General features: G+C 60.7%; 54 protein-coding genes, 2 tRNA genes, 1 pseudogene and 1 riboswitch (1 of these 58 only partly in view). Of the genes and pseudogenes, 31 read left to right on the forward strand and 26 right to left on the reverse strand.

The features are described from left to right. The 8 genes and pseudogenes from RDL77_RS14435 to RDL77_RS14470 all read left to right on the forward strand — a co-directional run. A pseudogene (locus RDL77_RS14435) lies at window positions 1-232 on the forward strand (gfo/Idh/MocA family oxidoreductase); the annotation flags it as partial. Further along, entirely contained in the window at window positions 233-682 is a 450-nt protein-coding gene (locus tag RDL77_RS14440; RefSeq protein WP_288193472.1) for a MaoC/PaaZ C-terminal domain-containing protein, read from the forward strand. 38 nt (window positions 683-720) lie between these two features. Then, window positions 721-1,455 (forward strand): SDR family oxidoreductase, encoded by a 735-nt coding sequence (locus tag RDL77_RS14445; protein ID WP_288193473.1) that lies wholly within the window; start codon window positions 721-723, stop codon window positions 1,453-1,455. 166 nt (window positions 1,456-1,621) lie between these two features. Beyond that, on the forward strand, window positions 1,622-2,467 hold the full coding sequence (locus RDL77_RS14450; protein WP_223612479.1) for a fumarylacetoacetate hydrolase family protein: 846 nt from the start codon (window positions 1,622-1,624) through the stop codon (window positions 2,465-2,467). A gap of 37 nt (window positions 2,468-2,504) precedes the next feature. Beyond that, the gene (locus tag RDL77_RS14455; RefSeq protein WP_288193475.1) at window positions 2,505-3,782 is read left to right on the forward strand and encodes an L-fuconate dehydratase; all 1,278 of its coding nucleotides are present in this window, start codon (window positions 2,505-2,507) and stop codon (window positions 3,780-3,782) included. A 79-nt stretch (window positions 3,783-3,861) separates the two neighbouring features. Beyond that, entirely contained in the window at window positions 3,862-4,572 is a 711-nt protein-coding gene (locus RDL77_RS14460; protein ID WP_288193476.1) for a DUF1868 domain-containing protein, read from the forward strand. Between the two features lie 111 nt (window positions 4,573-4,683). Beyond that, window positions 4,684-4,884: riboswitch (cobalamin riboswitch) on the forward strand. Between the two features lie 124 nt (window positions 4,885-5,008). Further along, window positions 5,009-6,253, forward strand: coding sequence for an aromatic ring-hydroxylating dioxygenase subunit alpha (locus RDL77_RS14465; protein WP_288193477.1), 1,245 nt, complete (start codon window positions 5,009-5,011; stop codon window positions 6,251-6,253). 7 nt (window positions 6,254-6,260) lie between these two features. After that, on the forward strand, window positions 6,261-7,352 hold the full coding sequence (locus tag RDL77_RS14470) for a hybrid-cluster NAD(P)-dependent oxidoreductase (protein ID WP_288193479.1): 1,092 nt from the start codon (window positions 6,261-6,263) through the stop codon (window positions 7,350-7,352). A gap of 223 nt (window positions 7,353-7,575) precedes the next feature. Here RDL77_RS14470 and purU read toward each other — a convergent pair whose 3' ends face one another. From purU to cobG, 5 genes are all read right to left on the reverse strand, one after another. Further along, complete coding sequence (gene purU / locus RDL77_RS14475) at window positions 7,576-8,427, reverse strand: formyltetrahydrofolate deformylase (protein ID WP_288193480.1); 852 nt, start codon at window positions 8,425-8,427, stop codon at window positions 7,576-7,578. A gap of 150 nt (window positions 8,428-8,577) precedes the next feature. Further along, window positions 8,578-10,275 (reverse strand): precorrin-3B C(17)-methyltransferase, encoded by a 1,698-nt coding sequence (cobJ, locus tag RDL77_RS14480; protein WP_288193482.1) that lies wholly within the window; start codon window positions 10,273-10,275, stop codon window positions 8,578-8,580. Next, window positions 10,272-11,012 (reverse strand): precorrin-2 C(20)-methyltransferase, encoded by a 741-nt coding sequence (locus RDL77_RS14485; RefSeq protein ID WP_223613632.1) that lies wholly within the window; start codon window positions 11,010-11,012, stop codon window positions 10,272-10,274. The genes cobJ and RDL77_RS14485 overlap by 4 nt, the downstream gene beginning before the upstream one ends. After that, a complete protein-coding gene (locus tag RDL77_RS14490) occupies window positions 11,012-11,638 on the reverse strand; it encodes a precorrin-8X methylmutase (protein WP_223613631.1) in 627 nt (208 codons plus the stop codon). The genes RDL77_RS14485 and RDL77_RS14490 overlap by 1 nt, the downstream gene beginning before the upstream one ends. Then, entirely contained in the window at window positions 11,631-13,049 is a 1,419-nt protein-coding gene (cobG, locus tag RDL77_RS14495; protein ID WP_308526406.1) for a precorrin-3B synthase, read from the reverse strand. The genes RDL77_RS14490 and cobG overlap by 8 nt, the downstream gene beginning before the upstream one ends. Window positions 13,050-13,187: 138 nt before the next feature. Here cobG and cbiE point away from each other — a divergent pair, with 138 nt between their 5' ends. After that, complete coding sequence (gene cbiE / locus RDL77_RS14500) at window positions 13,188-14,405, forward strand: precorrin-6y C5,15-methyltransferase (decarboxylating) subunit CbiE (protein WP_288193487.1); 1,218 nt, start codon at window positions 13,188-13,190, stop codon at window positions 14,403-14,405. 180 nt (window positions 14,406-14,585) lie between these two features. Continuing rightward, window positions 14,586-15,635: a DUF475 domain-containing protein gene (locus RDL77_RS14505; protein WP_223613628.1), complete on the forward strand. Its 1,050-nt coding sequence runs from the start codon at window positions 14,586-14,588 to the stop codon at window positions 15,633-15,635. Between the two features lie 70 nt (window positions 15,636-15,705). On the opposite strand, the gene RDL77_RS14510 is transcribed toward RDL77_RS14505, so the two are convergent. From RDL77_RS14510 to RDL77_RS14520, 3 genes are all read right to left on the reverse strand, one after another. Next, a complete protein-coding gene (locus RDL77_RS14510; RefSeq protein ID WP_288193488.1) occupies window positions 15,706-16,182 on the reverse strand; it encodes an SRPBCC family protein in 477 nt (158 codons plus the stop codon). 90 nt (window positions 16,183-16,272) lie between these two features. Further along, a complete protein-coding gene (locus RDL77_RS14515) occupies window positions 16,273-17,514 on the reverse strand; it encodes an RNA polymerase sigma factor (protein ID WP_288193489.1) in 1,242 nt (413 codons plus the stop codon). Then, the gene (locus RDL77_RS14520; RefSeq protein ID WP_223613625.1) at window positions 17,511-17,885 is read right to left on the reverse strand and encodes a YciI family protein; all 375 of its coding nucleotides are present in this window, start codon (window positions 17,883-17,885) and stop codon (window positions 17,511-17,513) included. Before RDL77_RS14520 ends, RDL77_RS14515 begins: the two co-directional genes overlap by 4 nt. A gap of 209 nt (window positions 17,886-18,094) precedes the next feature. Between RDL77_RS14520 and RDL77_RS14525 the strand changes: the two genes are divergently transcribed. Continuing rightward, window positions 18,095-18,979 carry a methyltransferase domain-containing protein gene (locus RDL77_RS14525; RefSeq protein ID WP_288193490.1) on the forward strand — a complete coding sequence of 295 codons (885 nt, stop codon included), beginning with the start codon at window positions 18,095-18,097 and terminating at the stop codon, window positions 18,977-18,979. Between the two features lie 23 nt (window positions 18,980-19,002). On the opposite strand, the gene RDL77_RS14530 is transcribed toward RDL77_RS14525, so the two are convergent. Then, complete coding sequence (locus RDL77_RS14530) at window positions 19,003-20,199, reverse strand: NAD(P)/FAD-dependent oxidoreductase (RefSeq protein WP_288193491.1); 1,197 nt, start codon at window positions 20,197-20,199, stop codon at window positions 19,003-19,005. A 140-nt stretch (window positions 20,200-20,339) separates the two neighbouring features. On the opposite strand from RDL77_RS14530, the gene RDL77_RS14535 reads away from it, so the two are divergent. From RDL77_RS14535 to RDL77_RS14545, 3 genes are all read left to right on the forward strand, one after another. Next, window positions 20,340-21,470 (forward strand): GNAT family N-acetyltransferase, encoded by a 1,131-nt coding sequence (locus RDL77_RS14535; protein ID WP_288193492.1) that lies wholly within the window; start codon window positions 20,340-20,342, stop codon window positions 21,468-21,470. 86 nt (window positions 21,471-21,556) lie between these two features. Next, window positions 21,557-22,555 carry a glycosyltransferase family 2 protein gene (locus RDL77_RS14540; RefSeq protein WP_288193493.1) on the forward strand — a complete coding sequence of 333 codons (999 nt, stop codon included), beginning with the start codon at window positions 21,557-21,559 and terminating at the stop codon, window positions 22,553-22,555. A gap of 33 nt (window positions 22,556-22,588) precedes the next feature. Further along, entirely contained in the window at window positions 22,589-24,760 is a 2,172-nt protein-coding gene (locus RDL77_RS14545) for a glycoside hydrolase (protein ID WP_288193494.1), read from the forward strand. Here the strand turns inward: RDL77_RS14545 and RDL77_RS14550 are convergent. Next, on the reverse strand, window positions 24,757-25,830 hold the full coding sequence (locus RDL77_RS14550) for a GNAT family N-acetyltransferase (RefSeq protein ID WP_288193495.1): 1,074 nt from the start codon (window positions 25,828-25,830) through the stop codon (window positions 24,757-24,759). The genes RDL77_RS14545 and RDL77_RS14550 overlap by 4 nt on opposite strands. A 140-nt stretch (window positions 25,831-25,970) precedes the next feature. Then, complete coding sequence (locus tag RDL77_RS14555) at window positions 25,971-27,278, reverse strand: lipopolysaccharide biosynthesis protein (RefSeq protein ID WP_288193497.1); 1,308 nt, start codon at window positions 27,276-27,278, stop codon at window positions 25,971-25,973. Window positions 27,279-27,436: 158 nt separating this feature from the next. Between RDL77_RS14555 and RDL77_RS14560 the strand changes: the two genes are divergently transcribed. The 5 genes from RDL77_RS14560 to RDL77_RS14580 are packed head-to-tail and all read left to right on the forward strand — an operon-like array spanning window position 27,437 to window position 33,416. After that, a complete protein-coding gene (locus RDL77_RS14560; protein ID WP_223613617.1) occupies window positions 27,437-28,915 on the forward strand; it encodes a GumC family protein in 1,479 nt (492 codons plus the stop codon). 17 nt (window positions 28,916-28,932) lie between these two features. Continuing rightward, a complete protein-coding gene (locus RDL77_RS14565; RefSeq protein WP_288193498.1) occupies window positions 28,933-30,261 on the forward strand; it encodes an O-antigen ligase in 1,329 nt (442 codons plus the stop codon). Beyond that, a complete protein-coding gene (locus RDL77_RS14570; RefSeq protein ID WP_288193499.1) occupies window positions 30,254-31,030 on the forward strand; it encodes a polysaccharide deacetylase family protein in 777 nt (258 codons plus the stop codon). Before RDL77_RS14565 ends, RDL77_RS14570 begins: the two co-directional genes overlap by 8 nt. Continuing rightward, complete coding sequence (locus tag RDL77_RS14575; protein WP_288193500.1) at window positions 31,027-32,268, forward strand: glycosyltransferase family 4 protein; 1,242 nt, start codon at window positions 31,027-31,029, stop codon at window positions 32,266-32,268. The genes RDL77_RS14570 and RDL77_RS14575 overlap by 4 nt, the downstream gene beginning before the upstream one ends. After that, entirely contained in the window at window positions 32,268-33,416 is a 1,149-nt protein-coding gene (locus RDL77_RS14580) for a glycosyltransferase family 4 protein (protein ID WP_288193501.1), read from the forward strand. Before RDL77_RS14575 ends, RDL77_RS14580 begins: the two co-directional genes overlap by 1 nt. A 15-nt stretch (window positions 33,417-33,431) precedes the next feature. Here RDL77_RS14580 and RDL77_RS14585 read toward each other — a convergent pair. Beyond that, window positions 33,432-33,508: transfer RNA gene (locus RDL77_RS14585), tRNA-Arg, on the reverse strand. An 89-nt stretch (window positions 33,509-33,597) separates the two neighbouring features. After that, window positions 33,598-34,767, reverse strand: a complete 1,170-nt coding sequence (locus tag RDL77_RS14590) for a M20 aminoacylase family protein (protein ID WP_288193502.1) — start codon at window positions 34,765-34,767, stop codon at window positions 33,598-33,600. A 179-nt stretch (window positions 34,768-34,946) separates the two neighbouring features. Between RDL77_RS14590 and RDL77_RS14595 the strand changes: the two genes are divergently transcribed. Both RDL77_RS14595 and RDL77_RS14600 read left to right on the forward strand, forming a co-directional pair. After that, entirely contained in the window at window positions 34,947-36,062 is a 1,116-nt protein-coding gene (locus tag RDL77_RS14595; protein WP_288193503.1) for a D-alanyl-D-alanine carboxypeptidase family protein, read from the forward strand. 22 nt (window positions 36,063-36,084) lie between these two features. Continuing rightward, entirely contained in the window at window positions 36,085-37,263 is a 1,179-nt protein-coding gene (locus RDL77_RS14600; protein WP_223613584.1) for a GTP-binding protein, read from the forward strand. A 180-nt stretch (window positions 37,264-37,443) separates the two neighbouring features. Here RDL77_RS14600 and RDL77_RS14605 read toward each other — a convergent pair whose 3' ends face one another. Both RDL77_RS14605 and RDL77_RS14610 read right to left on the reverse strand, forming a co-directional pair. Next, window positions 37,444-37,668 carry a sulfurtransferase TusA family protein gene (locus RDL77_RS14605; protein ID WP_223613583.1) on the reverse strand — a complete coding sequence of 75 codons (225 nt, stop codon included), beginning with the start codon at window positions 37,666-37,668 and terminating at the stop codon, window positions 37,444-37,446. A 33-nt stretch (window positions 37,669-37,701) separates the two neighbouring features. Beyond that, on the reverse strand, window positions 37,702-38,979 hold the full coding sequence (locus RDL77_RS14610) for a murein L,D-transpeptidase family protein (RefSeq protein ID WP_223613582.1): 1,278 nt from the start codon (window positions 38,977-38,979) through the stop codon (window positions 37,702-37,704). 319 nt (window positions 38,980-39,298) lie between these two features. Between RDL77_RS14610 and RDL77_RS14615 the strand changes: the two genes are divergently transcribed. Further along, window positions 39,299-39,751 (forward strand): SRPBCC domain-containing protein, encoded by a 453-nt coding sequence (locus RDL77_RS14615; RefSeq protein WP_288193504.1) that lies wholly within the window; start codon window positions 39,299-39,301, stop codon window positions 39,749-39,751. After that, window positions 39,744-40,286 (forward strand): GNAT family N-acetyltransferase, encoded by a 543-nt coding sequence (locus RDL77_RS14620; protein ID WP_288193505.1) that lies wholly within the window; start codon window positions 39,744-39,746, stop codon window positions 40,284-40,286. Before RDL77_RS14615 ends, RDL77_RS14620 begins: the two co-directional genes overlap by 8 nt. 34 nt (window positions 40,287-40,320) lie before the next feature. Here the strand turns inward: RDL77_RS14620 and RDL77_RS14625 are convergent, their stop codons facing one another. Together RDL77_RS14625 and RDL77_RS14630 are read right to left on the reverse strand one after the other, a co-directional pair. Further along, window positions 40,321-40,596 carry an HU family DNA-binding protein gene (locus tag RDL77_RS14625; protein WP_091880272.1) on the reverse strand — a complete coding sequence of 92 codons (276 nt, stop codon included), beginning with the start codon at window positions 40,594-40,596 and terminating at the stop codon, window positions 40,321-40,323. Window positions 40,597-40,767: 171 nt separating this feature from the next. Beyond that, a complete protein-coding gene (locus RDL77_RS14630; RefSeq protein WP_288193506.1) occupies window positions 40,768-41,742 on the reverse strand; it encodes a LysR family transcriptional regulator in 975 nt (324 codons plus the stop codon). Between the two features lie 168 nt (window positions 41,743-41,910). Between RDL77_RS14630 and RDL77_RS14635 the strand changes: the two genes are divergently transcribed. Next, entirely contained in the window at window positions 41,911-42,864 is a 954-nt protein-coding gene (locus RDL77_RS14635) for a ring-cleaving dioxygenase (RefSeq protein ID WP_288193507.1), read from the forward strand. 47 nt (window positions 42,865-42,911) lie between these two features. Here RDL77_RS14635 and RDL77_RS14640 read toward each other — a convergent pair whose 3' ends face one another. The 3 genes from RDL77_RS14640 to RDL77_RS14650 all read right to left on the reverse strand — a co-directional run bounded on the left by RDL77_RS14640 (window position 42,912) and on the right by RDL77_RS14650 (window position 46,006). Continuing rightward, a complete protein-coding gene (locus RDL77_RS14640; protein WP_288193508.1) occupies window positions 42,912-44,477 on the reverse strand; it encodes a VOC family protein in 1,566 nt (521 codons plus the stop codon). Window positions 44,478-44,693: 216 nt separating this feature from the next. Further along, window positions 44,694-44,843, reverse strand: coding sequence for a DUF1127 domain-containing protein (locus RDL77_RS14645; RefSeq protein ID WP_091879951.1), 150 nt, complete (start codon window positions 44,841-44,843; stop codon window positions 44,694-44,696). Between the two features lie 224 nt (window positions 44,844-45,067). After that, the gene (locus tag RDL77_RS14650; RefSeq protein WP_223613576.1) at window positions 45,068-46,006 is read right to left on the reverse strand and encodes a hypothetical protein; all 939 of its coding nucleotides are present in this window, start codon (window positions 46,004-46,006) and stop codon (window positions 45,068-45,070) included. 256 nt (window positions 46,007-46,262) lie between these two features. Between RDL77_RS14650 and RDL77_RS14655 the strand changes: the two genes are divergently transcribed. Then, complete coding sequence (locus tag RDL77_RS14655; RefSeq protein WP_288193509.1) at window positions 46,263-46,391, forward strand: hypothetical protein; 129 nt, start codon at window positions 46,263-46,265, stop codon at window positions 46,389-46,391. 71 nt (window positions 46,392-46,462) lie between these two features. Here the strand turns inward: RDL77_RS14655 and RDL77_RS14660 are convergent. The 5 genes from RDL77_RS14660 to RDL77_RS14680 all read right to left on the reverse strand — a co-directional run bounded on the left by RDL77_RS14660 (window position 46,463) and on the right by RDL77_RS14680 (window position 49,559). Then, window positions 46,463-46,539 (reverse strand) — tRNA-Arg (locus tag RDL77_RS14660). Window positions 46,540-46,752: 213 nt separating this feature from the next. Next, the gene (locus RDL77_RS14665) at window positions 46,753-47,706 is read right to left on the reverse strand and encodes an acetyl-CoA carboxylase carboxyltransferase subunit alpha (protein WP_288193539.1); all 954 of its coding nucleotides are present in this window, start codon (window positions 47,704-47,706) and stop codon (window positions 46,753-46,755) included. A gap of 215 nt (window positions 47,707-47,921) precedes the next feature. Further along, window positions 47,922-48,431 (reverse strand): hypothetical protein, encoded by a 510-nt coding sequence (locus RDL77_RS14670; protein WP_288193510.1) that lies wholly within the window; start codon window positions 48,429-48,431, stop codon window positions 47,922-47,924. A 35-nt stretch (window positions 48,432-48,466) separates the two neighbouring features. Next, entirely contained in the window at window positions 48,467-49,393 is a 927-nt protein-coding gene (xerD, locus tag RDL77_RS14675; RefSeq protein ID WP_288193511.1) for a site-specific tyrosine recombinase XerD, read from the reverse strand. A 4-nt stretch (window positions 49,394-49,397) separates the two neighbouring features. Then, a complete protein-coding gene (locus RDL77_RS14680; RefSeq protein WP_288193512.1) occupies window positions 49,398-49,559 on the reverse strand; it encodes a histidine kinase in 162 nt (53 codons plus the stop codon). A 155-nt stretch (window positions 49,560-49,714) separates the two neighbouring features. On the opposite strand from RDL77_RS14680, the gene RDL77_RS14685 reads away from it, so the two are divergent. From RDL77_RS14685 to RDL77_RS14700, 4 genes are all read left to right on the forward strand, one after another. Then, window positions 49,715-50,302 (forward strand): shikimate kinase, encoded by a 588-nt coding sequence (locus tag RDL77_RS14685; protein ID WP_374042721.1) that lies wholly within the window; start codon window positions 49,715-49,717, stop codon window positions 50,300-50,302. Further along, a complete protein-coding gene (gene aroB / locus RDL77_RS14690; protein ID WP_288193515.1) occupies window positions 50,299-51,414 on the forward strand; it encodes a 3-dehydroquinate synthase in 1,116 nt (371 codons plus the stop codon). Before RDL77_RS14685 ends, aroB begins: the two co-directional genes overlap by 4 nt. Then, window positions 51,411-52,700 carry an HlyC/CorC family transporter gene (locus RDL77_RS14695; RefSeq protein ID WP_223613570.1) on the forward strand — a complete coding sequence of 430 codons (1,290 nt, stop codon included), beginning with the start codon at window positions 51,411-51,413 and terminating at the stop codon, window positions 52,698-52,700. The genes aroB and RDL77_RS14695 overlap by 4 nt, the downstream gene beginning before the upstream one ends. 74 nt (window positions 52,701-52,774) lie before the next feature. After that, window positions 52,775-53,299 (forward strand): TerB family tellurite resistance protein, encoded by a 525-nt coding sequence (locus RDL77_RS14700; protein ID WP_288193516.1) that lies wholly within the window; start codon window positions 52,775-52,777, stop codon window positions 53,297-53,299. A gap of 12 nt (window positions 53,300-53,311) precedes the next feature. Here the strand turns inward: RDL77_RS14700 and RDL77_RS14705 are convergent, their stop codons facing one another. Next, on the reverse strand, window positions 53,312-53,614 hold the full coding sequence (locus tag RDL77_RS14705; RefSeq protein ID WP_223613568.1) for a BolA family transcriptional regulator: 303 nt from the start codon (window positions 53,612-53,614) through the stop codon (window positions 53,312-53,314). Window positions 53,615-53,757: 143 nt separating this feature from the next. Between RDL77_RS14705 and RDL77_RS14710 the strand changes: the two genes are divergently transcribed. Next, window positions 53,758-54,411: a J domain-containing protein gene (locus RDL77_RS14710; protein ID WP_288193517.1), complete on the forward strand. Its 654-nt coding sequence runs from the start codon at window positions 53,758-53,760 to the stop codon at window positions 54,409-54,411. 94 nt (window positions 54,412-54,505) lie between these two features. Next, a protein-coding gene (gene cobS, locus RDL77_RS14715) for a cobaltochelatase subunit CobS (RefSeq protein WP_223613566.1) crosses the window boundary here: on the forward strand, window positions 54,506-55,371 show its 5' portion. 121 nt of this gene lie beyond the right edge of the window; the window shows 866 of its 987 coding nt (coding positions 1-866); its start codon is at window positions 54,506-54,508; its stop codon lies beyond the right edge, outside the window.

Consider the following 55,371-nt stretch of genomic DNA (forward strand, 5'->3'; position numbering starts at 1 on the left):
GATGATCTACCCGAAGGGCGGCTCCGATTGGATCAATGTTCCTTTGCAAGGCGCATGGTTCCCCGATGCCTTTGTCGGGCGCATGGCCAATCTGCAGCGCTTCGCCAGCGGCGAGGACAAGGAGCTTGTCAGTTCGGTTGAAGATGCCTGGCATACCATGGCGCTGGTCGAGGCCGCCTATCAATCAAGTGCATCGCCAGCGACACCGCTGGCGCGAAAGCCGGAGGCTTGAATGTCTGAACAGGCCATCTATTTCGAGGATTATGCCATCGGCCATGTGCGCACCACGACGGGCCGCACGATCACCGAAACCGATTTCGTCGTGCATGCGGGCCATACCGGGGATTTCTTCCCGCATCATATGGATGCCGAATTCGCCAGGACCACGCCGTTCGGCCAGCGGGTTGCGCATGGCACGATGATCTTTTCCATCGGCGTCGGCCTCACCGCCAGCCTGATCAATCCGGTGGCGTTCTCCTATGGTTATGACCGTCTGCGGTTCGTACGTCCCGTTTTTATCGGCGATACGATCCGCACGCGTGTGACCATCAGCGCCAAGGACGATGATCCGAAACGGCCCGGCAGCGGACGTGTGGTGGAGCGCTGCGAAGTTCTCAATCAACGTGATGAAGTCGTGCTTGCGGCGGACCATATCTTGATCGCCGAGCGCAGAACAACTTGATATGACGGGCACCTCAATGTGCCAAATGGAGGTTTGAAATGACGGGTAAGCTTGCAGGCAAGCGGGTTTTGATCACAGCGGCAGGGCAGGGCATCGGCCGGGCCTCAGTGCTGGCTTTTGCGCGCGAAGGTGCAATCGTCCATGCAACTGACATCAACCAGCAATTGCTCGACGCGCTGCCGAAAGAGGCGGGGATCAAACCGCGCAAGCTGGATGTATTGAAAACCGAAGAGGTCAATCAGGTTGCAGGCGAGATCGGTCCGATTGATGTCCTTTTCAATTGTGCCGGGTTCGTCCATGGCGGTTCCATCCTCGAAATGCCCGATGCGGACCTGGATTTCGCCCTCGATCTCAATGTCCGGGCGATGATCCGCACGATCCGCGCCGTGCTGCCCGGCATGATCGAGCGCGGGGATGGCGCGATCATCAACATGTCGTCGGTGGCCAGCAGCGTGAAGGGCGTACCGAACCGTTTCGCCTATGGCGTTACCAAGGCGGCGGTGCTCGGCCTGACCAAGTCGGTGGCCGCCGAATACATCACGCAGGGCATCCGCTGCAACGCGATCTGCCCCGGCACGGTGGAAAGCCCGTCGCTGGAACAGCGCATGCGCGCAGGCGGTGACTACGAAGCCGCGCGCGCGGTTTTCATTGCGCGCCAGCCGATGGGCCGTCTCGGCCTGCCGGAGGAAATTGCCGACCTTGCCGTTTATCTCGCCGGTGCGACCTATACGACGGGGCAGGCCTACAACATCGATGGCGGCTGGACCGTCTAGGAGACTTTGCCAATCCACCCTGATGGGCATCTGATGCGATTTTCTGCGCTTCCGGTGCTCATGGACGAAAATGTCCACTGCGCTCCGGTTCTCGAAAACCGCACCAGTTCCCTCATCAGGATGAATTGTCAGAAGCCTCCTCCCATGGAATCGGAAGGAACAGACGATGAAATTTCTACGTTATGGCGAACCGGGGCAGGAAAAGCCCGGCGTGCTGGATGCCAAGGGGCAAATCCGCGATCTCTCCGGTAAGGTGAACGATCTTGCCGGGGCCGTGCTCGACCCGGAGGCGCTGGCAAAATTGTCGGCGCTGGATATAGAAAACCTGCCTGTCGTTGAGGGCAATCCGCGCCTTGGCCCCTGCGTTGCCGGAACCGGAAAATTCATCTGCATCGGCCTCAACTATGCCGACCACGCAGCGGAATCCGGCATGGCCGTGCCGCCGGAGCCGGTGATTTTCATGAAGGCGACGTCCGCCATATCAGGCCCGAATGACGATCTGGTCATTCCGCGCGGTTCGGAAAAGACCGACTGGGAAGTCGAGCTTGGCATCGTCATCGGCCGCACGGCAAAATATGTCGGCGAAGCCGAGGCGCTGGATTATGTCGCCGGATACTGCACCGTGCACGATGTCAGCGAGCGCGCCTTCCAGACGGAGCGTGCAGGGCAATGGACCAAGGGCAAATCCTGCGACACGTTCGGTCCGACCGGCCCGTGGCTGGTGACCAAGGACGAGGTGGCCGACCCGCAGAACCTCGGCATGTGGCTGAAGGTCAATGGCGAGACCATGCAGAACGGCTCGACCCGGACCATGGTCTACGGCGTTGCCTTCCTCGTCTCCTATCTCAGCCAGTTCATGTCGCTGCATCCCGGCGACGTCATCTCGACCGGGACGCCGCCCGGCGTCGGCATGGGCATGAAGCCGCCGCGCTACCTCAAGGCAGGTGACGTGATCGAGCTCGGCATTGACGGACTTGGCACCCAGAAACAGGTGGCACGCGCCGACGTCTAACGCGTGCTGACCCGCAACATTATTCAAGAGGCATATTGTGACCCGCATTACCGATCTTCGCGTCTTCGACGTCCGCTTTCCCACCTCGCAGAGCCTGGATGGATCGGACGCCATGAACCCGGACCCGGATTATTCCGCCGCCTACGTCATCCTCGATACGGACAACAAGGCTTTGTCCGGCCATGGCCTGACCTTCACCATCGGTCGCGGCAATGAAATCTGCTGCCTGGCGATAGAAGCGATGAAGCATCTCGTCGTCGGGCTGGAACTCGACTGGGTGAAGGAAAACCCCGGCCGTTTCTGGCACTTCATCACCGGCGACAGCCAGTTGCGCTGGATCGGGCCCGACAAGGGAGCGATGCATCTGGCGACGGGTGCGGTGGTCAATGCGGTCTGGGACCTCCTGGCCAAGGAGGCGGGCAAGCCGGTCTGGCAGCTGGTCGGCGAGATGACGCCGGAAGAAATCGTCGACATTGTCGACTTCCGCTACCTGACCGACGTGCTGACGCGCGAGGACGCGCTCGCCATCCTGCGCAAGGCGGAGAACGGCAAGAAGGAGCGGATCGCGACGCTGCAGGCGGAAGGTTATCCCTGCTACACCACATCGGCGGGCTGGCTCGGCTATTCCGATGAAAAGCTGCGCCGCCTCTGCCAGGAGGCGGTCGACGCCGGTTTCAACCACATCAAGATGAAGGTCGGCCGCGATCTTGAAGACGATATCCGCCGCCTGACCATTGCCCGCGAGGTGATCGGGCCGGACCGTATCCTGATGATCGATGCCAACCAGGTCTGGGAAGTGGGCGAGGCCATCGACTGGGTCAACAAGCTTGCCTTCGTCAAGCCGTTCTTCATCGAGGAGCCGACCAGCCCGGATGACGTGGCTGGCCACCGCAAGATTCGGCAGGCAATCAAGCCGGTGAAGGTCGCGACCGGCGAGATGTGCCAGAACCGTATCATGTTCAAGCAGTTCATCGCCGAAGGCGCCATCGATGTGGTGCAGATCGATTCGTGCCGGATGGGCGGCCTCAATGAAGTGCTGGCCGTGCTGCTGATCGCGGCGAAATACGGCCTGCCGGTCTGGCCGCATGCGGGCGGTGTCGGCCTGTGCGAATATGTGCAGCATCTGTCGATGATCGACTATATCGCCGTGTCGGGCACGAAGGAGGGCCGGGTGATCGAATATGTCGACCACCTGCATGAGCATTTTGTCGATCCCTGCCAGATCCGGGATGCCGCCTATATGCCGCCGTCGCTGCCGGGTTTCTCGATTGAAATGAAACAGGCGTCGATCGAGGAATATCTCCACCGGCCATAGAAAAGGGGCGGGGCTTCATCAGTCTGACAAAGAGCTGTCCTATGGCGATTGCATCGTCTTCTTTCGTCACGGGGTTCCCATGCTCGACCTGATCAAGCCTTCGCTTGCCCGCTTTGCCGCCAGCCTGCACCCGGAACCGCCGGTGCATCTCGGCCGGCGCTACAACAGCGCGGGCGTCTTTCAGCCGGAACCCGGCAATACGGTGGTCTGCCATCTGGTGAAGGGGTCCGAGTCGGAAGCCTCGGTCATTGCCGTGCGCGACCGGATGCTGGCGATGCCCGATGCAGGGCAGCTGGCCTTTACCCCCGTCTCCAGCCTGCACATGACGCTGTTTCAGGGCATTATCGAATATCGCCGCCGCCCGTTCTATTGGCCGGATGATGTTCCGCTGGAGACAAGCATCAACGACATGACGCGGCTTTATGTGGATCGCCTGCGGGATTTCGAGGGATGCGGGCCGTTCAACGTCGAGGTGATCGATGTCACGCCCGCAGGCCTGACAGTGGCGGGTGCGAGCGAATATGACGAGCGCATCATGCGCGCCTGGCGCGACGAACTGGCCGTGCCGTTCGGTTACCGGCATCCTGATCACGACACCTATGTCTTCCACATCACGCTGGCCTATCCGATCGCGCGGTTCCCGGATGAAAGGCTCAGGGCCTGGCAGGAACTTCTGGATGATTGCCTAGCATTCATCCGGCGTGAATCGCCGGTGATTGCGTTGAATCCGCCCGCATTCTGCAGTTTTGTCGATATGAATCATTTCGAGGAACTGGTGGTTCTGGATTGAACCAGAGGCCGTTTGATCGCCAATCTGCGACATAGTGTACACGCGCCCGGCGTGTCGTCTTACGTAAATGCGATGTCGTTTCCGCACCTATTCTTTTTGGGTGCCGGATGCTTTTATCGGGGCACTTGAGGTGCCGCTTTTCTAGGGAAGCGGAGAATTGGGAAGCCGGTCGGAAACCCGGCGCTGCCCCCGCAACGGTAGTGGAGTGAAACACGGCATAACAGCCACTGGGTCACAACCCCGGGAAGGCGTCGTGACAGCCGATACGGCAACTCCAGAGCCCGGAAACCAGCCTCGGTACTGAAAACCGACTGATCGCGGTGGGCGATCAAGGAGCATGATTCTGTGCGGGCATCAGCCGGTGGCTGGCCGTGCAGGCGTTCTTCCTCCGTCACCACCAGTCAGTCCTTTCGCAACATCGAGGCGAGGACACGACATGGATATACGCAACGAACTGCTCCGGAACCTGAGAAACCGGAAACCCGGCTACGGCCTTGAACAGTCTTTCTATTCCGATCCGGATTATTTCCGGCTCGATATGGAGAACATCTTTTATCGCGACTGGCTGTTCATCGGCCATGATTGCGAAGTCGCCAAGCCCGGCAACTTCTTCACGGTGCAGGTCGGCGACTATCCCGTGGTCATCGTGCGCGACCGCCAGGGCCAGATCCGGGCCTTTCACAATTCCTGCCGCCATCGCGGCTCGCGCGTCTGCTCGGCCGAGCGCGGCACGTCGGCCAAGCTCGTCTGCCCCTATCACCAGTGGACCTACGAGCTTGACGGGCGCCTGCTGTTCGCCCGCCAGATGGGCGATGATTTCGACGCCAGCCAGCACAGCCTGAAGCCGGTGCAGTGCGAAAGCGTCGGCGGTTACATCTTCATCTGCCTGGCGCAGAATCCTGTCGATTTCAGCGCGACGCGTGCACTGATCGAGCCCTATCTCGCGCCGCACCACCTCACCGAAACCAAGGTCGCCTATCAGAGCACCATCGTTGAAAAGGGCAACTGGAAGCTGGTCTGGGAAAACAACCGCGAGTGCTATCACTGCGTGGCCAATCATCCCGAGCTGTGCAAGACCTTTCCGGAAGCGCCGAGCGTGAGCGGTGTCCAGGGCGCCGCTGACGATCCGGAAATTGCTGCCCACTGGCAGCGTTGCGAAGCGGCAGGCCTGCCCAGCATTTTCCGCATGTCCGATGACGGCCAGTACCGCGCCACCCGTGTGCCGCTGCTGCGCGATGCGGAAAGCTATACGATGAGCGGGCGCCGCGCCGTCGGCCGGCAGCTCAGCGACAGTGTCAACGAGAAGCAGATCGGCTCGCTGCTGCTGTTCCATTACCCGACCACCTGGAACCATATCCTCGGCGACCATGCCATTTCCTTCCGCGTGCTGCCGCTCGGCCCGGATGAAACGCAGGTCACCACCAAATGGCTGGTGCACAAGGATGCGGTTGAGGGCGTGGATTACACCATCGAGGAACTGACGCATGTCTGGCTCGAGACCAATGACCAGGACCGCCGGATCGTCGAGGAAAACGCCTTCGGCATCCGCTCGCCCGCCTACGAGCCCGGCCCCTATTCGCCCGAGCATGAAGGCGGCGTGCTGCAATTCCTCGAATGGTATTGCAGGTTCATGGAAGAGCGTCTCTCCGGCGGCGATACGCGGCTCAGCAAGGTAGCATAGGTACACAATGAACATGGGCGTTCCTCAGTCTTACCCGCACCTCGACCAGATGCAGCCATGGAATGACCGGCTGCATCTGCTGGAGTGTTTGTCGATCATCGAGGAAGCGCCGAATGTGAAGACCTTCACATTCCGTTCCGACAACCAGAACTGGTTCCGCTATGAGCCGGGCCAGTTCATGACCTTCGAGCTGCCGGTGCAGCCCGAAGCCGTCCTGCGCACCTATACGCTCTCCTCCAGCCCGTCACGGCCCTTCACCATCGCGGTGACGGTCAAGGCGCAGGAGAACAGCATCGGCACCCGCTGGATGCTGGATCACCTGACCCCCGGCATGCGGCTGAAGGCCTTCGGTCCGCTCGGCGATTTCTCCATGCGCAGGCATCCGGGGGAAAAGTACCTGTTCATCTCGGCCGGGTCCGGCATCACGCCGATGATGTCGATGACCCGCTGGATGCATGATTGCGCCCCGCAGAGCGATATCAGCTTCGTCACCTGCGCCCGCCGGCCCAGCGACATCATTTTCCGCCGGGAACTGGAATATCTGACAAACTGCATGCCCAACCTGAAACTGTCGTTCCTGATCAAGGAACACGAGATGGGGCAGGTGTGGACCGGTATCCGCGGGCGGCTGGAAGCGCCCAAGCTGCCGCTGCTGTCGCCCGATTTCAAGGACAGGACGATCTTCTGCTGCGGTCCGGAAGGTTTCATGCGCGATGTGCGCGGTATGCTCGAAGCCAGCGGTTTCGACATGGCGCACTATCATCAGGAAAGCTTCGGTCCGGCCGCCGAGCCCGTCCTGCCCGCCTTCGATGTGATGTCCACCGTCGCCGTGGAAGCGTCGGCGACGATCACCTTTTCCATGTCGGGCATGGATGTGCCCTGCATGCCGGGCGATACGATCCTCAAGGCGGCGCGCGGCGCCGGTATCCGCATTGCGGCGGCCTGCGAATCCGGCCTGTGCGGCACGTGCAAGGTGATGAAACTCTCGGGCAAGTCCGAGATGGATCACAATGGCGGTATTCTCGACGAGGAAATCGACGAGGGATTTGTCCTTGCCTGCTGCACCAAGCCACTCGGCAATGTGGAGATCGAAGCCTGAGCGCCGCCTTTTGAGCTATTCTCCGTTCTCAAGTGCAGGCAATAACTGGCGGTGAAGGCTCGCATTGCGATTGTGCGTGGTTCGACAAGCTCACCATGAGGGAGAGGGTTGGGCTGCAATGCTTAATCACAAGGATTGCAGCATATGACTCCCTGAAGTCCTCACTCTCCCTCATGGTGAGCTTGTCGAACCACGCACCACGCACCGTAAATAATGCCTGTGCTTAGAACACCACGGTCTTGTGCCCATTGAGCATGACGCGGGATTCGAGGTGCTTCTTGACGGCACGGGCGAGCACCCGGCTCTCGATATCGCGGCCGGTGGCGACAAAGTCCTCGGCGCTCATGGCATGGCTGACCCGCTCGGTCTCCTGCTCGATGATCGGGCCCTCGTCGAGGTCGGGCGTGACATAATGCGCCGTCGCGCCGATCAGTTTCACCCCGCGCTCGAACGCCTGGTGATAGGGCTTTGCCCCCTTGAAGCTCGGCAGGAACGAATGGTGGATGTTGATCACCTTGCCGAACAGCCGCTTCGACAGAGTGTCGGAGAGCACCTGCATGTAGCGGGCGAGGATGACGAGGTCGGCGCCGGTGTCCTTGACGATCTTCAGCAGCGCCTCCTCCTGCGCCGTCTTGTTGTCTTTCGACACAGGCAGCACATGGTAGGGGATGCCCTCATGCTCGGCAAAGCGGCGGCTGTCCTCGTGGTTGGAGACGATGGCGGCCACTTCCGCATCGAGCCAGCCGACCTTGATCTGGTAGAACAGGTGCAAGAGCGCATGGTCGAACTTCGACACCATGATGACGATCTTCGGCTTCTTGGCCTGGTCGATCAGCGTGGTCTTCATGCCGAAGCGCTCGATGGCGGGTTTCAGCGCCCGCTCGACATCGTCCTTGGAGGTGCTTTCTGAGGCGGCAAAGGCGATGCGCATGAAGAAGCGGTTGGTCTGGCGGTCCCAGAACTGGTTGCTCTCGGCGATATTGGCATCCAGCGCCGCCAGCTCCGTCGTCACCGATGCCACGATCCCAGGCTTGTCTTCGCACGACAGGGTGAGGACATAGTTCTTGTTTGGCATGGGAAACTCCAGGGATACGGGCGACAATGGACGGCGATCATAGTGAGGGCGGAAGAAACGCGTCGACACAAATGCGAAGCGCTCAGTCCTTTTTCCGGCATTCGGGTGCCCCGTCAAATGATCTTTCGTCACCGGGCGATGAGATTCCCTTCAACCGGCGGGCTTGGTTCCGTACCAGCGCGGGGTATAGACCCACTGGCCGCCATCCACCCGGTCAAAGCTTTGGGTGAGGGACGATCCCACGAGAATGACCGTGCGCATGTCGACCTGCTCGGGTGTGAGGTCCGCCAGGGTGATGACGCGCAGGGTTTCCGCCGGACGGCCGATATCGCGGCCCAGAACGATGGGTGTCTCCGGTGCACGGTGCTGGCGCAGGATTTCGATGGCCCGCGGCAATTGCCATGGCCGTGGCTTGGAGATCGGATTGTAGAAGGCCATGGCGAAATCCGCTTCGGCCGCCAGCGCGATGCGCTTTTCGATGATGTCCCACGGTTTCAGATTGTCGGACAGCGACAGGATGCAGAAATCATGGCCGAGGGGTGCGCCGCTGCGGCTGGCGGCCGCCATTGCGGCGGAAACGCCGGGGAGAATCTGCAGGTCGACCCCGTGCCAGGCCGGATTGTCGGATTCGTGCAAGGCTTCGACCACGGCGGCTGCCATGGCGAACACACCGGGATCGCCGGATGAAATCATCACCACCGAACGGCCGGAGGCGGCCAATTCGAACGCGTGGCGGGCACGCTGCATTTCCTCACGGTTATCCGTCATGTGAATGATCTGATCGGGGCGGAAAGACCCAGCCATGCGCACATAGGTCTCGTAACCGAGAACATCCTCAGCACGCTGCAGTTCCTGCCTGACGGCCGGGATCATGAAGTCCGGATCGCCCGGCCCAAGCCCGATGACCGCAAGGCGGCCGCGCCGATGTCCGGCGCGTGTCACGTCATCGGGCGTGGCCGCAACGGCGATGGCAAGCCCGTCGTTGCCGCTCTGGCGCACCGGTTCTTTGATGAAGGCCGATAGGATATCTCCGGCACTGCTTCCGTTCACCGGAAGCAGCCGCAGAGGCAGGCCAAGCTCAGCCGCAAGATGGTGGAGCGGGGCGCTTGCACTGCGTTCTTCGCTGGCGGCAAGGCAGACGATGGAAGCAAGCGCGATATTCTCTGCAGCAAGGGCAGCCAGCACCTCTTCAGCGCTGAAATCACCGGCAATGCCGACAACCGCCACCTTGGGATGAAAGACCAGCTCATTCTTCTGCGGGGCAATATCCGACGGCGTGACGCGGATATGCATCGTGCCGTTATCGTCGACCGGCAGGCGCGCCTCTTCCAGCCATGGCGCCGGACCATCGATCCGCACGGTCTGGCCGGCGAGAAGATCGGCGATGAAGCGCTTGCCGTCCTCGGGGTTCTGCAGATGGAATTCCGCCGGCGGATTGAGCAGGCAGGTGCCGAAGCGCAATTCGCCCGATGTGGTGATCGCGGGCGACACGCCAAGAATTTTTGACAGCTGCCGCGCCAGCACATTGACGCCGGTGGTTCCGCCGAGCAGCGGCACCACGGCGCTGCCGTCATCGGCAATGGCGAGTACCGGCGGTTCGCCGCCTTTGTTTTCCAGCAACAATGCCAGCGCGCGGATGGTGATGCCGGCGGAACACAGGGCGGCAATAGCATTGCCGTTGCGGTAATGCGTGCGCAGCGTTTCGCCGAAATTGGTGTAGGTGTGGTCCGCACCCTGCACGCGGCCTTCCAGCCCGTGAATGACCGCTTGGGGATAACCGGCCTTGATCCGCAGCGCTGTTTCCATGCCCTGCGCGCTCAAAACCATCAGGACCAGCGGGGCTGTCATTCGCCGCCACCCTGCCATTTCTCGCCCGGCACCAGGATGAGCGAGAAATAGGGTGAAGACTCCGGATCGACATCGCGCAACGGCACGATGCGCTGCGCATCCATGGTGGCGCGCTCGACGTAAAGCGCACGATCCATCAGCCCGAGGTCGGCGATGACATCGCGCACCTTCGCCAGGTTCTTGCCGAGCTTCATGATGGCGGCCGCTTCCGTCGCGGCGAGGCGGTTTTTCAGCTCATGGGCCGGAAGCACGCCGGAGAGCACCGTCAATGTCTGGTTGCGGTAGACCAGCGGCGCACCGAGCACGGCCGCGCCACCCAGAATGGAGCAGACGCCCGGCACGACTTCCGTCTCATACTGTCCGGCCAGCCGGTCGTGGATATACATGAAGGAGCCGTAGAAGAACGGGTCGCCCTCGGCAATGACGGCGACATCCTTGCCCGCATCCAGATGCGTTTTGAGACGTTCGGTGATCTCGCCGTAGAAATCGCTGACGATGGCTTCATAATTCATGTGCGCGGGCAGCTTTTCCGTGGTGACCGGATAGATCAGCGGCACAAGCAACTGGTTGTCGTTGAGATAGGTCTCGACGATGGTCAGCGCATTGCCCTTCTTGCCCTTGGCCGCGTGGTAGGCGACGACGGGCGCCGCCTGCAGCAGCCGCAGGGCCTTGAGGGTAATGAGTTCGGGATCGCCGGGACCAACGCCCAGTCCGAAAAGCCGTCCAGGCTGCGGCATTATTCTTTCTCCGAAGCGAGTGCATTGAGTGCGGCCGCGGCCATGGCGCTGCCGCCCCGCCGTCCGTGCACGACGACGAAGGGAACGCCGCGGCTGTTTTCGGCCAGCGCCGCCTTCGATTCCATCGCGCCGACGAAGCCGACGGGAAAGCCGAGGATAAGCGCCGGTTTCGGCGCGCCTTCATCGAGCATTTCGAGGAGGCGGAACAGGGCGGTCGGTGCATTGCCGAAGGCCACCACGGCTCCGGCGAGATGCGGGCGCCACAGTTCAAGCGCTGCCGCCGAACGGGTATTGCCCATGTCGCGGGCGAGAGCGGCGACGGACGGGTCCGAGAGCGTGCAGATGACGTCATTGCTGGCGGGCAGGCGCGCGCGCGTCACCCCTTCGAGCACCATGCGGGCATCGCACAGGATGGGTGCGCCCCCGGCCAGGGCGGCCACACCCGCTGCACCTGCGCCTTCGGAAAAGGCGAGGTCCCCGATCACATCGACCATGCCGCAGGCATGGGCGACGCGCACGGCCAGCTTTTCCAGATCGGCGGGAATGCGGCTGAGATCGGCCTCGGAGCGGATAATGGCGAAGGAGCGATCATAGATCGCCTGACCGTCGCGGATATAGTCAAGCATGCGGTGGCCCCCCAGAGCCGGAAGTGAGCGGCCTTTGGGTCGATGGCCGGGAATTCAACGGAAGGTTGCCGATCCAGTCGGCAGCTTCCTCGATAGTAACATGTGCAGCCAATAGCTTGCCAAATCGCGACGGTCCATTGGTCGCACGCAGAAATATGTTGTAGTACCCCGGTTCGGTTGCAACCAGCGTGACCGGTTTTGCCGAAGGCGAGGCGCAGGATTTGCTGCAGCCGGTCAGGTGAACCGCCCTATCAGGAGCCGTGTTGCGCAGCAATGCGCCGAGCTTGAGGCCATCGGCCTGCGTTGCGCCAAGCGCCGATCCGCAACCGGCGGAGCCTGAACAACTGATCATGGTTGCAAGCGGATTATCCGGCCGGGCGGCGAAACCAAGGGCCTCGAATTCCCGCACTGTTTGCGATGCCATGGCTTCGGGCACTTCAGGCAACATTATACTCTGCCACGGCGTTATCAGCAGCTTTCCATTGCTGTTTTTTTCCGCCAGTGCCGCCACGGCGTCCAGCCTGTCGGGATCAAGGCGCCCGAGCGGCGGCATGGCACCGACAAGGCGGTGGTCGCTGCCGCATTCCGGCAACAGGCCGAGATGTCCATGCGGGCGGGGCAAGGATCGGCGCCATTGATCGGCCTGTTCATTGCGTATTGAAAAATTCAGACGCTTTTCCAGCTGGGCGGCGAATGCGTCGCGCCCGATGGCTGCGATCATGTGGCGAAGCCGCGAGGCCGCCGGATTGGCGGCATTCCAGTCGATGAACGCACCGAGAATCGCCGTGACCAGCTGCATGGCCTGCGACGTGCCGACACTGCCGAGGGCGGGGGCGTCGTCTGCCGTTGCAGGCGGTATGCCGGCAACGCCCAGGGCAAACCGGGGGCTCCCTGCGTCGATGGCGCTCAGCCAGATGTCATGGGGATGCTCCACCATGGCAACGCTTTCGCCGCCGTCGACGAGAATGGAAAATTTCGGCGACAGGCGCTGGTAGGAGGCATCGGTCTGCAGGATTTCGAGCAGCTGCAAGGCGAGCGGCCGCACGTCGAATCTGCCCGGCACGACACCGGCGATCGGGCTGACCATGACATTGCGCACATCGTCGCCCCGGTCGGTCAATGGCCCGAGCCCGGCGGCCAGCAGTGCTGCGATCAGCGGATTTTCCGTATCGGGCCGCACGCCGCGAATCTGCAGGTTGGCCCGGTTGGTGATCTCGATGACGCCATTGCCGAACTGCCGGGCTGCATCGGCAATGCGGTGCGCCTGTTCGGCGCTCAGCGTGCCGAATGTCAGTTTCACCCGGCATATCGCGCCATCAAGCGCCTTGGCCATGCGGAACAATCCGGGGCAGGCGGACCGCCGGTCTTCAATTCTGTTCGGGACTGCGTCCATGGTGCTTAACTGGCTCATCGGATCAGGGTTTTACAGGATGGCCGGTGCGGAGGAAAGAAATATGATCCGCAATTGCAACGGGCATGCTGTTTGAGCTTCGTTGACCCTTCCGGCGCTTTCGGGCATGCATAGCCTCTGCAATCAACGGGACATGACATGACGCCTTGGCTGACGATTATCGGGATTGGTGAAGACGGCTATGGCGGACTGGGTGCCAATGCCCGCGCCGCACTGGACCATGCCACCACGGTTTTCGGCGGCAGGCGGCACCTCGAATTCCTGCCGGAAACACTTGCGGCAAAGCGGATCGCATGGCCGACGCCCTTTTCCGATGTCTATCCCACCCTGACGGCGTTGCGCGGCACCCAAGTGGTGGTGCTTGCCAGCGGCGATCCCATGCATTTCGGCATGGGGGCAACTTTGACACGTTTCTTCGATCGGGCCGAGATGCGGATTCTGCCGGCACCCGCATCCTTCTCGCTCGCAGCGGCTGCAATGGGCTGGCCGGTGCAGCATGTGCATCTGCTCAGCGTGCACGGCCGTCCGGTTGAGACATTGTTCAAGTCGTTCACGCCGGGAGTCAGGCTGCTCATCTTGAGCAATGATGGCGATACGCCCGCGAAGGTCGCGCGGATGCTGGTGGACAGCGGATTCGGTTCGGCCAGGCTTACGGTTCTGGAACATATGGGCGGTGAGGCGGAACACCGGGTCGACGGCGTGGCCAGGGATTGGACGCATCCGCGCGGGGCCGATCTCAATGTTCTCGCGGTGGATTGCGGATCGGCCGAACCGGAGGCGCGCTCCTATTCCATCCTTTCGGGCCTGCCTGACGAGGCCTATGAGAATGACGGCCAGTTGACCAAGCGGGATGTCCGCGCTGTCACCCTGGCGCGGCTCGGGCCGCGTCCGGGAGAGCTGCTGTGGGACGTCGGGGCCGGATGCGGCTCCATCGGCATCGAATGGATGCGGAGCGATCCCTCCTGCCGGACAATCGCCGTGGAAGCCAATGGCGGGCGGCAAGGCGTCATCGAGCGCAATGCCCGCGCGCTGGGTGTTCCGGATCTGCAGCTCGTCCGCGGGGAAGCCCCGGCAGCACTCTCTGGTCTGGCCAGCCCGGACGCCATTTTCATCGGCGGCGGCGTTACCGACGACGGCGTGATGGAGGCCTGCTGGAACGCGCTGAAGCCGGGCGGGCGGCTTGTGGCCAATGCGGTGACCCTGCAGAGCGAGGCGGCACTGATCGGCTGGCGCGGCAGGTTCGGCGGCGAGCTGACGAAACTTGCCGTTGCGCAGGCGCAGCCGCTCGGTTCCTTTGATGCGTGGCGCTCCGCCTTGCCCGTGGTGATCTATTCGGTCCGCAAACCCGCGGATTGACAGCCGGACCGGCGCCGCGACAGGATTGCGACAGGATTATGCAGTCTAAGGGGGGCGGGTGATTGCTATTGCGCGCGAATTCATATTCAACCGGTACATAAGTTCCGATCTCTCGGTCGTGACCGCCGTTTTGATTTCCGGCCCCGATAGCAATCTGGGAGACTCTAGCAGGAATTAAATATGGCAACTTACAAGTACTTCACCTGGCCGTTTCTGTTCACGGCGGTTGGACTGGCGCTCGGCGCGTGGATAGGGTTCGTCTATTCGGGAACGGTCGAAGGCACATTATCAGTCCTCTTCATCTGTGCGGTGCTGGGCATTCTTGAAATTTCGCTGTCCTTCGACAATGCGATTGTGAACGCCAGGATTCTCCGGGACATGACGCCGGTCTGGCAGCGACGGTTTCTGACATGGGGCATCATCATCGCCGTGTTCGGCATGCGGATCATCTTCCCGCTGGCAATTGTTGCAATCGCCGCGTGGATCGATCCGATTTCGGCGCTGAAACTGGCCATTTCAAATCCGGAGCAATATGCGCGGATCATGCAGGACGCCCATGTCGGCATTTCCGCCTTTGGCGGTACGTTTCTCCTGATGGTCGGCCTCAAGTTCTTCTTCGATCATGAGAAAGACGTGCACTGGATCCGCGTCGTTGAAAGCCGCGCGTCCCGCTTTGCCTCGGTCCAGGGCATCGAGGTCGGCGTGGTTCTGGCATTGATCATCTTCTTTTCCAGGCAGCTCGACGGTGCGGAGTCGGTGACGTTCCTGACATCGGCCATTTACGGCCTGCTGACCTTCCTCGTGGTGGAGGGGCTTGGCGCGCTTCTCGATGCCTCGCAGGAACAGATGGACACGGTCCACAAGGGCGGGCTTGGCGCGTTCCTGTATCTGGAAGTGCTCGATGCGAGTTTTTCGTTCGACGGTGTCATCGGTGCGTTCGCGCTGTCGACCAATCTGTTTGTCATTGCGATCGGTCTGGGCATCGGTGCGTTCTACGTGCGCGCGCTGACCATCATGATGGTGGAGAAGGAGACGCTCGGCCAGTACCGCTATCTCGAGCACGGGGCATTCTACGCGATCCTTGTGCTTGCGGTGATCATGTATTGCCAGACCTTGTTTCATATTCCCGAAGTGATCACCGGTTTGATCGGCGCGGCACTCATCATCTTCTCGCTCTGGTCATCGATCCGCTACCGGCGCCGGCATCCGGATCAGGCGGAACACGCCTGATCCGCTTCCATGTCCCGACAAAAAGCCATCCGGGTTCCGGATGGCTTTTTTGCAGGTGAAATGAAGGGTTTTAGAGCCTGGCAACCAGGGCTGCGAGCTGGTCGGTGCACAGACCCCAACCTGCATGAAAGCCCATTTTTTCGTGGGCTTCCCGGTCGGCCACCGTCCAGTGCCGGACGAGCGCGGTGTATTTCGTCTTGCCGCTGCCGGCATCTTCCAGCGTGATGATGCCGGTCATGAACGGTTTCTCCGACGGCTTCCAGTCGCTGGTATAGGCATCGGTGAAGACGAGCCGTTCGTTTTCGACGACTTCGAGATAGACGCCTTGATTGGGAAACTCGGTGCCATCGGGTCCACGCATGACGATGACGCTGGTGCCCCCGGCGCGCACATCAAGCTCGGCGTGCGGTGTGGTGTAGGGCAGTGGCGCGAACCACTGCTTGAGAAGGTCAACCTCGGTCCAGGCCCGGAATATGTTTGCTCGGGGCGCATCGATGATGCGGGTAATGACGAGGTCGCGGTCGGTGATTTCGCTGGTGGATGTCATGATGGTCTCCTGCGTGAAGGGTTTCGATGCAAGGACGAATGGCAATCGGCGAGGCCGACACGGTATCGGAGTTTTTCCTATTTTTCGCGATCAGTTCTGGCTGAGGCGGTCGAGATGCATGCGGATGTGGGCGGCTTCAGCCGGTGTATTGGCAAGGGCTATCGCGCGGTCGAAGGCAATGCGTGCCTCCCGGCTGCGGCCAAGCTGCATCAGCAGCCCGCCCTTGACGCCGAAGAAGTGAAAATAGCCGGAAAGCCTGTCTTCCAGCGGCTCGATCAGCAGCAGCGCCGCTTCGGCACCATGCACCTTTGCCACCGCTATGGAGCGATTCAGCGTGACAACGGGTGAGGGGCTTATCCGTTCGAGCGCGGCATAGAGCTGATCGATTTCCAGCCAGTCCGTATCCTGCGGCTGCCGGGCCCGCGCGTGCAGGGCGGCAATGGCCGCCTGCACCTGATAGGCACCCGGCTGCCGGTGACGCATGGCCTTGTCGATCAGGGCAAGACCTTCAGCGATCATCGTCTGGTTCCACAGGCTGCGGTCCTGATCGTCCAGAAGAACGACCGCGCCTTCCGCGTCGAAACGGGCCTTGGCGCGGGCGTGCTGCAGCAGCAGGAGGGCGGTCAGCCCCATGATCTCCGGTTCCGCCGGGAAAATGCGCAGGAGCAGGCGCGCCAGCCGGATCGCCTCGTCGCACAGCGGAAACCGCGCTGCCACTTCCGTGCTGCCGGCCGAGTAACCCTCGTTGAAGATCAGGTAGATCATTGCACTCACGGCCGAAAGCCGCTCGGCCCGCTCGAAGGCATCGGGTGTGTCGAACGGGATGTCGCCGGAGGAAATCCGCCCCTTGGCTCGGGTGATGCGCTGCTCCATGGCGCTTTCGCCGACAAGAAACGCCCGGGCGATCTGGCGGACCGAAAGTCCCGACACGATGCGCAGTGCCAGCGCAATCTGCTGCGTGGCCGGAAGATCGGGATGACAGCAGATGAACAGCAGCCGGAGGATATCGTCGCGGTAGTCGGCGCTGTCGATCTTCTCGGCGATGGCCGATTCGGCATCCCCGAGGTCAGACAGCAGGTCTTCGGGCGGCAGTGGCTGCTGCTTGGCCTGACGGCGTACGGTATCGATGGCGCTGTTGCGGCCGACGAAGATCAGCCACGCCGTGGGGTCACGCGGCGGGCCGTTCTTCGGCCAGTTCTTCAGCGCGCGCAGACAGGCCTCCTGGAAGGCTTCTTCCGCCGTGTCGAGATTGCGGAAATAGCGCAACAGGGCACCCACGGCCTGCGGGCGCGCGGCTGTCAGCGCGGCATCGATCCAGGCCGGGTCGGTCATTGGGAACCCGATCCGGGTCTGAACAAGGCGATCGGGCGTATCTCGTAGGAACCCTGTCCGGGATTGGCCTGCGCCAGATCGCGGGCGATATCGAGCGCCTCGTCGAGCGATTCGCAGTCAACCACGTAGAATCCGAGAAACTGTTCCTTTGTCTCGGCGAAGGGGCCGTCGATGACGAGGGGCTCGCCGCGGGATTTGCGCAGCGTTGTCGCGGCGGTCGTGGGCAGCAGCCGGGCGACAGGCCCCAGCTTGCCTGATTTGGCGAGCTTGTCCTGCACGACACCAAGCCGTTCCATGACAAGGTCGTCTTCCTCCTTTGACCACGAACCGACCACGTCCTCCATGTTGTAGCAAAGTATGGCGTAAAGCATCCCGTTACTCCTTCTTCCTCAAGACGAACCACTATCGCCGATCCCGACATGAGGTCGAGAAAAATTGCAAGCCTGTCTCGGCTCGCCTTGCGGAGTGAAATTCGTTGGCAACCAGCGGTTGACGCTGGAAACGAAACTGCTCTCTAATGCCTGGGAGGCGAACATGCACAGTCAGCCGGCGGTTAAAGAACCAAGTGACGGGGTAATGAATGGGACACAGTATGCGCAATGCGGCCATGTACGGGATCGGCATTGTTTTCCTCGCTCTGGCCTGGGCAAAAAACAAGCTGCAGGGCTATACGACGCCCAACAAGGTCGACCGTTCCGACACCGATGGCCGCATCGACTATGTCTACGACACCGTTGCCTCGTGGAAGCGGTATCTGCCCGCCGGCTTCGATCTGGAGGGCAAGGACGTCCTTGAGCTGTGTCCGGGGTCGTCGCTCGGCACCGGGGCCATCCTGCTCGGCTATGGCGCCAAGTCCTATCGTGCCGTTGACGTGTTCGAACTCGCGGGTACGGAGCCAGCCGCCTATTTTGCCAAACTTCTCGACCGGTTTCCGGAGCGCGAAGCCTATGCTCCCAGTATCGACCGGGCGAAACAACTGACTGAAGGCCCCGATTCCGACCTGTTCAGCTATCGCGTCGGCCGGGATTTCGACATTCCCCGGCTGGCGGACAACAGAAAGTTCGATCTGATCCTGAGCTGTGCCGCATTCGAGCACTATGACGACATCGAAGCGACGATTGCCAATATCTCCAAGGTTGCCCGCAGCGGCTGCATCGCCGAGCACATTGTCGATTATCAGACACACTCCCGCTGGATCCGCGAACAGGATCCGAACAATATCTATCGATACTCGGAAGGGCTGTACCGGTTGTTTTCCTTTCCCGGACAGCCCAACCGGCGCCGCCCGCTGGACTATGTCAGGGCATTCGAAGCCAATGGCTGGAAAAATGTCCGCGTCATCAATGCCCGTGCAATCCCGCAGGAGCATCTGGCCCGTTCCGTTTCGGGAATGGCGCCGCCCTTCGACCGGCCTGATATGCAGATGGACATGCTGTCCGGCGTGGTCATTGCGGAATGGCCGTGAACGGCATCCCGACAGGCCTGGGCTTATTTGGGTGCCGGTGACCGCAGCTGCTTGACGGTGGCGCGCACCACGTAGCGCGCGCGGCCCAGCGTGTTGCTGCGCAACCGCCGCAATTTCCAGCGCATGCCAAGGTCGGTTTTGATCTTCTTCGCGTCGAAACTCATCTTCATTGCCGAAGCGTCCCGGGCTGTCTTGATGGGGTCGGCGTAAAATTCGCGGATTTTTGCCTTGGACATGCCCGCACTTTTGAACCAGCGCGGAATATATGTGTTGCACAACCGGTCCACATCGGTGAGGGCTTTTTCAATCCCCGTGCCGGTGATCGGGCAGACGACGCAGAAGGCGTCCCCGATGAGAACAACCCCATCCTGTTCGTGATTGTGCACCTGTACCAGGTCAATGGGGCGGGCAATGACCGGACCGGCAATGGTGATTTCGCCAAACACCCTTTCCAGACCCGGCATTACTGCGCGCAAACCCTGCGCGGGCTGATCCCGGAATGTGCGGGTCCATTCCTCCGACGATGTCCGATAAACGAAGAAGTTGGCGCGAATTTTATCGCCTATGGGAAAGAGCGTCAGGTAGGATACGCGGTCATTGAATTTTGCCCCGTTCCACACGAGGGATGGAAAGGGAAAATGCGATCGCGGCTGTACCAGATCGAAACCGCAGCACAGCGAATGCTGCGGGCTTATGATGTCCCGTTCGATCCCGAGCTTCTTGCGGATCGTATCGCCGAGCCCCGTGGCAACGATCAGGAGCCGTGCGGTGAATTTCCGGCCATCGGACAATGTCACGTGCTGCAGGTTTTCGCTGGTCGTAATGTCATCGACCCGGCCGACAATGGAACGCACGCCCGCAGGGATGGCACGGCGCACTGTATTGACCAGATCGGAATAATCGCCGCCATATTCGGGCGTCGTGGTTCGCTCGAACCGGCCGAATCGGTGGAGCCATACGCCGTCAAACGCGGTCACCTCGGCACGCACGACATCGCCAAGACCGATGCGCTCGAACAGCTCCATCTGGGTTTGCGCGACTTTCTCGGCGCGAAAATCCGGCGGATGACGCTCGTGGCTGCTGATCAGGGTCACGCCGTAGCCCTGACGGAACAGCGCGGTGGCGGCACTGGCTCCTGCCAGCCCGCCGCCGATGATCACCACATCGGTCTGGATGGGCTGTGCCTCCGTCCCTTGAATTGCCAATTCCGGTTCAACCATGCATGCTCCGCAGACGTGTAGACAGCTCGATCAGTCAATGTGAAGCCGGATAATACAGCGTAAATAAGATGTATGTTAAACAATCGATTATGCTGGTTGTGGATAGAGTGTTCACGTATGCGTGTGTCGTGAAGGGGTGAGTGTTTGTGATTCCAGAATATGATATCCGGGTTTACAGCCATCCCGATCAGCTCTCGCCTCAATGGCCGGCGGCCGGTACGGCCACGGATGCAAGGCAGTATATTTTCCAGACGACCACATTCCTGCAGACGTGGCTGGCATCCTATGGCACCCGGCCGGGCAACCAGCTTTGTCTGGTCGAGGTCTGGGATATCTCCGGAAATCCGCTGTGCTTTCTGCCGTTCAGCCTCTCGTCCCGTCATGGCGGCCGCGTCCTCACCTTCGTCGACGATGGCGTGGCGGATTACAATGCGCCGATCCTGTTTCCCAACGGCGATGAATGGACCCGGACATCCGCCGAACAGCTGTGGAACAGGATTGCAGAGGCTTTGCCGCCGTTCGACATGGCGATCTTCGACAAAATGCCGGAGCAAATCCGCGACCGCACGAATCCGCTGTTCCTGCTGGCTGAAGACTTGAACGGCGAGTCGTGCCACCTGACAAACCTCAAGCGCAGCTGGCCGGAGGTCGATCAGTCGCAGCCGGGGTCGAAGAACCTGCGGAACCGGCATCGGGCGCTCGAGCGGCTGGGCGAATGCCGGCTGCTGATTGCCGGGACGCCGGAAGAACGCGCCTTTGTTCTGGAGACGCTGCTTGCCCAGAAACAGCGCCGGTTTGAAGAAACGCAGGTGCCGGGTTTCGACAAGGAGCCGGAGAAGCAGAGCTTTTTCACACTGGGAACCGACAATTTTGCCGCAGCAAATGCGCTGCACCTGTCCGCGCTTGTCGTGAACGGCCAGGTTATCGCGGCGATGTGGGCGCTGGTCGAAGGCAGGCACTATTACGGGCTGGTGTTCACGTTTGAATCCGGCGAATGGTCCAAATATTCTCCGGGGCGGGTGCTGCACTATCTGCTGCTGCGCCATTTGCTCGATAGCGGCTATGATTGCCTGGACCTCGGCATCGGCGACGAGCCATGGAAGCTGAACTGCTGCGACGTCACCATCGACCTGAAGAAGATGACGCTTGTCCGCACGGCGCGGGGACGGGTCATCGCAACGCGGTTGCGGGTGATGGAGAGGCTGCGTGCGACGCCCTTGTGGCAGAAACTCAGGCCGCTCAAGTGGAAAGTCTTACGCGCGTTGCGCTAATGCCATAAGAGATACGATAGTGAATACGCCATTGCGGGATGGCGGTGCATGTGTAGCGGTTTCCAGACTGGGGCAGGACTTGATTGATGACCGTTTCGATTATCATGAAAACGCTGAACGAAGAAAAGCGCATCGCAGCGGCGATTGAAAGCGCATTGCAGGCCTTGCCGGGCGGCACGGTCGAAGTCATCGTGGCCGATAGCGGTTCCACCGACCGGACGGTCGAAATCGCCATGCGCTATCCGGTGACCGTGGCGCAGATCGTCAATCCGGCCAGGCCCAGCTGCGGCATCGGCCCGCAATTGGGCTTCCAGTACAGTCATCACGATCTGGTCTGCCTCATGGATGGCGACATGCTGCTCGACAAGGATTTCCTCGGTGCGGCCATTGCATTTCTCGAAGCCAATCCCCGGGTTGCGGGGGTGACGGGACATGTGGTGGAAATGAACGTCGACAATCTCGAATTCACCCGCCGGGTGCGCCGCGTGTCGCCGGAAAGCCGGACAGGATCGATTGACCGCATGAATGGCGGCGGCCTTTACCGCCGCGCAGCCATCGCCGAGGCCGGCTATTTCTCCGACCGCAATCTGCACGGCTATGAGGAATTCGACCTGGGCGTGCGCCTGCGGTCGCTCGGATGGGAGCTGCACCGGCTTGACCGCCGTTTCGTCGCGCATTTCGGCCACTCCATCAACGCCTACACCTTGCTGGTGCGGCGCTGGCGGTCGAAATATCTGCGGGGCGTCGGCGAATTGCTGCGTGCCGCGCTTGGCCGCCCGCATTGGAACAAGCTGGTGCACGAGCTGCCGGAACTTCGCCTGTGGGCCGGGGTCTATCTGTGGTGGCTGGCGATGATCGGGCTTCTGGCTTTCCTGCCCGACAAGAAGATGGCCCTATTGATCGATGCCGCATTGATCGTTCTCGTCGTTGCCGCGATGAGCCTGAAGCAGCGCAGTCTGTCGCTGGGCGTCTATGCCGTCGTGGCATGGTGTTTTCATGCCGCCGCCCTGCCGCTCGGCTTTTTCCATCCCCGCCGCCAGCCGGATGACTGGATCGAGAGTAAGGTCGTCTCCAAGGACCACTAGGCTGCCCTCAAAGACACAGGAATGCACCGCATCATGCTGAGACTGGCTGCCCTTGCTCTCGCTTTCCTGCTGGTTACCGGGGCGTCCCGGGCGGGTGATATCTGGTCGCCGGTCCGCGAGGTGTCGCTCGAGCTGCAAAGCGGCAGTCCTCTCGATTTTTCCACGCTGCTGCCCAATCCGCCGATCAGCGAGCAGAGCCGGATCGTCATCAATGGAGACGGCCGGCTGGCCCGTGCGGATGCGGAGACGAGCCCCGTGCGGTTCCTGTGCGCATCGCTGGGCTGGAGCCCGGCCTCCGGCGGCTTTCCCGACCATGACGGGGCTGACCGCTATGCCCGCCAACTGAAAATGCATGGCTACAACATCGCGCGTTTTCATTTTGTCGATGCGGCGCTGATGTTCGGCCGTGCCGCCGATTTCGATTTCGATCCGGAAACCATGGACCGTTTCCGCTATCTGATGGCGGCGTTGAAGCGCAACGGCATTTACTGGATGATGGACGGTCTGAGTTCCACCCGCGGCGCCTATGGCGGATATGACGATCGCTGGAATCTCACCGGCGACATGAAGCTCGAGGTGCAGATCGATGAAAAGACTTTTCAGCACTGGCTGAAATTCCAGCAGCTGGTGCTGGCAACGGTCAATCCCTATACGGGAATCGCGCCGATCCGCGATCCGGCTCTGGTGGCGATCATCCCATTCAACGAAAACAGCATCGAGTTTGACAGCATCCTGCATCAACGCGATGGCCAGCCACAATATTCGCGGCTTCTACAACCTCCATTCAATGCCTGGTTGCAAAAACGGTATGCTTCGACGGCCGCGCTTTCCCGTGCATGGGGCGCGGTCGAGGCTGGCGAGCGGCTGGAGGACGCAACGGTCGGGTTGCCGGCCAATCGTTATGAAAAGACGCCGCGCATGCGCGACCTGCAGGCCTTCTTCGTCGATGTGGAAACGCGTTCCGCCGAACGCATGACGGCAGCGCTGCGCGATCTCGGCTACCGGGGCGTGGTGGCGCCCTACAACAACTGGCCGAGTGTCCAGACAAGCCTGACACGGGCGGGGCAGCAGGCGGTGTCGATGAACACCTATCAGGATTGGGTCGGGGGCTACGAGCCGGGCAGTTCGCTCGGTCAGAAGAGCTCGATCGCCGACGGGGCGGCTTACATGCGGATGATGGCGGCGGCGCGCTGGCTGAACCGCCCCTTTATCGTCACGGAATATGATCACCTCTTCTGGAGCCATTATCGTTACGAGGCCGGCATTGTCATGCCTGCCTACGCGGCATTGCAGAACTGGGACGTGCTGTGCCGCCATGGGCATGGCCCCATCGTGCTGGCCTATGGCGAGGATTTTGCCCATAAACGCCAGATGCTGCCCTATGCCATTGCGCTCGATCCGGTTGCGCGTGCGGGCGAAACGCTGGCGGCCCTGCTGTTCAGGCGCGGCGATGTGCAGGGCTCGCCCGTTTCCATCCCCTTCCGCATCCGGGGAATGGAGGATTTGACGCAGAACATGTATGAGCGGGAACCCGATGCATTGACGACGCTCGCCCTGCTTGCGGCAATCGGGTTGCAGAAGGATGCGCCATCGGCACCAGCCCACGGTCTGGTAGCGGCATCGCCCCTCGATCCCGCGTCCGGCGGCAAACTCATCGCCACGATGCGCGACAGCAGGCTGCTTGCGCCCGAAAACAGCACGGACGCCGGCAAGGGCATTTTTGAGAGCGACACGAATGAGATCAGCCTGGACCAGAACAAGCTGCGCATGACGGTGAAAACCGGGCGAACCGAAGCCATTGCCTTCGCCGACCTTGCCGATACGGTCACGCTTGCCAACCTGACCGTCGGCAATGCCACGGGCAAGGGCCTGTTTGCCGTTTCAGCGCTGGATGACCGGCCGGTCGGCACCAGCCGCCGCCTGCTACTCATCTACGCGACCGATGCCCAGAACACCGCCATGCGCTTTTCGGATGGGGAAGAACGGGTTATCGCCGATTTCGGCCGCCTCCCCGCCCGCATCAAGGTGGGAAGCGTCGATTTCTCCCTGCCCGGGAAAGGACGCTGGACCGTCTCGCCGGTGGGGCTGGATGGCAGGGTGCGGCCTGCGATTGCCCGGGGAAGCGGCGCTGTTGCAACGCGGCTTTCCAACGACGGACCCGAGGGACCCACCACCTATTTCCTTATTGAACGGCAAGAGTTCTAGAAGAAGTCCGATACGAGCCGGCTCCACGATTCACCGGCCAGTCCGCCAATATACATGTCGTTGCGGTCGATGGCGTTGAGGACGCCGGCATGACGCGTGCTGACGCAGGTATGGGCGCGATGCTTGTAATACATTGCCCTTTGCCGGGTTAAAGCGTCGAGTTGCCGGGGCTGCACGTGACCGCGGGCCGCCACAAGCCCGGCCTGTTCCAGATGATACATCATCTGGTTGATCACGAGCGCATCCTTGCCCTTCTGGGAAAATATGTTCATCACCTGGGCAATCATTCCGGGGCGTCCGAAATAGACAAAGCAGCCGATCAGCTCGGCGTTCTGATCCCAGACCGAGCGGATGTTCAGATCTCCCAGGCTTGCATTCAGTCTGGCGACATCCAGAATCCAGTTCAGCTCCGGCCCCGACCAGACAGGACGGACCGGATAGTCGGAGAGAAAGTCCTGGACGGTTGCCACGAACAGTTCCGGCGCCATGTCCTCGTCATGCATTCCCGCGCCCGGCTCGACATGCAGCCCCGGTATCATCCGTCTGATGATATGGTCGACCGGCCGTGCTATCGGCAGCCGGGCAGCATGGCGGCCAAGGGTTGACCGGCTGGCCGCCGACCGGGCAAAAAAACCGGCCGGCTGGAAAACCCGGCACCAGCCCAGCCCATGGACCGGCAACAGGGCGGCACGTGCCACCTTGAACGCCCCGGCGCTGGCGGGGGAGGCGCTGTCGGTGAAACAGAGATCCTGATTGCGCGGCCGCATGGTCAGCGCGAGCTCGGCCGCGCCATGGCAGGGCATGTCGGGGTCCGTCATGAAAGCGCAGAGAAGACGCGCCGTTATGATCCCGCCGTCGACCATGTATTGCATCGGCACGGCCGAAACGACGCTGCTGATATGCCCTGCCGAAGTCTCGTGAACGATGCTGCCATATTGCTGCTGGTAGATCGGGCTGCCGAAAAACAGCTGTTGGAAATAATCGTTGAAGGCGTTGCTTGAATTGCTGGCTCGGTTGCGGAACGTTTTATAGAATAGGCGTCCGACCTGAGGAATATCGTCCACAGTCATCGGACGTATCTGTCTTCCCCGTTTCATCCCCATCCCCATGCAGACGTATATCCCGACTAACAGTCTGCACTATCTCGATGTTCGAAGCATATAGTCAATGCAACCATAGCGCGATTCTTCAATTCTGATGGCAAGATGTTCTACGTGGTAAACGATCTTTCCTGTGCAGCGACACGGCTGTTGCGCGCCAGACGAAGCAGAACCAGCCATGCGGCGATCATGATGGCGATTTCGATGACATATATCGAGACGAATGTTCCGAGCGGCGGTGCGACCCAGGTGGCCCAGGCAATCAGTCCCGCGCCAACCGCATTGGCGGTGTTGAGAATTGCCGCCCGGGGACCATGATATCCCGCCGCCCCAAGCGCATCGATTGCCACCGACCAGATGGCAAGAAAGACCACCGTTCCGCTCAAAATCCGGCAGAACGAGACCAATGACACATATTCGCGGCCGAAGAGAATGGGCAGGAACGGGGCAATGATGAAGATTGCAAGGGCCGAGCCGATGCCGATCCCCAGGGCGGCCAGCAATATCTTCTTGGTTCGCCCGATCGCGTTGTGAATGCCATCGATGCTCAGGCGGGCTAGGCCCGGATAAACCAGCCGGTTCATGGCATCGATGGAGAGATAGCTGCTGTCAACGATACGGCGCACGACGCCATAGCTGCCGACGACCTCGGGATTGGCCATGATGCCGAGCATGAGAAGATCGACGTTCTGGCGGATGGCGCGGAAGATGAAGGGGGTTGCAAACAGAATGCCGAGGCGGATTTCCTCGCGCACGATCCGGTATTGCGGCCGGCCCAGTTTGCGCAATGACCACATATAGACGATCAGGACCAGCACATGGGCGGCGAACTGCCATATGACCCAGTCAACCAGGCTGGTCACGCCGAAAACCAGACAGGCAAGCGCCGCCGCCGCCGTCCGGGCAAAGGCAAAGCCGACGACGGAGCGGTTGGCCGCGGGAAACTGCGAATGACCGATAAAAATCTGTTCGGTCAGCAGAATGATGCGGACCAGGATGATGTTGGTGATGAGGATCAGCAGGATTGCGATGACATTCTCGACGGGATCGGGCGAAAGCTTCATCCAGAAGGGCAGAATGGCGATGCCGAGCAGCACCAGCACGACGCCGCTCGTCAGGGTCAAGATGAGGTTGTGCCCCATCATGACGGGGTACATGGCATGGTCGCGGGCGACGCGCCGCACCAGGCATTCCGAGGCGCCGAGGCCGCACAGATGCACGGCGATGCTGGTCACCGCCGTTACGGAAACGAAGACGCCGAATTCGACGGCGCCAAAGGAGCGGGCAAGAATGGCGAACGTCACCAGCTGCGCCGCATTGGCGATCAGCAGGCTGCCGCTCGACGCCGCATAGGACATGATCATCGGCAAGAGTCGCGGCAGTCCAGCGATGATTTCCGCAGCACTCAACTTCTTCATGTTCTACGACCTGGGCGGAGGGCTGGCATTTTCATCTTTATTGTTCAGCAGGCCAAAGGGAGATAGCCATTTATTAACCAAAATTTGCAATCTATCGTTTAGATATACATTACCGTTAAACCGTTACGGTTTGATTGATGCTTACAGAGTATTGTTGAATGTACAAACTGCGTGACGCGACGGGCAAACTGCAGCCGGCAGCTCCTATCAAGGGACCTGTCGTCGAGCCTCCTGTGCGTGACGAGCGGAAACCGGCCCAGGCCGCCGCCTTTTCCCTGCCGCACATCGATGTGAGTTCGCTGATTTCCTGGCTGCTTGCCCGCTGGTATTGGGTTTTGATCGGGGCCGTCGTTGGCGCGTTGATCGGCATCGGTTACGGGATGGGCGCGAAGCCGCGTTATACCGTCTATACGGACCTGCTCGTGCCGCCGGCCAATCTCCAGGTCCTGCCGAACGACATCTATGTGCAGAACCAGCAGGGCGACACGCAGCTGCTCGACGTCGAAAGCAAAATGCTGGTGCTGACCTCCGGCAATGTGCTGCGGCGCGTCGTCAGTGAGCTTGGCCTTGCCAGCGATCCGGAGTTTGTCGGCACGGATGGGCCGGGCTTCAGTCTCGGTTCATTGTTCGGCAGCAAGCCGGCGGTCGCCGACAAAACGCTGGCGGCCATGCGCAGCCTGTCCGAGAGAATAACCGCACGCCGCCAGGAGCGCTCCTACATGGTGACCATCGCGGCCTGGGCCAACAATCCCGATACGGCGGTACGCATTGCCAATGCATTGGCCAAGGCCTTCCAGGAGGAAGTCGCCCAGGCGGAGGCGGATGGAGCCGGACGCGCTGCCTCGGCCCTGACCGACCGCCTGGCGGAGCTGAAACAGGGCGCTTCCGATGCGGAGGCCAAGGTGGCTGAATTCAAGCGCGATCATGGTCTCCAGACCAGCGCCGGTGAGCTGATCAGTTCGCAGTCCATGGCGCAGATCAACGTGAAGCTGGTGGATGCCAATGCCCGGCTGGTCGAAGCACAGTCGCGCTACAACGAGCTGACAGCCTCGACACCCAATCAGACGAGCCCGTCGGCGACATTGCAGTCGCCCACGCTCGCCAGCCTGCGCGCCCAATATGCGACGGTCAAGCAGACGGTCGATTCCATGTCGATCACCTACGGGCCGCGTTATCCCGGACTGATCCGCGCGAGATCGCAGCTCGGCGGCCTGGAACAGCAGATATCGCAGGAAACCGGGCGCATCCTGCGGGCGGCGCAGGTCGATCTGGACCAGGCGAAATCCGTGGTCGATGCGCTCAAGCAGCAGGCGGCAAGCGCGCGCTCCTCCGTTTCCATGGACAATGATGCACAGGTGCGGCTGAACGATCTGGAACGCGACATGGCGACGAAAATCGCCATCTACCAGACCTTCCTGACGCGCGCCGGTGAAACGACGGAGCGCCAGCAACTCAACAGCACCAATATCCGGGTGATCTCGTCCGCAATACCGCCCCTGCGCCGCAGCTGGCCGCCGCGCACGGCGTTGCTTGCCGCCGGCGGAACATTTGCCGGATTGGGCCTGGGCGCCTGCCTTGCCATCGCCACCGGCCTGCTTGGGGTCATGCGCGCCGAGCGCAAGGCGAAGAACAGTTAAGCAGGATACGTTCTTTTATGGGAACAATCGAAACCAGAACTGCGCCCACGACCTCCGCAGCGGGTGGTATCGGCGCATTGCTGTTTGTGGCGATTTTCCTGTTTTTCTGGATCACCACCACACCCTATGTCGATCTGACGGGCGCGGCTTCGGTCGATCCGAGCGCTGGAAACTCCAACGTGGTCAATCAGCTTGTCACGCTGGTTCTCTCGGCAGGATTGATCGCCTTCGGGTTGAGCAGCCCCCTGCGCCGGACGATCATGCAGCCGCGCGGGCTGCTCGTCCTGCTGTTCGCCTGGTTCATTCTGGTCTCCGCACTGTCTGCGCATCCCGATATCGCCCTCAAACGCATCGTCCTTGCCATTCTGGTTTGCGTGAACGCCAGTGTCTTCCTGCTGCTGCCGCAGTCCGACCGGCATTTTGGCAAGCTGCTTGGCCTGGCGACGCTCATCATGCTGGGCTTTGCCTATTTTGGCGTGATCGCCCTTCCCACACGGGCCATTCACCAGGCATCGGAAATCCGCGAGCCGATGAATGCGGGTTTCTGGCGTGGTCAATTTCCCCACAAGAACGTCGCGGCGGCCGTCATGGTGATGGCAGTGTTCTTCGGACTGTTCGTCCATAGCGCAGGCCAGAGACTGGCTGGTATCGCCATCATTGTCCTCTCGGTGGTGTTTCTGCTGCACACCGGCGGCAAGACATCCACCGCCGCATTGCCGGGTGTTCTCATCCTTGCCTGGATATTCGAGCGCTGGAAGCGGACGCGGGCGCTGATCGGCATTGCCGGGATTGCAATGTTCAACATTCTTGCCGTGGGATCGGCGGTGTTCGAACCGATACGATCCCTCATCACTGCCGCCGGCATCGATGCCACCTTTACCAACCGGACGGACATCTGGCGTTTCGCCTTTTCCGCCATCGCCCAAAAGCCCTTTACTGGCTATGGATTCCAGTCATTCTGGCAAACCGAGGAGCTGGTCTACAGCGGCGGCAATGTCGAGACGTGGGCCGTTGCCGCCTATAACGGCCATAACGGCTATCTCGACACGCTTTTGACAACCGGGATACCGGGACTGGTTCTCACGCTTATATGGTTGCTTTTTCTGCCGCTGCGCGACATAGGCAGGGCGGATAAAGCCGCCAACAATCCCGCCCTCACACGGCTTTTTGTTCGCGTCTGGCTGTACGGGATCTACACAGCCTGCGTGGAAAGCATGTTCTTCCAGAGCGGCAGCCCGTTATGGTTCGCATTCCTGTTCGCCGTGTTCGGCCTGCGCCTGCAAGCAAATGCCAGCATTGTCAGCCCAACACCTTCACAAGGTAGATTGACGGTCGCCCATGCCTGACATTCTGAAAAAACTGGACTACTGGTCGGACCGCATCACCGACAGGCTGATGCGCCGGATGCCCGGACCGCGCCTTAACATACCCGTATCGCGACCGGTCGTGTCCTTCACCTTCGATGACGTGCCCGATACGGCGCTGACCAACGGTGCACGCATACTCGAGGACCATGGCGTCCATGGCACGTTCTATATCGCCGGGTCGCTGGAAGGACAGATTGAACCCGGGCGCACGCTGATTTCCCGCGAGGGATGCCGGGCCCTGGCGCAGCAGGGGCATGAGATCGGCTGCCATACGTTTTCCCACACGAAGGTGTCTCACATGGGCAACCGGCGGCTTGCCGCGGACCTGCAGCGGAACAAGGCCTATCTCGACAGTGTTGCACCGCAGGAGCGCCGCCGCAATTTCGCCTATCCCTACAATGCCGGTTCGTTCTGGGGGCGCGGCATTTTCGGCAGCCGTTTCGAAACCTGCCGTGCCGGCGGCGAACGCATCAATCGCGGCGCCGTCAATCCGGCCTTTCTCTGGGGCGTGGAAATCCGCCAGCCGGAAAGCCATGCGCGCGGCCTGACCCATTGGATCGATCGTCTGATCGCGGAGCCCGGCTGGCTTATCTTTTTCACCCACGATATCGCGCCGCAGCCGACGGATTTCGGGTGCACGGCGGAGACGTTCGAACGCCTCGTCGCCCATACGCTGGCGCTGGGATGCACGGTCCTGCCGGTGCGGGATGCGCTGGAACAATTCAGCGCTGGGAGGCATCCGTCGTGAACGCCTCCACCCCGTCGAAGCGCCTGCTCGCGATCAACAATTATTTCTATCGGCGCGGCGGCGCCGAAGCCATATTCCTCGAGCACATGCAGCTCTTTTCCGAGATCGGCTGGGAGGTCATTCCCTTTGCCATGCAGCATCCGGACAATGATGCCTCTGCCTGGTCGGAGCATTTTGTCTCTGAAATCGAGTATGGGCGGGAAAGCAGCCTTTTGACCAAAGTCGCCCAGGCCGGCAAGATCATCTACTCCTTCGAAGCGCAGCGCAGCATCGAAGCGCTGATCGAGCAGGCCCGGCCCGATATCGCCCACGCGCACAATGTCTATCATCACCTCTCGCCCTCGATCTTTGCCACGCTGAAAAAGGCAGGCATTCCGACCGTGATGACGGTGCATGACCTGAAGCTGGCCTGTCCCGCCTACAAGATGCTGGTTGACGGCCATGTCTGCGAGGAGTGCCGCGGCGGCCGGATCTACAATGTCGTGCGGCACCGCTGCATCAAGGGCTCACTTGTCCTCAGCGGCCTGGTGTTCCTGGAAACCATCGTGCATCGCGGGCTGGGGCTTTACCGGAACAAGGTCGACAGGTTCGTGGTGCCGAGCCGGTTCTACCGCGAGAAGCTGATCGAATGGGGCTGGCCGGCGGAGCAGCTGGTCTACATCCCGAATTTTGTCGATACGCAGGAATTCGCCACCGGCTGGAGCGAAGGCGACTACTTCGTCTTTGCCGGACGTCTCGCGCCGGAGAAGGGGCTGGTTACCCTGATCCGCGCCGCAGCGCTGGCAAAACAGCGGCTGGTGATTGCCGGAACCGGCCCGGACGAGGCCATGCTCAAGGCCCTCGTTGCGGAGCTGGGCGCGGATGTCACGTTTGCCGGATATGTCTCGGGCAGCAATCTGCGCCGCCTGATCGGCGAAGCCAGGGCATTGGTGTTGCCCTCCGAATGGTATGAAAACGCGCCCGTCAGCATATTGGAAGCCTATGCGCTCGGCCGGCCGGTCATTGGCGCGGCCATCGGCGGCATTCCGGAAATGATCCGCGAGGGCGAAACGGGCATGACCGCCATTGCCGGCGATGCGGATGACCTGGCGCGTGCCATCGGCGCCATGGCGGACCTGACCGCCGTCGCCCGTTCGCGCATGGGCATGAATGGCCGCGAGTGGATCGCCCGCGACTTCTCGGCGGCGGCCTATCGCGACCGCATGGTCGATCTCTACGCCACGCTTGGAGTATCCTGATGGCTGACGGACGCGGTGCAGCAAAGCAACCCACGGTGATGATGCTCGGCCTGCGCGGCATCCCCGAGGTGCAGGGCGGCGTGGAAAAACATGTCGAGGAACTCAGCCGGCATTTTGTCGACAGGGGCTGGGATGTCACGGTTCTCGGCCGCAGGCGGTACCTGCTGACGCCCGATCCCTATGCGTGGAAGCGGGTGAAGGTGCATCCGCTGTGGTCGCCCGGTTCGGTGAAATTCGAGGCGATCGCCCATACGGCGCTCGGCGTGCTGTTTGCCGCCTATCATCGTCCGGATATTCTGCACATCCATGCCATCGGCCCGGCGCTGATGACGCCGCTGGCCCGCCTCTTCGGCCTGAAGGTCGTCGTCACCCATCACGGCTATGATTACGACCGGCAGAAATGGGGCGGCCTTGCCAAGCTCATGCTGAAACTGGGCGAGAAGGCCGGCATGCGCTTTGCGCGCGCGCGCATTGCCGTGTCCAACGACATCGCGCGGACGATGGAAAGCCGTTACGGCGTGCCGGTGCAATATGTGCCGAACGGCGTGACGGTCCGCCGGAGCCAGACGGATACGGGCATTCTCGGGAAACTCGGGCTCACGTCGCGGCGCTATATCATGCTGGTTGCACGCATCGTGCCGGAAAAACGCCAGCACGATCTCATCGCGGCATTTGCCAAACTGGCCAATCCCACGGTCAAGCTGGTTCTGGTGGGATCGGCCGAATACATGGCGCATTATTCGCAGGACGTTGAAAAGCTTGCCGCTGATGTTCCCGGTGTGGTTCTCGCGGGCATGCAGACAGGCGACGATCTTTCCATCCTCTATGAGAATGCCGGCCTGTTCGTCCTGCCTTCCAGCCACGAAGGCATGCCGATTGCCTTGCTCGAGGCGATGGGCGCCGGGCTGCCGGTGCTGGCCAGCGACATCACGGCCAATCTTGCAATCGGCCTGCCCGCGCAGGACTATTTCCCGCTTGGCGACATTGAGCAATTGGCCGCGGCGATGCGGTCAAAACTCGCTGTGCCGTTCGATTCCCGCAAAGCGGCGGAGCAGGGCGCTCTTGTGGCAGAACAATATGGCTGGCTGAACATCGCGGACCAGACGCTTGATGTTTACAACACCGTTTTGAAGCGCAAACCACGCTGATCTCTTGGGGAAGAGTGGTGATCCCGACTGGATTCGAACCAGTGGCCTACAGATTAGGAATCTGTCGCTCTATCCTACTGAGCTACGGGACCATGCGGCCAGACATACTGTTTTTCCGCCGCGACGCCAAGCCTGAAGATGCGTGAAATGCACGCATCTTCAGGGGCCACGTCTCAAAATGTCAGGATGCGGCGGGAAGGGCGCTTTCGGCCAACTGCACCCAGTAGCTGATGCCGTGCGGAATGACATCGTCATTGAAATCATAGGCCGGATTGTGCAGCGAGGCGCTCTCGCCATTGCCGATGAACATGAAGGCACCGGGGCGCGCTTCCAGCATATAGGAGAAATCTTCCCCGGCCATCATCGGCGCTACCTCCAGATTGACCGCTTTGCTGCCGGCGACGCTCTGTGCCGTGCGCGCGGCAAATTCCGTCTCCTGGTCGTGATTGAAGGTGACGGGGTAGTTGCGGTCGTAGTCCACCCTGGCGACAGCGCCGAGAGCCATCGCCACACCCTCGGCCACTTCGCGCAGGCGCTTTTCGGCAAAGTCGCGCATTTCGGAGCGCAGGGTGCGCACCGTGCCGGCGAGCTCGGCCTTCTGCGGGATGATATTGTGTGCATCGCCCGCATGGAATTTTGTCACGGACAGAACGACCGAATCCAGCGGATCGGTGCCGCGCGAAACGATGGTCTGCAGCGCGTTGACCAGCTGGGCGCCGATCACGACAGGATCGATCGTGCGGTGCGGCTGGGCCGCATGGCCGCCACGGCCCTCAATGGTGATGTTGAATTCGTCCGTTGCGGCCATGATCGGCCCCTTGCGGATGGCGAACTGGCCGACGGGCAGGCCGGGCGTATTGTGCATGCCGTAGACTTCGGAGATGGCGAAGCGCTCCATCATGCCCTCCTTGACCATCTCGCGGCCGCCGCCGCCGCCTTCCTCCGCCGGCTGGAAGATCACCGCGACCGAGCCCTTGAAGTTGCGCGTTTCGGCAAGATACTGCGCCGCCCCGAGCAGCATGGCCGTATGGCCGTCATGGCCGCAGGCATGCATCTTGCCGGCGTTTTTCGATGCATAGGGCTTGCCGGTGATTTCATTGAGGGGGAGCGCATCCATGTCGGAGCGCAAGCCAACCGTCTGTCCTTCGCCGTGGCGTCCGTGAATGATGCCGACGACGCCGGTCCGGCCGATGCCGGTGGCAACCTCGTCGACGCCGAAGCTCCGCAGCTTGTCCGCGACAAATTTCGCGGTCTCGTGGACATCGAACATCAGTTCCGGATTCTCATGCAGATGGCGGCGCCACCGGGAGACTTCTTCCTGCATTTCGATGGCGCGATTAAGCAAGGGCATGGTGTTGAAACTCCAAACGTGCGGACTACATCTGACAATTCAGTGAACAGTTCAAAGGTGTTTTGCCTTTTGCCTGCCACATAGGATAGATAAGGCCATTGCGACCCGGCGGGAAGCCCGGCAATGAAATCACAAGGCCATTTCCCTGGTTCTTTATACAGACAGGCTGGATATCTGGAATGCGGAAAACTGTAGCACTCTTTCTCTCGGGCTGCGTGGTGTCAACCACCGCGGGCCTGGCAACAGCGGCACTTGCGGGCCCGAACATCACCGTCGATGTCGGTACAGGCGAGGTTTTGTCGCAGGAAGATGCGTTCCAGCGCTGGTATCCGGCGTCCCTCACCAAGCTGGTGACCGCCTATGTGGCCTTCCGCATGATCGAATCGGGGCAGATCACCCTGGACACGCCGATCAAGATGACGGCACGTGCGGCAAAGGAGCCGCCGAGCAAAATGGGCTACAAGCCCGGCGCGCAGCTCACGCTGGATAACGCGTTGAAGATTCTCATGGTCAAATCGGCCAATGATGTGGCGATGGCTGTCGGCGAGACGCTGGGCGGCTCATCGGAAAAATTCGCCGTGCTGATGAATGCTGAAGCCAAGCGTCTGGGCATGTACGGCTCGCATTTCGTCAATCCCAACGGCCTGCATTCGGACGATCATTATACGACGGCGCGCGACCTGGCGATCCTGACGGTGCAGATGCGGCGCGAATTCCCGCAATACATGCACTATTTCGATATTGAGGCGATTGATTCCGGCAACAAGATCCAGGCCAATTTCAATGCACTGATCGGCCGCTTTCAGGGCGCGAACGGCATGAAGACCGGTTTTGTCTGCCCGTCCGGTTTCAATCTGGTCGGCTCGGCCACCCGTGATGGCCGCAATATCATCACCGTGGTTCTGGGTGAGTTGAAACAGCAGGGGCGCGCGACGAAGGCGGCCGAGCTGCTGGCAAAGGGGTTTGAAACGCGCGGAACCGGCAAGACGCTGGAGGCCCTGCAACCCTACGGCCCGGCCACGCGCGATGTTGCCGTCAACATGCGCCCGACCGTTTGCTCCAAGGAGGCTGCCGCCTCCGATAGCTGGGACGGCAAGGACGTCGAAGGGCATATCATCGAGGGTTCGCCCTATATGTACCGGATGGATCATGAACCGCAGGCGGAACTCGTTGCCTTGCTTCCCTCCAAGACCAATGTGAAGGGCAAGGACATGAGCCGCATCCCGATCCCGGTTCCGCGGCCCGACCGTGCATCGATCACCGATGCGGCCAACACGGCAAAAACAGTGAATTAACGCAGCAAGATAGGATGTCATCATGAGTGGCCTCAATGCCCCCATTCCGGTTTCTGTACTCACGGGATTTCTGGGGTCGGGCAAGACCACCTTGCTGAACCGCCTGCTGAAAGATCCGGCGCTGGCCGACACGGCCGTCATCATCAACGAATTCGGCGATGTCGGCATCGACCATCTCCTGGTGGAGACGGCGAGCGAAGGCGTCATCGAGCTTTCCGACGGCTGCCTGTGCTGCACCGTGCGAGGCGAACTCGTCGATACGCTGGCCGACCTGATCGACCGTCTGCAGACGGGCCAGTTGAAGCGGCTCAAGCGGGTTATCATCGAAACGACCGGGCTGGCCGATCCTGCGCCCGTCCTGCATGCGATCATGGGGCATCCGGTGCTCCTGCAGGCATTCAGGGTGGACGGGGTGATCACAACCGTTGATGCCGTCAACGGCATGGCGACGCTCGATGCGCATGAGGAAGCGGTCAAGCAGGCGGCGGTTGCCGACCGCATTGTCGTGACCAAGACCGATATGCCGCAAGCCGCGCAGGGGTTGCCGGCGCTGCGTGCTCGGCTCGCCGCACTCAATCCCGGTGCGGATATCATCGATGTCGGCGATGCGCGCACCGGCTATGCCGCCCTGTTCGAATGCGGTGTCTACAATCCCGAGACGAAAACCATCGACGTGCAGCGCTGGCTGAAGGCGGAAGCCTATCGCGATCGTGAGCATGAGCGTGAAGCGGTTGAGCATCACGCGGATCATCACCATCACGATCATGGGGAGCATCATCACCATGATCACGACCACCACCACCATCATCACGATGTGAACCGCCACGATGCGGCGATACGCTCCTTCTCGCTGACACACGATGCGCCGGTACCGCGCGCCGGTTTCGAGATGTTCCTCGATCTCCTGCGCTCGGCCCATGGCGAGAAACTCCTGCGCATGAAAGGCATCGTGCAGCTGGCCGATGATCCGGAGCGTCCGCTGGTCATCCACGGCGTGCAGCAGATTTTCCATCCGCCGGCGCGGCTTGCCGCATGGCCGGAAGGGCGGCGCGAGACGCGGCTCGTTCTGATCGTGAAGGATCTGCCGGAAAGCTACGTGACCCAGCTGTTCAGCGCCTTCCTCAACGAACCGAAGGTCGATACACCCGATCGCGCAGCGCTGTTCGACAATCCGCTGGCGATCCCGGGACTGAAAGTCTAGGCTTCAGCACGCTGCAGTGGACGTTGTGCGTGGTTCGACAAGCTCACCATGAGGGAAGTGATTTGGCTGCAACGCTAATCGCAAAAGTTGCAGAATAGAGCTCCCTGCGATTCTCCACCTCTCTCATGGTGAGCTTGTCGAACCACGCACTGGTCTTGCTGCAAATCTGCGAATGGTGCGTTAGCCGCGCTCGATGTGAAAGCGGTGGCCGCCCTCGATCGTCACCGTCTCGATCAGCCGGTGGCCGTCGTTCAGGCAGAAATTCGGCATGTCGATGACGGCGAGAGGATCGCTGGTTTCGACCCAGAGACGGCTGCCTCCGGGCATGGTTTCCAGGCGTTTGCGGGTTTTCAGCACCGGCAGCGGGCAGTTCAGACCACGCAGATCGTAGATGTCAGCCGACATGGCAGGCTCTCCGGGCAGGCAAATATACGTGGCTCAATTGCCGATGATTTTCCACCAGGCCTTTTTCGCCGGTTGTTCCGCCACCGTGGCTGTCACGTCCTGTGGTGCCTGGACGGGCGTTGCCGCCGGTGCCGGTACGGGTGCGATTGTCTGGCGTACCGGGGCAACGACATTGGCGGCAACCTGATTGGCGGTGGAAGCCGGTGCCGTGGTTGCGGCCGGGATGGCGGCAACCGTCATGCGGTGCCGTTTGCCGGCCTCGCGCTCGTCGCGGGCCTTGTCGGCGGCGACAGCGGAAGCGAGGCGGACCATGACCTGCGGCTTCAGCGCGGCGTCCTTGTCCTGCGGCGACAGGGATGGCGGCTCCTGGGTGACGCGTTCACCGCGGGCGCGGCGGGCGCTCCATTCGGCGATGATCTTGGCTTCGTTCAGGCCCTGGATGGAACGGCTCGGCGCCTGGATGCTGCTCTTGCCGACCATGGAGGAGAATGCGGCCTCGTAATTGGTCTGATAGCTCTGATAGGCCATCTTCAGCGTTTCAGGCTGCTGCATGGGCGGGCATGTGGCCGTTGCGGCAATCGGTGCATTCGGATCGGTGGTGTTGTTGAAGACATATTTCTTCTCGCACACGTCGACCTTCGGCGGCACCTTGGTGATCTCGAAATGATCGTAGCCTTCCTTCAGGTTTTTCCAGAAGGGATAGTTCGGATCATCCTTGTAGCGCGCCATGTTGGCTGCGGTCATGCGGAACGGAAAGGCCTGGAGCTGGATCGAGTCCTGCCCGCCCTTGAACGCGTCGCGGGCAAAGGCGTAGATTTCCTGGACCTGCGCATCGGTCATCGAATAGCAGCCGGACGACGAGCAGGCGCCGTGCACCATCAGATTGGCGCCGGTGCGGCCGAGCGCCTGGTCGAGCGCGTTGGGAAAGCCGGTATTGAAGGACAGGTAATAGCTGGATTTCGGATTCATCTGCCCGGGGCGCACGGCATAGAAGCCTTCCGGTGCCTGGCGGTCGCCCTCGATGAATTTCGGGCCGAGCTTGCCCGACCATTTGCAGATCTGGTAGCTCGTGACGATATCGTAGCGGCCGTTGTCCTTGCGTTTCCAGACTTCGAGAACGCTCTCTTCCTTGAAGATGCGGACCATGATCGGCGCGGTCATGGTCATGCCCTTGGTCTTCATCAGCTTGACCAGCTTTTCGGACAATTGCTTTTCAGATTTTGGTGCAAGGTCGGACACCGACGCGCCCTGGCAACCCGCCAGAAACAGGGTCAGCAATAACGGAGCAAGGATATGTGTCGGTATTTTCATCTTCGCAGCTGTTACCAGTTCGCTTCGCCGAAATTGTGTGGATTGAAATCCACAACCCCCTATTTGCATCCGGTATAGTTGATAAAGCCTTACTGCAATGAGTCAAATTGCTCAATCATGCAATTGTCACCTGCAATGAAGACAGGGCGGATTTATGGCGAAATACACTGTTTTTCCAAGATGATCCATCCGTTGCAATACGTACTTGCCCTGTAATACGCCATTGACAGGAAGCATTCGCCCTCATCAATTGTTGGTGTCCGGCCCTTGAGCGGCCGCGTTGCGTGCCCGTTTCATCAGCCGTGCAGGGAGGAACAGAATGGCAATTGCACCCTTTTTGACGCTCAAACGCCATCTGAAAGCGCCGCCGCGGCTGGTGTGGGCCGCCTGGACCGATCCCTCGATGATCGTGCGCTGGTGGGGCCCCACGGGGGCCAGAACCCTGAAGGCGGAAGCCGATCCGCGCCTTGGCGGCCGCTATCACATCGTCTTCGTCACCCCCGACGGCGAGCAGCACGATGTCAGCGGTGTCTATTGCGAGGTGCTGGTCAAGCAGCGCCTGGCCTTTACCTGGATGTGGATTACCCTGCCGGACCGGGAGTCGCTGGTAACGCTGGTGCTGGAACGGGTGGATGACGGCACATTGCTGACACTCATCCATGAGAAGTTCTACGACGAGGCGGCGCGGGATCGTCACAGGCAGGGCTGGAGCGGCGCGCTCGACAGTCTTGAGAATTTTATCAATCAACAGGCGGTGGATCATCGTGACTGAACATTCTGCAATCACATTTCGCCCGGCCTCACTGTCCTATCTGCCATTGATGGCGAAATGGCTGATGATGCCGCATATGCGTGACTCCTATCAGCCGGACCCGATAACCCCGCGCGAGGTTGCGGAGGAATATGGGCCATTGTTCACCGGCGAGACGCCGGATATCTGTCACATCGCCTATTATGGCGAGCAGCCTTTCGGTTATCTGCAATGCTACCGCAACGCGGACTATCAGGACGAGCTGCCCGCGCTCGACTATGGCATCAGCGTCGATCTGTTCATTGGCGAGCCGGACTATATCGGGCGCGGCATCGGTTCGCTGATGCTGAGGGAATATCTTGCGCAAATTGCCTTCCCGCATTTCACCGATGAGCGGTTTGCCTATATCACCCACGAGGCGGGCGATCTCGATGCGATCAGGGCATCGGAAGCGGCAGGTTTTCGGCCGGTTGACGAATTTGAAGAAGATGGCGACAGCGTTATTCTTTTCAGGTTCGAACGCAGCAGCAACGACAATAAAAAAGGCGGCGCCTGAGCACCGCCTTTCATGAAATCAGCACAAACGGTGATTAGCCGTTGAGGGCATCCTTCAGAGCCTTTGCAGGCTGGAAGGCAACCTTCTTGGAGGCTGCGATCTTGATCGTTGCGCCAGTTGCAGGGTTACGGCCTTCGCGAGCAGCGCGCGACTGTACCTTGAACTTGCCGAAGCCTGGCAGCGAAACTTCGTCGCCTGCGACGACGGCATCGGTGATGCCCTTAAGAACGCTATCAACAATCGCCTTGGACTGAACCTTTGTAAGACCCTGATCAGCGACGAGCTTCTCGATAAGATCGGACGTATTCATGTTGGCGGTTTCCTCAGTATATTCGTTGATCGAAGGCGTCTGTATGGCATGCGTTGCCGCCCCTGTCATCAGGAATAGGACGCATTTTCGGGGTTTATACCCAGTGTTTACAGGGTTTTTTGCAAAACCGGCTATGATTTTTCAGATCGGAGCCGGATGACGCCTGCAAATTCAGTCCGGTGATTCGGCCTGTGATTCCGCAGGTTCAGGGCTGCCGGTCTGCAGAGCGTCGGGCATCTGCCAGATCGGAGGGTTGCCGATATGGCGCGCCACGTGGTCGATAAAGGCGCGCACCTTGGCCGAGACATGCCGGGTCGGCGGGTAGACCGCATAGATCCTGTAGGGCAGCGGCCTCGCCTCCGGCAGGACCGGGATGAGCGTGCCGCGCCGCAGCGCTTCGGCGGCGATGAACATGGGCAGGAGCACCAGGCCCAGTCCGGCGATGGCCATGTCGCGCATGGCTTCGCCATTGTTGGCCACGATGCGCCCGTGCATGGCAACCGAAATGGGTTCGCCGGGGGCTGCCGGGTTTTCGAACTGCCAGAGCTGGCTGGTGTTGACGTTGGAGTAATCGATGCACGCGTAGGAGCCGAGTTCGCCGAGGTTTTGCGGCAGGCCGTTGGCTGCGGCAAAGGCCGGGCTGCAGCATATGATGCGCTGGTCGGTGCATAGCTTGCGCGCAATCAGGCTGGAATCCCGCAGGATGCCGATGCGGATACCGGCATCGAAGCCGCCTTTGACGAGATCGACCATGCGGTCGTCGAGTTCAACGGCGATTTCGAGATCGGGATATTGCCGGGCGAAATCGGCAATCAGGCGGCTCAGGTAAAACGTGCCGAAGGTCATCGGTGCCGTGATGCGCAAGGTGCCGCGAATGGCACTGTAGCGCTCCCCGACAGTGTCGGCCGCTTCGGTGAGCTCGCGCACGAGCGGCCGGACACGCTCGACAAAGGCGCGGGCATTGTCCGAGGCGAGCAGTTTGCGCGGCGAACGCTGGAACAGTTCCGTACCGAGCGCGGCTTCCAGATCGGTGATGCGCTTGCTGACCACGGATTTCGACAGATTGAGCCGGGCGGCAGTCATGGTTATGCTGCCCGTCTCCATCACGTCGAGAAAAGTTAAGAGATCGTCGAAGCGCCATTTCATGGTTCTCTTATAGAGGACAACAGCGCAACAACAAAGACGGTTCAGGGAAAATCGTTCGGCCCTGTCGAACATGGGTTGCATCGAAGCGGGCTTTATATCGGCGCCCGTAGCGCAGATATTCACCCCAACGGCGCATGGGCGCCAGGCAACATCATTCAGGAGGCTTTCATGTCCCTACAATTGACAGGTATCCATCATCTGACCGCCATCACGGCGAATGCCCCGGAAAACCTGCGTTTCTACACGCAGATCCTCGGTTTGCGGCTCGTCAAGAAGACCGTCAACCAGGACGATACCAGCGCCTATCACCTGTTCTATGCCGATGGCGAGGCAACGCCCGGCACCGACCTGACCTTCTTCGACTGGCCTGTCGGCCCGGAACGGCGCGGCACGCACAGCATTGCGCGCACGGGTCTGCGCGTCGGCAGCAAGGCCAGCCTTGTCTGGTGGAAGGCACGCTTCAACGAACTTGGCGTCAAGTCGGACGAAATCGTCGCAATCGGCGGCCGTGACTCGCTCGATTTCGAGGACGGCGAAGGCCAGCGTTTCCGGTTGATCGATGATGGCGGCGCGGGCCCGTCGCATCCCTGGGACAAGAGCCCGGTTCCGGCCGAACACCAGATCAGAGGCCTTGGCCCGATCACGATCAGCGTGCCTGATATCACCAACACGGAAGCCATTCTCCTGCATGTGATGAACATGCGCCAGACCAGCACCTATCCGTCTCCCGACGGGGCCGGTCATGTCCACGTCTTTTCCATGGGTGAGGGCGGCCCTGCTGCCGAACTGCATGTCGCGGTCCAGCCGGATCTTCCCGTGGCCCGTCAGGGTGCGGGCGCGGTGCATCACGTGGCGTTCCGGGCGCCGGATGTGCAGCAGCTGCACGAATGGACGGAACGGCTGAAGAGTTTCCGCATGCCATCCAGCGGCGAGGTCGAGCGCTACTATTTCCGCTCGCTGTATTTCCGTGAGCCCAATGGCATTCTGTTCGAGATTGCCACGGATGGTCCGGGTTTTACCGTGGATGAGCCGCTGGAAACGCTGGGCGAAGGATTGTCCCTGCCGCCGTTCCTCGAGGGCAAGCGGGCGTCCATCGAAGCAAACCTGAAGCCTCTGGTCTAACCAGAATGAATAAGGCCCGACGCGCAAGCGTCGGGCCTTCCTGCATTTCAGGCCTCTTGATCAAGATTGGCGGCAATCCATTGCTTGATGGCTTCAATGTCGTGCTGGCCGGTTTCATGCCCGGCATGGACACGCTGGACAGTAAGGTCCGCTCCGGCCTGCCGCAACAGCGCTTCGAGATCGGGCGTCCTGGCGCCGAACAGGTCGTGGTCGCCATTGACCATCAGAATTTTCACATGGCTCAAATCCGCGTGCGATGTCTCCTCAAGAACATTCATCGCGCGCAGGAGAATTGCATTCCTGACAAGGCCGGGATGCAGCAGCATGGTTGCCACCAGCATGTTGGCGCCGTTGGAATAACCCAGAAACACCGTGCGTTGGAGATCGAGACGATAGGCCTCGGCGGCCCCTTCGATGAAGGCCGCCAGTGCTTCGGCCTCCGAACGGATATCCTGCTGATCGAAACTCAGGGGGCCGAAGCGGCGGAACCAGCGGCCGATGCCCTCTTCATTGCTGCGCCCGCGTAAGCCAATGAGGGTGGCGTGCGGCGCGGCATTGGCGGCAAGGGGCAGCAACGTGGTCTCATTGCCGTCGGAGCCATGCAAAAGCACAAGCGTCAGGCCATCGGTGTGGTCGGGCGTATAGACGCGGTGCACGAAAGGCAGCTCGCGGTAGAGGAACCGCTCCTCGCCGGGCAGGCCGAACTGCGGCAGCATCACTTTGAGATTGGCGGCCTCTTCGGCAAAATGCGGCGGAATGAACAGTTGCGTGCCGAGCGTTTCCAGCGGTTCGTCCACAAGCATGCCGGGACCGTCGGTCGCCATCTCGAACAGCGTGCCGCCGGGCTCGCGCACATAGATCGAGTGAAAATACTTGCGGTCATGCATGGCGGTCGCGTCCGACCCATCCGTGATCAGGCTGTTGTATGTCTCCTGGACATGGGCAATATCGGGCGCGCGGAAGGCGATGTGATCGACCGTGCCGGTGCCGGGCGCCGAACTCCAGAAGCCGCTGGCATCGCGCACATCGACGCAATCGCCGGTATCCGAAACCATCCGCACAATCGTGTCGGTGCGCTCGCCGGCGTGAAAGCCGAAATAGGTTTCGAGAAAGGCGCAGGTGGCCTGCGGCTGTTCGGTGAGGACAGTGGCGCCGCGGATGCGCCGGATGGCGTCTGCCGCGGCAATACCCCGGACGGTCCACGGCGCGGTGCCCGTTACGCCTGATGTTCCGACGAGTTTCACGATCACGCCGTCGGGATCTTTCAGCCGCAAGACCGTTTCGCCGAACTCCTGTGCAGGGCCGGTGACGGCAATGTTGTGCTGGAGTGCGCGGGTCAGCCAGAAGCCGATGGCATCCGGGGCGATGGCAAGCGCAATTTCGCTCGGCTGGCCGTAACCCACTCGGCCGAGCGACCCGTCTTCCCAGACGAGAAAGGTGATCAATGAACCGGGGGTTGCCGATGTGTCGCCGTAGAAGAGGTGAAGCTGGGTTGCGTCTTCATAACCGCCGGTGCGCTTGACGAGGCGAAGGCCGAGAAAACCGGCATAGAAGTCCACATTCGCCTGAACGCTGCGGGTGATCAGGGTGATGTGGTGGATGCCGCTTGTCATGAAGTTCCTCCGCCTGTGGATCATGCGACCAATATGCGGCGATCAATACGGGGAAAGCCAGCGGGCGGCAATCAGGCAGGGCCTGAAAAAACAACACCCACCGCGGGAGGAGGTGCGGTGGGTGCTATTTGTAAGGCCGGCTGGGAGGAGGAGTGCCGGCCTTTGAACGTTCGGAACCTGGGAGGAGGTCATCCCGAACGTTAACTTTGAATTCGATTAGCGCGCAGCTGCGGCCTTCTTGGCAACGAAGGCGATATCGCCACGGGAGATGCCGAGGTCGTTCAGTTCACGTGCGGACAGGCGGTTCAGTTCCGTGACGGTGTCACGATAACGGCGCCAGTTGTTGTAAGAGCGGATCAGGTTCATTTCACTCACCTTGGTAACTTATTGTTTGTTGGATCATTTCTTGATCGTGACCTGCATATAGTCGATGCCCGGCGAAACTTGCAGTGACAAGAATGCATAGCTGCTTTGCAGGAAGTGCGGAGTGGATGGCCAAATTGGGGCGGGTCGAATCACGTCAATCATGACGGTCCGGAAGAGGTGCAGAAACCCGCTTTGCTTCTTGCCGCGGCAGCCGGCCCGTCCGGTTATCGCTGCCCGTGACTGCGGACCTTTTGAACGACCCTTCGCAGCGGCTGCGTCATCCGCCACGAGGTGCTCGATCGGATGGCGGTCAGTTCCTCCTGCAGCCGCAGAATAATCTGCGCCTGTTCCCGGGACATTTGCTCCAGTGCGCTGTGGTCCGGATTGTGCCTGTCCATGGCTGCGGCATGAAGAAGCCGCATCTTCTTGATCTCGCGCCGCAGGGCAATGTTGTCGAGCTGCTCCAGCGACGGAAAGTCATCCGATGCCGCCGCCGGGAGTTTTGGCAGGGTTTGCACGGCAATTTCCGATTCCACCCGCACTTTTTCAGGATCTATCAGGCTCTTGTGCAGCGGCAGGATGGATTCGAGGCTCGCCGACGGGGGCAGGCATCCCCGGAGCGTGGAAAAGAGATATTCGGGGTCCTGGGTGAAACGCGGAAAGGCGATGAGATAAATCGGTATTCCCGCCCGCGTCAGGCGCTCGACAAGGTGGTGGAATCCCACGGCCAGCAGCCGGGCCTGATCGACGGGATCGAGCGCATACACCGCGCCTCCGGGCGTTTCTCCCCAGTGGTCCCAGGTCCGTGCCTCGTCGGCCATCCATTCCTGGGTGTGATGGAGTCTCTGCAGTTCGAGAATGATCCGGCTGCTTGCCGCTTCCGCCAGATTGCGTATGGGAATGATGACGCCGTCAATCGTAATGTCGGTGCGCTTGAGCACCTCGTCGATGAACTGGTACAGCCAGGGGGATTTGACGACGTAGGGAAGGTTCGCGCCGCCATGGAGGACAAGATCCTCCAAACCGGCATTGGCGTCCTCTATCAGATGGGTCTGTCCGTTGGATCTGGTGATGTGTGTGGTCAGTCCCAGGGCATCGAGATATCGGACGAGAAGGCTCGTTCCGGCCCGGCCTGTACCCGCGATGAGGAGATGATTTGCCATGCGTGTCTCGTATTATCTGGCAAACAGATACACCCGGCCTTGGGCGGAAAACAGTTACAAGTTGTTAAGTTTGTTGATCGCGAAAAAGCCCGTTTTCTGGGCATGGGGACGCCGCCTGCGGGCAGACTTTTCGGTGCCGCGGCGGGGACGGCAAATCGAAATCCCCGATTGAACCGGTATTGAGCATGGCCTTGCTGTCGGTTCGCCGGGGCTTGGGCCAAGATCGGGCTCCTGATCCCCACGCGAGAACGAAGCCGTGTACGACGAGTATGACGACAAACAACACCTGCATTACACGACACCGGTCTGGGTGCATCTGCTGGCCTTTGGCGTCGTGGTGGGGATTGCCGTGCTGATCTGCGAATTTTGCCAATCCCTGGCCTAGAATCAGGATTGCCGCGTCATCGGCCAATGCCGGTCGCGCTAACAGCGATATCGATTTTCGTCGGGAAGGAATGGCGCGCCCGAAAGGATTCGAACCTCTGACCCCCAGATTCGTAGTCTGGTGCTCTATCCAGCTGAGCTACGGGCGCGTGCCACACTTGCGCGTTCGTCTGCGCAGGCCGGTTCGTAATCGGTTGGGCTGTGAATTGCAAGCAGCTTTGGCAAAAAAACCGCAACAATTTTTTGCCGGAACGTCGCACCCCGGTTTATTCGGCGGCTTAGCGCCTTTCCGGCCGTGTGCACCCGCGTCTTTCCGGCAGAAAAGAAAAGGCCCGGAGAATGTCCGGGCCTTTGTGCAGGTCTTAAAGGTTGCGCCCGATGGCGAGGAACTTGTCGCGCCGGTCTTTCCTGAGCGCTTCGCCGTCCATCAATGCCATGGATTTCAGGGCAACGTTGATGATGTTGCCCGTCGCCTCGATCACCGCATCCTTGCCGCGATGGGCGCCGCCCGTGGGTTCGGGAATGATGCCGTCGATGATTTTCAGCTCGTACAGGTCCTGTGCCGTGATGCGCATGTTGGTTGCTGCATCCTTGGCGCGGGTGGAATCGTGCCAGAGGATCGATGCCGCGCCTTCCGGCGAGATCACCGAATAAATTGCATGTTCGAGCATGTAGACCCGATTCGCCGTGGCAATGGCGATGGCGCCGCCGGAGCCGCCTTCGCCGATGATGACGGAAACCATCGGCACTTTCAGGTTCAGCGATGCCGCGGTGGACCGGGCAATGGCTTCCGCCTGTCCGCGCTCTTCCGCGGCGATGCCCGGAAAGGCGCCGGCCGTATCGACGAGCGTGATGACCGGAAGGCTGAAGCGGTCGGCCAGGCCCATGACGCGCACGGCCTTGCGGTAGCCTTCGGGCATGGCCATGCCGAAATTGTGCTTGAGGCGGGACTTCGTGTCGTTGCCCTTTTCCTGGCCGATCACGGCGACGGCCTGGCCGTTGAAACGGGCAAGACCGGCCTGGATGGCCTCGTCTTCGGCAAAGTTGCGGTCACCGGCGAGCGGCGTGAAGTCCGTGAACAGCTTGCCGATGTAGTCGACGCAATGCGGACGGTCGGGATGGCGGGCGATCTGCGCCTTCTGCCAGGGGGTCAGCTTGCGGTAGAGATCGCGCAAAGCCTCGGCCGACCGCTTTTCCAGGCGGGCAATCTCGTCATTGGTGTCGAGTGCGCCGCCTTCTTCCGCAAGCTTCTTCAGTTCGAGAATCTTGCCATCGAGATCAGCAACCGGCTTTTCGAAATCGAGATAGTTGTACATGGACGACGTGTCTGCCTGCATAACGGTGGATTTTTCACGACCTAACTGGCTGTTGCGGACGCTCATGTCAAGGAAGCATGGCCGACAAGGCGCGTTCGCGGCGCCAGTTATAGGGATAATTCCGGCGAAGGTGTGGTGGAAACCCGTGGATAAGGACGAAGTTCAAGGCCTTGACTGCGTGGCGTGCCTGGCGGAAGAGCCGCCGCGGGCGCCGCTCATGCATCCGGCTTCCTGGTCGACGCCGGCTTCGGTGCCGGTCTTGCCCGCTTGGCGGGTTTTGGGCGCTGCCAGCCGATCCAGGCGCCTTCGCCGTCGTAATAGTGAAAGCCCTGCGATGCATTGTGCAGGCCCTTGCGCAGCTCGTCGATGTCGAGACCGGGCATGTTCTGCAGAAGGGCGGGCGGAAGATGGTCGATGTTCAGCCAGTCCGCATGGAAATAGATGTGTTCGGGAGCCTTTTCGTTGTCAACGATGATGAACCATTCGCTCTCCATGTAGTCGCCGAACCAGGGGTCGGGAAACATGGCCTGTTTGAAGGAGAAGCCGAAACCGTCGATCTCGTCCCAATCCCAGTGTTCCCGCCAGCCCATGGAGCGGATCAGCTGGCTGGACCGCGTGAACCCGGTTTCGTCGAAGCGCATCACTTCGCTATCGGCTTCGACAGGCGCCGGTTCCGGTCTCGAAAACAGCTTTTTCAACAGCCGCCACATTGAGAGTCCCGCCAAGTCTATGGTCCCGCCTGTTTCGCGGGGGAATGGGTTCAGTCTGCCAGAGGGTGGTGCTCCGTGACAAGGCGGTGCAACCGCTCCTCCATGACATGGGTATAAATCTGGGTCGTTGAAATATCCGAATGACCCAGCAATTGTTGGACCGCCCGCAGGTCCGCGCCATTCTGCAGGAGATGGCTGGCGAAGGCATGCCGTAACACGTGCGGCGAGATTGCTGAAGTCACAAGTCCGGCACGGGCGGCCAGCCCCTTCAATTCGCGGGCGAAAACCTGCCGCGCCAGAAAGCCGCTTTCGGAGATGGCCGGGAACAGCCAGGGATTGCCGGCAAGGTTCGGCAGGGCATCGCGCACGGCGAGATATGTGGTCATTGCCGTGCGGGCCTTGCCGGAGAGCGGGACCATGCGGTCCTTCGAGCCCTTGCCGCGCACCATCAGAAAGCGGTGATCGGACCGGGCAACCGTCACCGGCAGCCCGACCAGCTCGGAAACGCGCAAGCCCGTCGCATAGAGAATTTCCAGCAGCGCATGCAGGCGCAGGGCGCGCAGATGATCGCCCGCCGGGGCCGCCGCGTCCAGGGTTTCCAGTTCGGCCCGCGCCAGCAGTTTCTCAACATCCGCCTCGCTGAGGATTTTTGGCAGCGAACGGTCCTTCCTTGGCGCGTCCAGCGTGCCCGTCGGGTCATCGGTGCGGATATTTTCCGTATAGAGAAAGCGGAAGAACTGGCGCAGGGCTGAGAGCCGCCGTGCCTGCGATGTCGCGGCATAGCCGCGTCCGGCGATATCGTCGAGATAGGCGCGGATTGTTGCGGGCTCCGCCATGGTCAGCTGCATGCCGGCGGCGCCGGCGAAAGCCGCCGCGTCCTCCAGGTCGCGGCGATAGGACTCGAGCGTGTTCTGCGCCGCGCCGCGTTCGGCGCTCATCATCTCAAGAAATGTTTCTATCGCTGCTGCTGCACGCATGGCTCTACTTTGGATTGCCGGGTTTGATATTGAGCTTTTCGGCGGGAATGCGGATGGTTAGTTCCGTCTGCGTCGGATGCACGAAGGTCACCAGCGCCAGCATTCCCGCATAGACGAGCCCGGCGAGAACCGCGAGGGTGATGATCAATCGGGTCAGTGTGGGCATCAAATCGACTTTGCAAGCTGGCTTTCCATGTTCCATAATCCTGCAACGGAAACTCTTATGAATTGATGAAGGCCAGACATAAGGACAACCCCACACTTTGCTTGACGAAAGCCCGGTTTTCCTGTCGAAACGCATTTATGAACAGCATTGACGATATTCTTGGCACAGCCCAGGTTCCGGAGTTGGCCCGATCCATCCGGGAGCGCCTGGGGCACCGGTCTATTGTGCTCGTCGGTTTGATGGGCGCAGGCAAATCCACCGTGGGTAAAAAACTGGCTTCGCTGGTCGAATTGCCGTTTTTTGACGCCGATAACGAGATTGAAAAAGTCTCGACCATGACCATTCCCGAACTGTTCGAGGCCTATGGCGAAGCGGAATTCCGCGACCTGGAGCGCCGGGTTATCGCGCGCATGCTCGAAGACGGCCCCATCGTTCTGGCAACCGGCGGCGGCGCCTATATGAACGAGCAGACGCGCGGCGCCATCGCATCCGAAGGCATATCGATCTGGCTGAATGCGGAACTCGACGTGCTGATGAACCGCGTTGTGCGCAAGCAGAACCGGCCGCTCCTGAAAAGCGACAATCCGCGCGCCGTCATGGAACGGCTGATGAGCGAGCGCTATCCGGTTTACGCGCAGGCGGATCTGACCATTCTCTCACGCGAGGAAAAGAAAGAAATCATCGCGCTTGAAGCGATGCAGGCCGTATCGCAGCATCTGGACAGCAAGGAATCCGCGCGATGAACGCCCTGACGACAGTTCCGGTCAAACTCGGAGACCGTTCCTACGACATTCTCATCGGCGCGGGCCTGATCGAGCGTGCCGGGCAGGAGATTGCCGGGCGCACGGGCGCAGGGCGGGTGGCCATCGTCACGGACGAGAACGTTGCCGCGCTGCATCTGCAGCGCCTGGTTGACAGCCTGAAGGCCGCCGGCATCGAATCGACGCCGGTTCTCGTTGCCCCCGGTGAAAAGTCGAAAGGTTTTGCCACGCTCGAAACCGTCACCAATGCCATTCTGGCTGCCCGGCTGGAGCGGGGCGATATCGTCATCGCCTTTGGCGGCGGCGTGATCGGCGATCTCGCGGGCTTTGCCGCAAGCATCGCCCGGCGCGGCATGGGCTTCGTGCAGATACCGACCTCGCTGTTGGCCCAGGTGGATTCATCCGTTGGCGGCAAGACCGGCATCAACACGGCGCATGGCAAGAACCTCGTCGGCGCGTTCTACCAGCCGCAACTGGTGCTGGCCGATACGGATGTGCTCGACACGTTGAGCCCGCGCGAATTTCGCGCCGGCTATGCGGAAGTTGCCAAATACGGGCTGATCGACCGGCCGGATTTCTTCGCATGGCTGGAGACGAACTGGCAGGGCATTTTCGCCGGCGGGCCGGAGCGGACCCACGCCATTGCCGTATCCTGCCAGTCAAAGGCCGATGTCGTGGCGCGCGACGAGCGCGAAACCGGCGACCGGGCGCTGCTCAATCTCGGCCACACATTCGGCCACGCGCTGGAGACAGCCACGCAATACGATTCCGCCCGTCTCGTGCACGGCGAAGGCGTTGCCATCGGCATGGTCCTCGCCCACCAGTTTTCGGTTAAGATGAATCTGGCGAGCGCCGACGATGCCCGGCGGGTCGAAGCGCATTTGCGGCAGGTCGGGCTGCCGGTTTCCATCGGCGACATTCCCGGTGCCTTGCCGCCGGCGGAGAGGCTGATGGAGTATATTGCCCAGGATAAGAAGGTGACGCGGGGCACGCTGACCTTCATTCTCACCCGCGGTATCGGCCAGTCCTTTATCGCCCGGGATGTGCCGCCATCGGCCGTTCTCAGCTTTTTGCAGGAGAAACACCCAAAATGAACCTGGAACTCTGGATCTTTTGCGGAATCATTTTCCTTCTGATCCTGATGTCTGGTCTTTTTTCAGGATCCGAAACCGCGCTGACCGCCGTGTCGCGCGCCCGGATGCACCGGCTCTCGAAGCGCGGCGATGACCGTGCAACGGTTGTCGAAGGTCTCATCGAAAAGCGCGACCGCCTGATCGGTGTCATGCTGATCGGCAACAATCTCATCAATATTCTTGCGTCATCCCTGACCACGAGCATGCTGCTCAACCTGTTCGGACAGGCGGGCGTTGCCTATGCCACCGCGATCATGACCGTGCTTCTGGTGATCTTCGCCGAGGTGCTGCCGAAATCCTGGGCGATTTCCAGCCCCGACCGCAATGCGCTGGCGCTGGTGCGGTTTGCACAGGTTGCCGTGTTCATCTTCGGCCCGCTGTCGGACCTCATCAACTGGATCGTGCGCCGTATCCTCGGTCTGTTCGGTATCGATCTCGGTTCGGTGAAATCGATGCTGTCGGCGCAGGAGGAACTGCGCGGCGCCGTCGATCTCCTGCACCGGGAGGGTTCGGTGGTGAAGCGCGACCGCGACCAGATCGGCGGTCTGCTCGATCTGCGCGAGCTCGAAGTCTATGACGTCATGATCCACCGGACGGATATGGATTCGATCAACGCCGATGATCCGATCGAGGAGATCATCGGCCAGATTCTGGCGAGCCACCACACCCGCATTCCGGTCTGGCGCGGTGATAACGACAATATTGTCGGTGTCGTGCATGCCAAGGACCTGGTGCGGGCCATCCGCGATTCCAACCGGGATTTCTCCAAGATCAACATCATGAAGGTGGCGACCAAGCCCTGGTTCGTGCCCGATACGACAACCCTGCAGGATCAGCTCAATGCCTTCCTGCGCCGCAAGGCGCATATCGCCATCGTCGTGGATGAATATGGCGACGTGCAGGGCCTGATCACGCTCGAAGACATTCTCGAGGAGATCGTCGGCGATATCGCCGACGAGCATGACATCGACGTTCAAGGCTGCCGCCCCCAGCCGGATGGGTCGGTATTGGTTGATGGCTCGGTTCCGATCCGCGACCTCAACCGGGCGCTCGACTGGAACCTGCCGGATGCTGAGGCCACGACCATTGCCGGTCTCGTCATCCACGAAACCCAGAGCATCCCCACGGAAAAACAGGCATTCACCTTCCACGGCAAGCGCTTCACCGTGCTGAAGCGGGAAAAAAACCGCATTACCCGGCTTCGTATTCGACCTTTGGAGGATGACGAAAAGGGCAAAACCAGTTAAGCTGCCGCCACTGGTTCGATTATTTTAAGATATTGTTTTTTCAGACGCTTTCCTGCGCATAAGCTAGGGGCTGCATGCATATTGTCATTGCCATTTTAAGTGGAATTGCCGCGATTTTTTACTGGATGTTTCGGCTGCAATGGGCCGCTCGTTCCATTCGGGATCTGGACAGAAATACGCCTCGTCTGAGAAACAGGAGCAAGCGGGTATTCGACCGTCTCGTTGGTTCGCGCCATAGCCGGATCCGTGATCCACGGCTGGCGGCAACCGTGCTGATGATCCAGCTCGTGCGCACCGGTGCGCCGCTGACCCAGGCTGAAAGACGGCAGATCATCGCGCTGGTGGCCGGTCCGCTGGGGATCGGCGCTCCGGATGCGATGTTTCGCAAAGCCTGGCGCTATACCAGACGCCGGGGTTCGTTCCCCTCGATGGCTGACGATATGGTGCCGATGCTGCGGGCGCGCCTGAGCGTGGACGAGCGTTTTCAGCTGATCGGCATGCTGTGGCAGACTGCCGCCGCCTATGGCGGGGAGAGCGAGTTGCAGGCGCAGATGATCGTCCGTCTGCAACGGCAACTGATGCAAAGCGAGGAGGTTTAGGCAGGAAAGCCTCTAGCGGCGTGTCGCTTCGCCGGGAGCTGCCGGTTCCAGTGCGAGCGCGTGGACGCTGCCGGCCAGTTCGTCCTTCAGCACCTCGTTGATCGCCCTGTGCCGCGCGACGCGCGACAGGCCCGCAAAAGCTTCTGCGACAATGCGCACGCGAAAATGCGTTTCACCCGAACCGTCGAATGTGGCATGATGCCCGCTGTCTTCATGATGGTGGCCGGCATGAAGGTGGCTCTCGTTGATAACGGTCAATGAAACAGGATGAAAAGCCTGCGTCAGTTTGTTTTCGATCGCTGACTGAGTGGACATTTCGTTCTCCTGAGCCCATATGGTAGTTTCATTTGGCAAACCCGTACATGATCACAAATTTACCGCCATTTCAGGCGTTAGGTTGATCCATGGGCAATTGTCAATTCTTGTCTTGTAAACCAATCCGTTGATAATCGTACGCAATGACCTCAAATTCGAAATATTTTGACAGCATCCGCATCCGCCCGAAAAAGGTGGAAGAGGAGAAATCGCGCATTCCCGTGTGCCAGTGGGATGGCTGCGACAAGCCGGGTCCGCACCGTGCACCGGTTGGGCGCATGAAGGAAGGCGAGTTCTTCCATTTCTGCATCGATCATGTCCGCGAGTACAACAAAGGCTACAATTATTTTTCTGGCCTCTCCGATGTGGAAGTTGCGCGTTATCAAAAGGAAGCCCTGACCGGCGACCGGCCGACCTGGACCGTCGCGGGCCTGCCGGGCAGCGGCGCTGGCGCTAGCGCGGCGGCTGCAGCGTCCGGCGGTGCCAAGACGTCGCCGGACTTTTCCAAGCTGCGTTCGGGCCGGGCTGCCTATCAGAACCGTTTCCGTGATCCGAACAGCGTGTTCGGTGATGCACGGCCGAGTGCGCGCCTGCGCAAGGCCAAGCCTTTGGAGGCAAAAGCGCTGGATACTCTCGGTCTTGATGTAAAAGCCACTGGCGAAGACATCAAGTCGCGCTATAAAGAACTGGTGAAGCGCCATCATCCCGATGCAAACGGCGGTGATCGGGCTTCCGAGGATCGTTTCCGCGACGTTATCCAGGCTTATCAATTGCTCAAACAGGCTGGTTTTTGCTAAGGACCATGTTTGGCTGAATTCGAAGCCTCCCGTCGAGGCTTCATGGGTGTGACTATCTTATTGCGTCTGCGCGTGCAGTCGCGCTGGAGGCATGATGAATAAGGTTGATCGCGATATTGCGAATTTGCCGGATACTACGGTTTCTGCCGCAAAGCTTTTCGGATTTGATACCGACATGATGGTCCCTGCCTACAAGGCAGGCGATGCTTACGTGCCGGAGACCGATCCGGATTATCTGTTCGACAAGCAGACCACGCTGGCCATTCTGGCCGGGTTTGCCTTCAACCGGCGCGTCATGGTGTCCGGCTACCACGGCACAGGCAAGTCGACCCACATCGAACAGGTCGCCGCCCGCCTCAACTGGCCGTGCGTGCGCGTCAATCTCGACAGCCATGTCAGCCGTATCGATCTCGTCGGCAAGGATGCCATCGTCGTTAAGGACGGCATGCAGATCACCGAATTCCGCGACGGTATCCTGCCATGGGCCTATCAGCACAATGTGGCGCTGGTGTTCGACGAGTATGATGCCGGCCGTCCGGACGTGATGTTCGTGATCCAGCGCGTGCTGGAATCGTCCGGCCGCCTGACCCTGCTCGACCAGAGCCGCGTGATCCGTCCGCACCCGGCGTTCCGCCTGTTCGCGACAGCCAACACCGTCGGTCTCGGCGATACAACCGGTCTCTACCACGGCACGCAGCAGATCAACCAGGCGCAGATGGACCGCTGGTCCATCGTGACGACGCTCAACTATCTGCCGCATGACAACGAAGCCGCCATCGTTCTGGCCAAGGCCAAGCACTACCAGAACAAGGAAGGCAAGGAGATCGTCTCGAAAATGGTCCGCGTTGCCGACATGACCCGTGCCGCCTTCATCAATGGCGATCTCTCCACGGTGATGAGCCCGCGTACGGTCATCACCTGGGCTGAAAATGCCGATATCTTCAAGGATGTCGGCTTCGC

The sequence above is a fragment of the uncultured Phyllobacterium sp. genome, from assembly GCF_902479695.1.
Classification (GTDB): Bacteria; Pseudomonadota; Alphaproteobacteria; order Rhizobiales; family Rhizobiaceae; genus Phyllobacterium; species Phyllobacterium calauticae.

Excerpts from the sequence above, each read along its gene's own strand:
- RDL77_RS14440 (WP_288193472.1), top strand. The coding sequence starts at position 233 with ATGTCTGAACAGGCCATCTATTTCGAGGATTATGCCATCGGCCATGTG.
- RDL77_RS14445 (WP_288193473.1), top strand. The coding sequence starts at position 721 with ATGACGGGTAAGCTTGCAGGCAAGCGGGTTTTGATCACAGCGGCAGGG.
- RDL77_RS14450 (WP_223612479.1), top strand. The coding sequence starts at position 1,622 with ATGAAATTTCTACGTTATGGCGAACCGGGGCAGGAAAAGCCCGGCGTG.
- RDL77_RS14460 (WP_288193476.1), top strand. The coding sequence starts at position 3,862 with ATGCTCGACCTGATCAAGCCTTCGCTTGCCCGCTTTGCCGCCAGCCTG.
- RDL77_RS14465 (WP_288193477.1), top strand. The coding sequence starts at position 5,009 with ATGGATATACGCAACGAACTGCTCCGGAACCTGAGAAACCGGAAACCC.
- RDL77_RS14470 (WP_288193479.1), top strand. The coding sequence starts at position 6,261 with ATGAACATGGGCGTTCCTCAGTCTTACCCGCACCTCGACCAGATGCAG.
- purU (WP_288193480.1), bottom strand. The coding sequence starts at position 8,427 with ATGCCAAACAAGAACTATGTCCTCACCCTGTCGTGCGAAGACAAGCCT.
- cobJ (WP_288193482.1), bottom strand. The coding sequence starts at position 10,275 with ATGACAGCCCCGCTGGTCCTGATGGTTTTGAGCGCGCAGGGCATGGAA.
- RDL77_RS14485 (WP_223613632.1), bottom strand. The coding sequence starts at position 11,012 with ATGCCGCAGCCTGGACGGCTTTTCGGACTGGGCGTTGGTCCCGGCGAT.
- RDL77_RS14490 (WP_223613631.1), bottom strand. The coding sequence starts at position 11,638 with ATGCTTGACTATATCCGCGACGGTCAGGCGATCTATGATCGCTCCTTC.
- cobG (WP_308526406.1), bottom strand. The coding sequence starts at position 13,049 with ATGAGCCAGTTAAGCACCATGGACGCAGTCCCGAACAGAATTGAAGAC.
- cbiE (WP_288193487.1), top strand. The coding sequence starts at position 13,188 with ATGACGCCTTGGCTGACGATTATCGGGATTGGTGAAGACGGCTATGGC.
- RDL77_RS14505 (WP_223613628.1), top strand. The coding sequence starts at position 14,586 with ATGGCAACTTACAAGTACTTCACCTGGCCGTTTCTGTTCACGGCGGTT.
- RDL77_RS14510 (WP_288193488.1), bottom strand. The coding sequence starts at position 16,182 with ATGACATCCACCAGCGAAATCACCGACCGCGACCTCGTCATTACCCGC.
- RDL77_RS14515 (WP_288193489.1), bottom strand. The coding sequence starts at position 17,514 with ATGACCGACCCGGCCTGGATCGATGCCGCGCTGACAGCCGCGCGCCCG.
- RDL77_RS14520 (WP_223613625.1), bottom strand. The coding sequence starts at position 17,885 with ATGCTTTACGCCATACTTTGCTACAACATGGAGGACGTGGTCGGTTCG.
- RDL77_RS14525 (WP_288193490.1), top strand. The coding sequence starts at position 18,095 with ATGGGACACAGTATGCGCAATGCGGCCATGTACGGGATCGGCATTGTT.
- RDL77_RS14530 (WP_288193491.1), bottom strand. The coding sequence starts at position 20,199 with ATGGTTGAACCGGAATTGGCAATTCAAGGGACGGAGGCACAGCCCATC.
- RDL77_RS14540 (WP_288193493.1), top strand. The coding sequence starts at position 21,557 with ATGACCGTTTCGATTATCATGAAAACGCTGAACGAAGAAAAGCGCATC.
- RDL77_RS14545 (WP_288193494.1), top strand. The coding sequence starts at position 22,589 with ATGCTGAGACTGGCTGCCCTTGCTCTCGCTTTCCTGCTGGTTACCGGG.
- RDL77_RS14550 (WP_288193495.1), bottom strand. The coding sequence starts at position 25,830 with ATGACTGTGGACGATATTCCTCAGGTCGGACGCCTATTCTATAAAACG.
- RDL77_RS14555 (WP_288193497.1), bottom strand. The coding sequence starts at position 27,278 with ATGAAGAAGTTGAGTGCTGCGGAAATCATCGCTGGACTGCCGCGACTC.
- RDL77_RS14560 (WP_223613617.1), top strand. The coding sequence starts at position 27,437 with ATGTACAAACTGCGTGACGCGACGGGCAAACTGCAGCCGGCAGCTCCT.
- RDL77_RS14565 (WP_288193498.1), top strand. The coding sequence starts at position 28,933 with ATGGGAACAATCGAAACCAGAACTGCGCCCACGACCTCCGCAGCGGGT.
- RDL77_RS14570 (WP_288193499.1), top strand. The coding sequence starts at position 30,254 with ATGCCTGACATTCTGAAAAAACTGGACTACTGGTCGGACCGCATCACC.
- RDL77_RS14580 (WP_288193501.1), top strand. The coding sequence starts at position 32,268 with ATGGCTGACGGACGCGGTGCAGCAAAGCAACCCACGGTGATGATGCTC.
- RDL77_RS14590 (WP_288193502.1), bottom strand. The coding sequence starts at position 34,767 with ATGCCCTTGCTTAATCGCGCCATCGAAATGCAGGAAGAAGTCTCCCGG.
- RDL77_RS14595 (WP_288193503.1), top strand. The coding sequence starts at position 34,947 with ATGCGGAAAACTGTAGCACTCTTTCTCTCGGGCTGCGTGGTGTCAACC.
- RDL77_RS14600 (WP_223613584.1), top strand. The coding sequence starts at position 36,085 with ATGAGTGGCCTCAATGCCCCCATTCCGGTTTCTGTACTCACGGGATTT.
- RDL77_RS14605 (WP_223613583.1), bottom strand. The coding sequence starts at position 37,668 with ATGTCGGCTGACATCTACGATCTGCGTGGTCTGAACTGCCCGCTGCCG.
- RDL77_RS14610 (WP_223613582.1), bottom strand. The coding sequence starts at position 38,979 with ATGAAAATACCGACACATATCCTTGCTCCGTTATTGCTGACCCTGTTT.
- RDL77_RS14615 (WP_288193504.1), top strand. The coding sequence starts at position 39,299 with ATGGCAATTGCACCCTTTTTGACGCTCAAACGCCATCTGAAAGCGCCG.
- RDL77_RS14625 (WP_091880272.1), bottom strand. The coding sequence starts at position 40,596 with ATGAATACGTCCGATCTTATCGAGAAGCTCGTCGCTGATCAGGGTCTT.
- RDL77_RS14630 (WP_288193506.1), bottom strand. The coding sequence starts at position 41,742 with ATGAAATGGCGCTTCGACGATCTCTTAACTTTTCTCGACGTGATGGAG.
- RDL77_RS14635 (WP_288193507.1), top strand. The coding sequence starts at position 41,911 with ATGTCCCTACAATTGACAGGTATCCATCATCTGACCGCCATCACGGCG.
- RDL77_RS14640 (WP_288193508.1), bottom strand. The coding sequence starts at position 44,477 with ATGACAAGCGGCATCCACCACATCACCCTGATCACCCGCAGCGTTCAG.
- RDL77_RS14645 (WP_091879951.1), bottom strand. The coding sequence starts at position 44,843 with ATGAACCTGATCCGCTCTTACAACAACTGGCGCCGTTATCGTGACACC.
- RDL77_RS14650 (WP_223613576.1), bottom strand. The coding sequence starts at position 46,006 with ATGGCAAATCATCTCCTCATCGCGGGTACAGGCCGGGCCGGAACGAGC.
- RDL77_RS14665 (WP_288193539.1), bottom strand. The coding sequence starts at position 47,706 with ATGTACAACTATCTCGATTTCGAAAAGCCGGTTGCTGATCTCGATGGC.
- xerD (WP_288193511.1), bottom strand. The coding sequence starts at position 49,393 with ATGCGTGCAGCAGCAGCGATAGAAACATTTCTTGAGATGATGAGCGCC.
- RDL77_RS14680 (WP_288193512.1), bottom strand. The coding sequence starts at position 49,559 with ATGCCCACACTGACCCGATTGATCATCACCCTCGCGGTTCTCGCCGGG.
- aroB (WP_288193515.1), top strand. The coding sequence starts at position 50,299 with ATGAACGCCCTGACGACAGTTCCGGTCAAACTCGGAGACCGTTCCTAC.
- RDL77_RS14695 (WP_223613570.1), top strand. The coding sequence starts at position 51,411 with ATGAACCTGGAACTCTGGATCTTTTGCGGAATCATTTTCCTTCTGATC.
- RDL77_RS14700 (WP_288193516.1), top strand. The coding sequence starts at position 52,775 with ATGCATATTGTCATTGCCATTTTAAGTGGAATTGCCGCGATTTTTTAC.
- RDL77_RS14705 (WP_223613568.1), bottom strand. The coding sequence starts at position 53,614 with ATGTCCACTCAGTCAGCGATCGAAAACAAACTGACGCAGGCTTTTCAT.
- RDL77_RS14710 (WP_288193517.1), top strand. The coding sequence starts at position 53,758 with ATGACCTCAAATTCGAAATATTTTGACAGCATCCGCATCCGCCCGAAA.